The organism is Nocardioides sp. 503 (assembly GCF_004522095.1).
Taxonomy (GTDB): domain Bacteria; phylum Actinomycetota; class Actinomycetes; order Propionibacteriales; family Nocardioidaceae; genus Nocardioides.
In genome coordinates this window covers 54,419-109,099 of record NZ_SPUI01000001.1, presented here as the reverse complement: position 1 = coordinate 109,099, position 54,681 = coordinate 54,419, and the positions used below count along the sequence as shown (strand labels likewise).

General features: G+C 72.9%; 59 protein-coding genes (2 of these 59 only partly in view). 27 read left to right on the top strand and 32 right to left on the bottom strand.

The features are described 5' to 3' along the window. The 4 genes in view from rplW to rpsJ are tightly spaced (at most 10 nt apart) and all read right to left on the bottom strand, a layout consistent with a single transcriptional unit that may run on beyond the window. On the bottom strand, window positions 1-158 hold the 5' portion of the coding sequence (gene rplW, locus E4622_RS00585) for a 50S ribosomal protein L23 (RefSeq protein WP_134738154.1). The gene continues 148 nt to the left of window position 1, outside the view; only the first 158 of its 306 coding nucleotides appear in the window; its start codon is at window positions 156-158; its stop codon lies off the left edge, out of view. Then, window positions 155-901: a 50S ribosomal protein L4 gene (gene rplD / locus E4622_RS00580; RefSeq protein ID WP_134738153.1), complete on the bottom strand. Its 747-nt coding sequence runs from the start codon at window positions 899-901 to the stop codon at window positions 155-157. Before rplD ends, rplW begins: the two co-directional genes overlap by 4 nt. 1 nt (window position 902) lies before the next feature. After that, complete coding sequence (gene rplC, locus E4622_RS00575; protein ID WP_134738152.1) at window positions 903-1,562, bottom strand: 50S ribosomal protein L3; 660 nt, start codon at window positions 1,560-1,562, stop codon at window positions 903-905. A 10-nt stretch (window positions 1,563-1,572) separates the two neighbouring features. Continuing rightward, window positions 1,573-1,881, bottom strand: a complete 309-nt coding sequence (rpsJ, locus tag E4622_RS00570) for a 30S ribosomal protein S10 (RefSeq protein WP_008360994.1) — start codon at window positions 1,879-1,881, stop codon at window positions 1,573-1,575. A gap of 463 nt (window positions 1,882-2,344) precedes the next feature. On the opposite strand from rpsJ, the gene E4622_RS00565 reads away from it, so the two are divergent. From E4622_RS00565 to E4622_RS00535, 7 genes are all read left to right on the top strand, one after another. Further along, window positions 2,345-3,496 (top strand): dihydrodipicolinate reductase, encoded by a 1,152-nt coding sequence (locus tag E4622_RS00565; protein ID WP_134738151.1) that lies wholly within the window; start codon window positions 2,345-2,347, stop codon window positions 3,494-3,496. Beyond that, window positions 3,493-3,996: a carboxymuconolactone decarboxylase family protein gene (locus tag E4622_RS00560; RefSeq protein ID WP_134738150.1), complete on the top strand. Its 504-nt coding sequence runs from the start codon at window positions 3,493-3,495 to the stop codon at window positions 3,994-3,996. The genes E4622_RS00565 and E4622_RS00560 overlap by 4 nt, the downstream gene beginning before the upstream one ends. Before the next feature lie 63 nt (window positions 3,997-4,059). Then, window positions 4,060-5,136: a hypothetical protein gene (locus E4622_RS00555; protein ID WP_134738149.1), complete on the top strand. Its 1,077-nt coding sequence runs from the start codon at window positions 4,060-4,062 to the stop codon at window positions 5,134-5,136. Beyond that, window positions 5,133-5,756: a DUF4129 domain-containing protein gene (locus E4622_RS00550; RefSeq protein WP_134738148.1), complete on the top strand. Its 624-nt coding sequence runs from the start codon at window positions 5,133-5,135 to the stop codon at window positions 5,754-5,756. The genes E4622_RS00555 and E4622_RS00550 overlap by 4 nt, the downstream gene beginning before the upstream one ends. Then, on the top strand, window positions 5,753-6,910 hold the full coding sequence (locus E4622_RS00545) for a DUF4350 domain-containing protein (protein WP_134738147.1): 1,158 nt from the start codon (window positions 5,753-5,755) through the stop codon (window positions 6,908-6,910). Before E4622_RS00550 ends, E4622_RS00545 begins: the two co-directional genes overlap by 4 nt. Further along, entirely contained in the window at window positions 6,907-7,902 is a 996-nt protein-coding gene (locus E4622_RS00540; RefSeq protein ID WP_134738146.1) for a MoxR family ATPase, read from the top strand. Before E4622_RS00545 ends, E4622_RS00540 begins: the two co-directional genes overlap by 4 nt. Window positions 7,903-7,917: 15 nt before the next feature. Continuing rightward, window positions 7,918-9,210 (top strand): DUF58 domain-containing protein, encoded by a 1,293-nt coding sequence (locus E4622_RS00535; RefSeq protein ID WP_134738145.1) that lies wholly within the window; start codon window positions 7,918-7,920, stop codon window positions 9,208-9,210. A 9-nt stretch (window positions 9,211-9,219) separates the two neighbouring features. Here the strand turns inward: E4622_RS00535 and E4622_RS00530 are convergent, their stop codons facing one another. The 3 genes from E4622_RS00530 to E4622_RS00520 all read right to left on the bottom strand — a co-directional run bounded on the left by E4622_RS00530 (window position 9,220) and on the right by E4622_RS00520 (window position 10,907). Then, window positions 9,220-9,723, bottom strand: a complete 504-nt coding sequence (locus tag E4622_RS00530; RefSeq protein ID WP_134738144.1) for a hypothetical protein — start codon at window positions 9,721-9,723, stop codon at window positions 9,220-9,222. 101 nt (window positions 9,724-9,824) lie between these two features. After that, entirely contained in the window at window positions 9,825-10,673 is an 849-nt protein-coding gene (locus E4622_RS23005; protein ID WP_209021734.1) for an FHA domain-containing protein, read from the bottom strand. 3 nt (window positions 10,674-10,676) lie between these two features. Beyond that, a complete protein-coding gene (locus E4622_RS00520) occupies window positions 10,677-10,907 on the bottom strand; it encodes a hypothetical protein (RefSeq protein WP_134738143.1) in 231 nt (76 codons plus the stop codon). A gap of 57 nt (window positions 10,908-10,964) precedes the next feature. Here E4622_RS00520 and E4622_RS00515 point away from each other — a divergent pair, with 57 nt between their 5' ends. Both E4622_RS00515 and E4622_RS00510 read left to right on the top strand, forming a co-directional pair. Then, window positions 10,965-11,825 carry a DICT sensory domain-containing protein gene (locus E4622_RS00515; RefSeq protein ID WP_134738142.1) on the top strand — a complete coding sequence of 287 codons (861 nt, stop codon included), beginning with the start codon at window positions 10,965-10,967 and terminating at the stop codon, window positions 11,823-11,825. 1 nt (window position 11,826) lies between these two features. Further along, entirely contained in the window at window positions 11,827-13,086 is a 1,260-nt protein-coding gene (locus tag E4622_RS00510) for an FAD-dependent oxidoreductase (protein ID WP_134738141.1), read from the top strand. On the opposite strand, the gene E4622_RS00505 is transcribed toward E4622_RS00510, so the two are convergent. Next, window positions 13,083-14,078 (bottom strand): stage II sporulation protein M, encoded by a 996-nt coding sequence (locus E4622_RS00505; RefSeq protein ID WP_134738140.1) that lies wholly within the window; start codon window positions 14,076-14,078, stop codon window positions 13,083-13,085. The genes E4622_RS00510 and E4622_RS00505 overlap by 4 nt on opposite strands. 49 nt (window positions 14,079-14,127) lie before the next feature. On the opposite strand from E4622_RS00505, the gene E4622_RS00500 reads away from it, so the two are divergent. Further along, complete coding sequence (locus E4622_RS00500; protein ID WP_134738139.1) at window positions 14,128-14,934, top strand: RDD family protein; 807 nt, start codon at window positions 14,128-14,130, stop codon at window positions 14,932-14,934. Window positions 14,935-14,956: 22 nt separating this feature from the next. Here the strand turns inward: E4622_RS00500 and trmB are convergent, their stop codons facing one another. The 8 genes from trmB to E4622_RS00460 form a co-directional block, all read right to left on the bottom strand. After that, window positions 14,957-15,682 carry a tRNA (guanosine(46)-N7)-methyltransferase TrmB gene (trmB, locus tag E4622_RS00495; RefSeq protein WP_134738138.1) on the bottom strand — a complete coding sequence of 242 codons (726 nt, stop codon included), beginning with the start codon at window positions 15,680-15,682 and terminating at the stop codon, window positions 14,957-14,959. A gap of 124 nt (window positions 15,683-15,806) precedes the next feature. Next, window positions 15,807-17,000 (bottom strand): elongation factor Tu, encoded by a 1,194-nt coding sequence (tuf, locus tag E4622_RS00490; RefSeq protein ID WP_134738137.1) that lies wholly within the window; start codon window positions 16,998-17,000, stop codon window positions 15,807-15,809. An 80-nt stretch (window positions 17,001-17,080) separates the two neighbouring features. Next, window positions 17,081-19,192: an elongation factor G gene (gene fusA / locus E4622_RS00485; RefSeq protein ID WP_134738136.1), complete on the bottom strand. Its 2,112-nt coding sequence runs from the start codon at window positions 19,190-19,192 to the stop codon at window positions 17,081-17,083. A 74-nt stretch (window positions 19,193-19,266) separates the two neighbouring features. Then, the gene (gene rpsG, locus E4622_RS00480; RefSeq protein WP_134738135.1) at window positions 19,267-19,737 is read right to left on the bottom strand and encodes a 30S ribosomal protein S7; all 471 of its coding nucleotides are present in this window, start codon (window positions 19,735-19,737) and stop codon (window positions 19,267-19,269) included. Further along, window positions 19,737-20,111 (bottom strand): 30S ribosomal protein S12, encoded by a 375-nt coding sequence (gene rpsL / locus E4622_RS00475; protein WP_134738134.1) that lies wholly within the window; start codon window positions 20,109-20,111, stop codon window positions 19,737-19,739. Before rpsL ends, rpsG begins: the two co-directional genes overlap by 1 nt. Before the next feature lie 199 nt (window positions 20,112-20,310). Next, window positions 20,311-21,564 (bottom strand): MFS transporter, encoded by a 1,254-nt coding sequence (locus tag E4622_RS00470; protein ID WP_134738133.1) that lies wholly within the window; start codon window positions 21,562-21,564, stop codon window positions 20,311-20,313. Then, the gene (locus tag E4622_RS00465) at window positions 21,561-22,010 is read right to left on the bottom strand and encodes a MarR family transcriptional regulator (RefSeq protein ID WP_245155825.1); all 450 of its coding nucleotides are present in this window, start codon (window positions 22,008-22,010) and stop codon (window positions 21,561-21,563) included. Before E4622_RS00465 ends, E4622_RS00470 begins: the two co-directional genes overlap by 4 nt. 89 nt (window positions 22,011-22,099) lie before the next feature. Further along, window positions 22,100-23,557, bottom strand: coding sequence for an NCS2 family permease (locus tag E4622_RS00460; RefSeq protein ID WP_134738131.1), 1,458 nt, complete (start codon window positions 23,555-23,557; stop codon window positions 22,100-22,102). 60 nt (window positions 23,558-23,617) lie between these two features. On the opposite strand from E4622_RS00460, the gene E4622_RS00455 reads away from it, so the two are divergent. Continuing rightward, on the top strand, window positions 23,618-23,941 hold the full coding sequence (locus E4622_RS00455; protein ID WP_245155824.1) for a DUF2530 domain-containing protein: 324 nt from the start codon (window positions 23,618-23,620) through the stop codon (window positions 23,939-23,941). A 58-nt stretch (window positions 23,942-23,999) separates the two neighbouring features. Continuing rightward, window positions 24,000-24,551 (top strand): DNA starvation/stationary phase protection protein, encoded by a 552-nt coding sequence (locus tag E4622_RS00450; protein WP_134738130.1) that lies wholly within the window; start codon window positions 24,000-24,002, stop codon window positions 24,549-24,551. 63 nt (window positions 24,552-24,614) lie between these two features. On the opposite strand, the gene E4622_RS00445 is transcribed toward E4622_RS00450, so the two are convergent. Next, window positions 24,615-25,391: a DUF3027 domain-containing protein gene (locus E4622_RS00445; RefSeq protein ID WP_245155823.1), complete on the bottom strand. Its 777-nt coding sequence runs from the start codon at window positions 25,389-25,391 to the stop codon at window positions 24,615-24,617. 90 nt (window positions 25,392-25,481) lie between these two features. On the opposite strand from E4622_RS00445, the gene E4622_RS00440 reads away from it, so the two are divergent. After that, window positions 25,482-26,882, top strand: coding sequence for an MFS transporter (locus E4622_RS00440; protein ID WP_134738128.1), 1,401 nt, complete (start codon window positions 25,482-25,484; stop codon window positions 26,880-26,882). 19 nt (window positions 26,883-26,901) lie between these two features. On the opposite strand, the gene E4622_RS00435 is transcribed toward E4622_RS00440, so the two are convergent. Both E4622_RS00435 and E4622_RS00430 read right to left on the bottom strand, forming a co-directional pair. After that, entirely contained in the window at window positions 26,902-27,297 is a 396-nt protein-coding gene (locus E4622_RS00435) for a cold-shock protein (protein ID WP_134738127.1), read from the bottom strand. Window positions 27,298-27,348: 51 nt separating this feature from the next. Continuing rightward, the gene (locus tag E4622_RS00430) at window positions 27,349-27,963 is read right to left on the bottom strand and encodes an HAD family hydrolase (RefSeq protein WP_245155822.1); all 615 of its coding nucleotides are present in this window, start codon (window positions 27,961-27,963) and stop codon (window positions 27,349-27,351) included. 89 nt (window positions 27,964-28,052) lie between these two features. On the opposite strand from E4622_RS00430, the gene E4622_RS00425 reads away from it, so the two are divergent. Beyond that, window positions 28,053-30,155: a S8 family serine peptidase gene (locus E4622_RS00425; protein WP_134738126.1), complete on the top strand. Its 2,103-nt coding sequence runs from the start codon at window positions 28,053-28,055 to the stop codon at window positions 30,153-30,155. A 39-nt stretch (window positions 30,156-30,194) separates the two neighbouring features. Further along, the gene (locus E4622_RS23290; protein ID WP_280633729.1) at window positions 30,195-30,329 is read left to right on the top strand and encodes a hypothetical protein; all 135 of its coding nucleotides are present in this window, start codon (window positions 30,195-30,197) and stop codon (window positions 30,327-30,329) included. A 15-nt stretch (window positions 30,330-30,344) separates the two neighbouring features. On the opposite strand, the gene E4622_RS00420 is transcribed toward E4622_RS23290, so the two are convergent. Then, window positions 30,345-31,958 (bottom strand): AMP-binding protein, encoded by a 1,614-nt coding sequence (locus E4622_RS00420; protein WP_134738125.1) that lies wholly within the window; start codon window positions 31,956-31,958, stop codon window positions 30,345-30,347. Between the two features lie 106 nt (window positions 31,959-32,064). On the opposite strand from E4622_RS00420, the gene lepB reads away from it, so the two are divergent. Next, window positions 32,065-32,790: a signal peptidase I gene (gene lepB / locus E4622_RS00415; RefSeq protein WP_134738124.1), complete on the top strand. Its 726-nt coding sequence runs from the start codon at window positions 32,065-32,067 to the stop codon at window positions 32,788-32,790. A 39-nt stretch (window positions 32,791-32,829) separates the two neighbouring features. Here the strand turns inward: lepB and E4622_RS00410 are convergent, their stop codons facing one another. Genes E4622_RS00410 through E4622_RS00395 form a run of 4 tightly spaced genes read right to left on the bottom strand, consistent with a single transcriptional unit; the run spans window position 32,830 to window position 36,728 of the window. Then, window positions 32,830-33,237, bottom strand: a complete 408-nt coding sequence (locus E4622_RS00410) for an SRPBCC family protein (protein WP_134738123.1) — start codon at window positions 33,235-33,237, stop codon at window positions 32,830-32,832. Next, window positions 33,234-34,550, bottom strand: coding sequence for an RDD family protein (locus E4622_RS00405; RefSeq protein WP_134738122.1), 1,317 nt, complete (start codon window positions 34,548-34,550; stop codon window positions 33,234-33,236). The genes E4622_RS00410 and E4622_RS00405 overlap by 4 nt, the downstream gene beginning before the upstream one ends. Before the next feature lie 16 nt (window positions 34,551-34,566). Further along, complete coding sequence (locus tag E4622_RS00400) at window positions 34,567-35,910, bottom strand: FHA domain-containing protein (protein ID WP_134738121.1); 1,344 nt, start codon at window positions 35,908-35,910, stop codon at window positions 34,567-34,569. Continuing rightward, window positions 35,907-36,728 (bottom strand): protein phosphatase 2C domain-containing protein, encoded by an 822-nt coding sequence (locus E4622_RS00395; RefSeq protein ID WP_134738120.1) that lies wholly within the window; start codon window positions 36,726-36,728, stop codon window positions 35,907-35,909. The genes E4622_RS00400 and E4622_RS00395 overlap by 4 nt, the downstream gene beginning before the upstream one ends. 297 nt (window positions 36,729-37,025) lie before the next feature. On the opposite strand from E4622_RS00395, the gene E4622_RS00390 reads away from it, so the two are divergent. The 3 genes from E4622_RS00390 to E4622_RS00380 all read left to right on the top strand — a co-directional run bounded on the left by E4622_RS00390 (window position 37,026) and on the right by E4622_RS00380 (window position 41,356). Beyond that, entirely contained in the window at window positions 37,026-39,035 is a 2,010-nt protein-coding gene (locus E4622_RS00390) for a helicase C-terminal domain-containing protein (protein WP_245155821.1), read from the top strand. A 10-nt stretch (window positions 39,036-39,045) separates the two neighbouring features. Continuing rightward, window positions 39,046-39,588 carry a CGNR zinc finger domain-containing protein gene (locus E4622_RS23090; RefSeq protein WP_134738118.1) on the top strand — a complete coding sequence of 181 codons (543 nt, stop codon included), beginning with the start codon at window positions 39,046-39,048 and terminating at the stop codon, window positions 39,586-39,588. A gap of 127 nt (window positions 39,589-39,715) precedes the next feature. Beyond that, window positions 39,716-41,356, top strand: coding sequence for a DNA repair helicase XPB (locus E4622_RS00380; protein WP_134738117.1), 1,641 nt, complete (start codon window positions 39,716-39,718; stop codon window positions 41,354-41,356). Between the two features lie 10 nt (window positions 41,357-41,366). On the opposite strand, the gene E4622_RS00375 is transcribed toward E4622_RS00380, so the two are convergent. Then, a complete protein-coding gene (locus E4622_RS00375; protein ID WP_134738116.1) occupies window positions 41,367-41,882 on the bottom strand; it encodes a hypothetical protein in 516 nt (171 codons plus the stop codon). A 150-nt stretch (window positions 41,883-42,032) separates the two neighbouring features. Between E4622_RS00375 and E4622_RS00370 the strand changes: the two genes are divergently transcribed. From E4622_RS00370 to E4622_RS00360, 3 genes are read left to right on the top strand one after another with little or no spacing between them, the layout of a single operon-like run. Then, entirely contained in the window at window positions 42,033-43,421 is a 1,389-nt protein-coding gene (locus tag E4622_RS00370) for a carboxypeptidase-like regulatory domain-containing protein (protein ID WP_134738115.1), read from the top strand. 59 nt (window positions 43,422-43,480) lie between these two features. After that, the gene (locus E4622_RS00365; RefSeq protein ID WP_134738114.1) at window positions 43,481-44,329 is read left to right on the top strand and encodes an oxygenase MpaB family protein; all 849 of its coding nucleotides are present in this window, start codon (window positions 43,481-43,483) and stop codon (window positions 44,327-44,329) included. Between the two features lie 49 nt (window positions 44,330-44,378). Beyond that, window positions 44,379-44,981 (top strand): hypothetical protein, encoded by a 603-nt coding sequence (locus E4622_RS00360; protein WP_134738113.1) that lies wholly within the window; start codon window positions 44,379-44,381, stop codon window positions 44,979-44,981. Here the strand turns inward: E4622_RS00360 and E4622_RS00355 are convergent. Continuing rightward, window positions 44,958-45,218, bottom strand: a complete 261-nt coding sequence (locus E4622_RS00355; protein WP_134738112.1) for a DUF4031 domain-containing protein — start codon at window positions 45,216-45,218, stop codon at window positions 44,958-44,960. The genes E4622_RS00360 and E4622_RS00355 overlap by 24 nt on opposite strands. Beyond that, complete coding sequence (locus E4622_RS00350; RefSeq protein WP_134738111.1) at window positions 45,215-45,925, bottom strand: copper homeostasis protein CutC; 711 nt, start codon at window positions 45,923-45,925, stop codon at window positions 45,215-45,217. Before E4622_RS00350 ends, E4622_RS00355 begins: the two co-directional genes overlap by 4 nt. Before the next feature lie 105 nt (window positions 45,926-46,030). Here E4622_RS00350 and E4622_RS00345 point away from each other — a divergent pair, with 105 nt between their 5' ends. Then, the gene (locus E4622_RS00345) at window positions 46,031-46,390 is read left to right on the top strand and encodes a hypothetical protein (protein WP_134738110.1); all 360 of its coding nucleotides are present in this window, start codon (window positions 46,031-46,033) and stop codon (window positions 46,388-46,390) included. Between the two features lie 6 nt (window positions 46,391-46,396). Here the strand turns inward: E4622_RS00345 and E4622_RS00340 are convergent, their stop codons facing one another. From E4622_RS00340 to E4622_RS00330, 3 genes are all read right to left on the bottom strand, one after another. Further along, window positions 46,397-47,110 (bottom strand): GntR family transcriptional regulator, encoded by a 714-nt coding sequence (locus tag E4622_RS00340; RefSeq protein WP_245155820.1) that lies wholly within the window; start codon window positions 47,108-47,110, stop codon window positions 46,397-46,399. Between the two features lie 85 nt (window positions 47,111-47,195). Then, complete coding sequence (locus tag E4622_RS00335) at window positions 47,196-49,724, bottom strand: ABC transporter permease (protein WP_134738109.1); 2,529 nt, start codon at window positions 49,722-49,724, stop codon at window positions 47,196-47,198. Between the two features lie 5 nt (window positions 49,725-49,729). Next, window positions 49,730-50,500, bottom strand: a complete 771-nt coding sequence (locus E4622_RS00330; RefSeq protein WP_134738108.1) for an ABC transporter ATP-binding protein — start codon at window positions 50,498-50,500, stop codon at window positions 49,730-49,732. A gap of 52 nt (window positions 50,501-50,552) precedes the next feature. On the opposite strand from E4622_RS00330, the gene E4622_RS22580 reads away from it, so the two are divergent. The 4 genes from E4622_RS22580 (at window position 50,553) to E4622_RS00315 (ending at window position 53,879) form a co-directional block, all read left to right on the top strand. Further along, on the top strand, window positions 50,553-50,711 hold the full coding sequence (locus E4622_RS22580; protein WP_167735932.1) for a hypothetical protein: 159 nt from the start codon (window positions 50,553-50,555) through the stop codon (window positions 50,709-50,711). A gap of 70 nt (window positions 50,712-50,781) precedes the next feature. Further along, complete coding sequence (locus E4622_RS00325) at window positions 50,782-51,396, top strand: alpha-ketoglutarate-dependent dioxygenase AlkB (RefSeq protein ID WP_134738107.1); 615 nt, start codon at window positions 50,782-50,784, stop codon at window positions 51,394-51,396. Window positions 51,397-51,551: 155 nt separating this feature from the next. Then, window positions 51,552-53,015: an NADP-dependent phosphogluconate dehydrogenase gene (gene gndA / locus E4622_RS00320; protein ID WP_134738106.1), complete on the top strand. Its 1,464-nt coding sequence runs from the start codon at window positions 51,552-51,554 to the stop codon at window positions 53,013-53,015. Beyond that, window positions 53,016-53,879: an aldo/keto reductase gene (locus E4622_RS00315; RefSeq protein WP_134738105.1), complete on the top strand. Its 864-nt coding sequence runs from the start codon at window positions 53,016-53,018 to the stop codon at window positions 53,877-53,879. 67 nt (window positions 53,880-53,946) lie between these two features. Here the strand turns inward: E4622_RS00315 and E4622_RS00310 are convergent, their stop codons facing one another. After that, the gene (locus tag E4622_RS00310) at window positions 53,947-54,510 is read right to left on the bottom strand and encodes a LemA family protein (RefSeq protein WP_134738104.1); all 564 of its coding nucleotides are present in this window, start codon (window positions 54,508-54,510) and stop codon (window positions 53,947-53,949) included. A gap of 49 nt (window positions 54,511-54,559) precedes the next feature. Further along, window positions 54,560-54,681, bottom strand: partial view of a DUF2207 domain-containing protein gene (locus E4622_RS00305; RefSeq protein WP_134738103.1) — the 3' end only. The gene runs 1,642 nt beyond the window's last position; only the last 122 of its 1,764 coding nucleotides appear in the window; its start codon lies beyond the right edge, outside the window; the stop codon is at window positions 54,560-54,562.

The window sequence follows — 54,681 nt, the reverse complement described above, 5'->3', positions numbered from 1 at the left end:
ACGCCGAAGATCTTCTCGACCGCGATCTTGATCTCGGTCTTGTTCGAGTCCGGGCGCACCAGGAACGTGTACTTGTTGGCGTCGAGAAGGCTGTAGCTCTTCTCGGACACCACGGGCGCGATCAGGACGTCGCGGTGGTCCTTGTGCAGCGTGCTCACTTGTCGCCCTCCTCGGCGTTCGCGTCCGTCTCGGTCGCCGCGGCGGTGCCGTTCACCAGCGCGTCGTAGGCGCCCTTGGTGAAGACCACGTCGTCGGAGGCGAGCACGTCGTAGGTGTTGAGCTGGTCGACGGCCACGATGTGCACCGACGGCGCGTTGCGCAGCGAGAGCCAGGTGAGGCTGTCGGCGCGCTCGAGCACGACGAGGACCTTGGTCCGCGACGTGAGCGAGGCCAGCGAGGCGATCGCGGCGCGGGTCGAGGGGACCTCGCCCGACACCAGCGACTCCACCACGTGGATGCGCTCGTTGTGGGCCCGGTCGGAGAGGGCACCGCGCAGGGCGGCGGCCTTCATCTTCTTGGGCGTGCGCTGGTCGTAGTCGCGCGGCTTGGGGCCGTGGACGACGCCACCACCGGCGAACTGCGGGGCGCGGGTCGAGCCCTGACGGGCGCGGCCGGTGCCCTTCTGCTTGTAGGGCTTGCGACCGCCACCGCGGACCTCGCCCCGGCGCTTCGTCGAGTGCGTGCCCTGGCGAGCCGCGGCCTGCTGGGCCACGACGACCTGGTGGATCAGCGGGATGTTGATCTTGGCGTCGAAGATCTCGGCGGGCAGGTCGACCTGGACGGTCGTGGCCTTACCGGCGTCGGCCTTCTTGCTCGGGGCCGCCTTCTTGCTGGCGGCGGCCTTCTTGCTCGGGGCCGCCTTCTTGCTCGCGGCCTTCTTGGTGGTCTCCTCGGTCGCCATCTCAGGCCTCCTGGCTCTTCTTCGCAGCCGAGCGCAGGACGATGACCCCACCCTTGGGGCCGGGGACGGCACCCTTGAGGAGGATCAGGCCCTTGTCGGCGTCGACGGCGTGCACGGTGACGTTCTGGGTGGTGACGGTGTCGCTACCCATCCGGCCGGCCATGCGGGTGCCCTTGAACACGCGGCCCGGCGTGGCGCAGGCGCCGATCGAACCGGGCTTGCGGTGGTTGCGGTGGGCACCGTGGGAGGCACCGACGCCGTGGAAGCCGTGGAGCTTCATGACGCCGGCGAAGCCCTTGCCCTTGCTCGTGCCGGTGACGTCGATGACGTCGCCCGCGGCGAAGGTGTCGACCGCGAGCTCCTGGCCGACGGTGTAGGACGCGGCGTCGGAGGTGCGGATCTCCACCACGTGGCGGCGCGGCGTGGTGCCGGCCTTGGCGAAGTGTCCGGCCTGCGGCTTGTTGACCTTGCGACCCTCGATCTCGCCGAACCCGACCTGGATGGCGTTGTAGCCGTCGGTCTCGGGGTGGCGGACCTGGGTGATCACGTTGGTCGACGCGGCGATCACGGTGACGGGGACGATGCGGTTGTTCTCGTCCCAGAGCTGGGTCATGCCGAGCTTGGTGCCCAGCAGCCCCTTCACGTTCTTCTCAACAGTCATTGCTTGGACCTCAGAGCTTGATCTCGATGTCGACACCGGCCGGCAGGTCGAGCCGCATCAGGGAGTCGACGGTCTTGGGCGTGGGGTCGATGATGTCGATGAGGCGCTTGTGCGTGCGCATCTCGAAGTGCTCGCGGGAGTCCTTGTACTTGTGGGGCGAGCGAATCACGCAGTAGACGTTCTTCTCGGTCGGCAGCGGCACGGGGCCGGCGACCTTGGCACCCGTGCGGGTGACGGTGTCCACGATCTTGCGCGCCGAGGTGTCGATCACCTCGTGGTCATAGGCCTTGAGCCTGATGCGGATCTTCTGTCCCGCCATAGGTCTCTCTCTACCTTCTACTGGTCCACGTCGCTGTCCGGAACGTCTTCAGGTCGAACCCGTTCCGCCCTGTGCTCGCCACCCCGTGGCCGACCCCCGCGGTCGGGCGTGTCGCGAGATTTCCTCGCACCACGGGACCAGGATCGATCTGCGGTGTTGGTGGCGCCTGACGGTTCGTCAGGCTGATCGGGTCTCCAGGCGCGGTGCTGGCACAGGCCTGCTACCGAAACAACGCTCCGTGAGGAGCTGGGAGACGCGATTCAGTAGTCAAGATGTGCCGCACCCCGGCGACCCGCCGGAGCAACCGGACTATCTTGGCAGATCTCTCCCACTGCGCCAAATCGGATCGACGGTGGTCCCTGCCGGGCGGATAGTCCCGGACGATCGTGTCATCCCGGGCGGCGTTTCGCGACCGTTGCGTCAGGGACTACCCCGCCGTCGCGGGCCGCGCTAGCCTCGCGCCATGGCAAACGAGAACACGTTCTACTTAGCGGCGGAGGGGTCGGACGAGCCGCTGCCGGTGGTCGTGTGGGGCACCGGCAACATGGGCCGCGCCGCCATCCGCGCCGTGGAGGCCCACCCCAGGCTCCGGCTGTCGGCGGTGGTGGTCCACGACCCCGCCAAGGTGGGGCGCGACGCCGGCGAGCTCGCGGGCCTCGGACGCGCGCTCGGCGTGCCAGCCACCGACGACCCGGACGCCGCGCTCGCCGGGGCGGCCGCGGTGGCCTACACGGCCTCCGGCGACGTCCGACCCGATGCGGCCGCCGCCGACGTGGCGCGGGCCCTGCGCGCCGGCGCCGTGGTGGTCACCCCCGCGATCTACGCCCTCTACGACCACCGCAGCGCCCCCGCGGAGCTGCGCGACCCGCTGCTCGAGGCGGCGCGGGCCGGCGGCTCCGCGCTGTTCGTGAGCGGCATCGACCCCGGCTGGGGCAACGACCTGCTGCCGGTGCTCGCCACGGCACTGGCCGGCACGGTCGACCAGGTGCGGTGCCAGGAGATCTTCGACTACTCGACCTACGACGCCCCCGAGGCGGTGCGGATGCTGGTCGGCATGGGCGAGCCGATGGACTACGAGCCGCCGATGGTGGCGCCCACCGTGCCGACGATGGTGTGGGGCGGTCAGGTCCGGCTGATCGCCCGCGCGCTCGGGGTCGAGCTCGACGAGGTCCGCGAGACCCTCGAGCGGCGCCCGCTCGAGCGCGACGTCACCAACGCGATGGGTCGCTTCGCGGCCGGCACCCAGGGTGCGCTGCGCTTCGAGGTCCAGGGGGTCGTCGACGGCGAGGCGGTCATCGTGGTCGAGCACGTCACCCGGATCACCCGCGACGTCGCGCCCGACTGGCCGCTTCCCGCCGACGGCGGCGACGGCGCCCACCGCGTCGTGATCGAGGGCCGCCCCCGGATCGAGATCAACCTGGAGGCGACCGACGAGGGCGGCAACCGCGCCGCGGGCGGAAACGCCACCGCCGCCAACCGACTCGTCAACGCGATCCCGTGGCTGCGCGCCGCGTCTCCCGGTCTCTACGACGGCCTCGAGGTCCCCCTCTCCCCCGCGTCCGGCCGCCTCGGCCGGAGCCGCACCCCCACCGCAGCGACAGGAGCACGCCCATGATCATCGACGTCCCCGAGGGCAAGGACCCGATCCTCTACGTGTGGGGGGAGATGGTGCCCGGGATCGGTCCGGCCGCCTCGCGCTTCGCCACCAGCGTCTACGCCGACGGCACCCTGGGACTGCGGGAGTTCGAGGCCGCCCGGCTGCGCGTCGCCCAGATCAACGGCTGCCTGTTCTGCCAGGACTGGCGCACCGAGAAGGACGGCGTCACGGTCGAGGACGGCTTCGCCGACGCCGTGACCGACTGGCGCACCACCGGTGACTTCGACGAGCGCACCCGCCTGGCCGCCGAGTACGCCGAGCGCTACTCGCTGGACCACCACGGGCTCGACGACGGGTTCTGGACGCGGATGAAGGCGGCGTACTCCGACCGGGAGATCGTGGAGCTGTCCATGTGCCTCGGCTCGTGGATCGCGTTCGGCCGGCTCAACCGGGTGCTGGGCCTCGACGTCGCGTGCGTGCTGCCCAGCCACGCGACCAGCCACGCCACCGGGGGCTGAGCCGGCGGCGCGAGGTTTGGCCACGCCCGTCACCTGACAGGATGAGCGTGACGAAGGGGAGCGATGTCGGGCCACGAGCACTTTCCGCCGCCGGGCGCGCCCTTCGGTGAGCCCACGACCCCGCCACCCCCGCCCCCGGGCTGGGCACCGCCACCGCCTCCTGCGACGTACGCCGCGGGGCGACCGTGGACCCCGCCGGTCGCCATGCTGGGCGCGGCCCACCGGCCGGGCGTCATCCCGCTGCGGCCGCTGGGTCTCGGCGACATCTACGACGCGGCGTTCCGGATCATCCGCGTCAACCCCCAGGCGACCGTCGGCGTGGCCGTGCTCGTCGCCGCGATCACGATGGCGGTGCCCGTGCTGGTCACCGCCGTGCTGACCTTCACCCTGGGGGTCACCGTCGACGAGGCCAGCCAGGGCGTCGGCGACGCCGTGGGGTCCTGGAGCACGGTGCTCAGCGTGCTGCTGCTGCAGGTCTCGCTGGTGTTCGTGACGGCCTGCGTCGCCCACGTGACCTCCCAGGCCGCGATCGGGCGTCGCACCACGCTGGGCGCCACGTGGGCGGCCACGCGGGGACGGCGCTGGCGGCTGATCGGCCTGTCGCTCCTGGTGCTGGTGGCCTTCGTCGTGGTCTTCGTCGGCTACGTCGTCGCCTGGGTGCTGGTGGTGGCGCTGACCGACGGCGTCGTGCTCCCCCTCCTCTTCGGGGTGGTGTCGTTCCCCGCGTTCGTCTTCCTGATGGGCTGGCTCTGGATCCGGGTGCTCTACCTGCCCGCCCCGGTCCTCGTCCTCGAGCAGGTGGGGCTGTTCCGGGCCATCGGGCGCGGCTACCGCCTGACCTCGCGGCAGTCCGCGCGCACGCTCGGCATCGCCCTGCTCACCCTCCTCATCACCGCCGTGGCCTCGCAGCTGCTCGCCGTGCCGTTCAGCGTCGCGGGTCTGCTGCTGAGCGAGGTCGTCGACCCGGCGCACGCCGCCCTGGTCCTGGTCGTCACCCAGGCGCTCGCCACGGTCGTGTCGTCGGCCTTCGCCGCGCCGTTCTCGGCCGCGGTCGTCGCCCTGCAGTACGTCGACCTGCGCATGCGCAAGGAGGGCTACGACGTCGAGCTGATGTCGCGCGCCGGGGTCCTCGGCCCGTGATCGGCACCCTGGCCGGCCGGCTGGCGGACCCGCCGCTGGACCCCACTCCCGACGAGGCGCGCTCGCTGCTGCGGCGCGAGCTGCTCGCGCCCGACTACCACGACCAGGACCTCCTCCAGCGCGTCGGCGACTGGCTCAGCCGCCGGCTCGACGGGGGCGTCCGGACCGCAGGCGACGCGCCGCCCCTGCAGACCTTCGCGGTCATGCTGGTCGTGGTGCTGCTGCTCGGCGGCCTGGCGTTCCTGGTGTCCCGCGCCCGGCGCACGGCCCGCGCCGAGGACGAGGAGCAGCCGGTCCTGACCGGGGAGGACGTCACCTCCGCCGAGCTGCGCGCCCGCGCCCGCGCCGCGATCGAGGAGGAGCGCTACGAGGACGCCGTCGTCGACGGGTTCCGGGCACTCGCCCTGCGCCAGGCCGAGCGCGGCCGCCTCGAGGACGCCCCCGGGGCCACCGCCCACGAGGTCGCCCTCGCGCTCGCCGCGGAGTACCCCTCCCAGCGCCCGCGCGTGGACGGCAGCGCCCGGCTCTTCGACGCCGTCCTCTACGGCGACCGGCCGGCGACCCGTGAGCAGGCGCTCGGCGTGCTCGCGCTCGACGACGATCTGGTGGGCGCGCGATGAGCACGGACACCGCCGCCCCTGCGACCGGCACGGGCGCCACCGGAGCCTCGGGCGCCCTGCGCCGCCACCGCGGGATGATCCTGATCGTCCTCGGGCTCGTGCTCGCCGTCCTGGTCGTCGTGTGGAGCGACGGCGAGGAGCGCACCGACACCGCGCTCGATCCCGCCAACCCCGGACCCGACGGCGCCCGGGCGCTCGCGCGCGTGCTCGACGACGAGGGGGTCGACGTCACGGTCGCCCGCGGCGCCGCCGAGCTCGAGCGGACCGACGTCGGGCCCGGGACGACCGTGCTGGTCACCTCGACCGACGCCCTCGGCGCCAGCACGGTCGACCGGCTCCTCGAGCACGTCGGCGCCGCCCGCCTCGTCCTCGTCGAGCCCGGGCCGACGGTCGCCGAGGAGGTCGGGATGGACGGGGACGCCCTCCCGGACTCGCTCGACGGCGGCCGCGAGGCCGACTGCGACGACCCGCTCTTCGCGGACCTGACGCTCGAGGTCGACGTGGCGCTGTCCTACCCGGGGACCGGCTGCTTCGGGGACGGCTCCGGAGCGGCGGTGCTCGTCGAGCGCGGCGACGTGAGCCTCTTCGGCGCCGGCGACGCCCTGACCAACGACCAGGTGCTGCGCGCCGACAACGCCGCCCTCGCCCTGCGCCTCCTCGGCCGGGACGAGCGCCTGGTCTGGTACGTCCCCCAGGTCGACGACCTCGGCGCCGGCGACGGCGTCACCCTCGAGAGCCTGGCCCCCGACTGGGTCCGGCCCGGGGTCTGGCTGCTCGCCCTGACCGTCGTCGGGGTGGCGGTGTGGCGCGGGCGTCGGCTCGGGGCGCTGGCCAGCGAGCCGCTGCCCGTCGTCGTCAAGGCCATCGAGACCACCCTCAGCCGCGGTCGCCTCTACCGACGCGCCGGCGACCGCGAGCACGCCGCGCAGGCACTGCGCCGCGCGGCTCGCGACCGGGCCGCGGAGCGCCTGCACCTGGGCACCGTGACCGACCCGCACGCCCTCGTGCGCGACGTCGCCCACCACCTCGGCCGGAGCGAGACCGAGGTGGACGCCCTCATCGGTCCCCTGGCGCCCGCCCCCGCCACCGACGCAGCCCTGATCGCTCTGGCCAGGCAGCTGGCCGAGCTCGACAGAGAGGTACGCCGCACATGACCCAGCACCCCACCGAGGCCGCTCCCCCCGCATCCGTCGAGGACGAGTCGGCCCGCGAGCGGCTGGCCGCCGTACGCACCGAGGTGGCCAAGGCCGTCGTCGGTCAGGACGCTGCCGTGTCCGGGCTGCTCGTCGCGCTGCTCTGCGGCGGGCACGTCCTCATGGAGGGCGTGCCCGGGACGGCCAAGACGCTGCTCGTGCGCACGCTGGCGGCGGCCCTGTCGGTCGACACCCGGCGGGTGCAGTTCACGCCCGACCTGATGCCGGGCGACATCACCGGGTCGATGGTCATCGACAGCCACCAGGGCCAGCTGAGCTTCCGCGAGGGACCGGTCTTCACCAACCTGCTCCTCGCCGACGAGATCAACCGCACGCCGCCCAAGACCCAGTCGGCGCTGCTGGAGGCGATGGAGGAGGGGCAGGTCTCGGTGGACGGGGTCTCCCACGCACTCCCCCGTCCGTTCCTGGTGGCCGCCACGCAGAACCCCGTGGAGTACGAGGGCACCTACCCGCTCCCCGAGGCCCAGCTCGACCGCTTCCTGATCAAGGTGGTGCTGCCCATCCCCCAGCGCGAGCAGGAGCTGGAGATCCTGCGGCGGCACGCCGCCGGCTTCGACCCCCGCGACGTGCGGGGTGCCGGGGTCACGGCGGTCGCGGGCGCCTCCGACATCGCGGCCGGACAGGCCGCGGTGAAGAGGGTCCAGGTCTCCCCGGAGGTCGCCGGCTACATCGTGGACATCGCCCGCGCGACCCGCGAGTCCCCCTCGCTCAGCCTCGGGGTCAGCCCCCGCGGCGCCACCGCGCTGCTGCGCGCCGCCCGCGCCTGGGCCTGGCTCGTGGGTCGCGACTTCGTCACCCCCGACGACGTCAAGTCGTTGGCGCACGCCACGCTCGTCCACCGCCTGGGGCTGCGGCCGGAGGCCGAGCTCGAGGGTGTCGACGTGGGCCAGGTCCTGGCCTCGGCGCTCGGCTCGGTGCCGGTCCCCCGGTGACCCGGTGACCCGCTGATGGCGATCTCCGGTCGGGCACCGCTGCTCCTGCTGCTCGGCATCATCGCGGTGGTGCTGCGTCCGAGCATGTCGACGGTCTTCCTGTGGCTGCTCGTCGTGGTGCTGCTGTGCGCGGCCGACTGGCTGCTCGCGCCGAGGACCGACGCCCTGGCCTGGGCCCGGCGGCCGGTCGGGACGGTACGGATGGGCCACCCCACCGAGACCCTGCTCGTCGCCACCAACGGCTCGGGTCGGCGGGTCCGCGCCCTGGTGCGGGACGCCTGGCAGCCCAGCGCCGGGGCGACCGGCAACCGCCACCGCGTCAGCGTGGCACCGGGCGAGCGGGCCGTGCTCCGCACCCCGTTGCAGCCGCGGCGCCGCGGCGACCTGCGGGCGGTCGGCGTCACCGTGCGGAGCGCCGGGCCCCTGGGCCTGGCGTCGCGCCAGCGGACCGTCGCCGTCGAGGGCACGGTCCGCAGCCTGCCGCCGTTCGAGTCGCGCAAGCACCTGCCCTCGCGGCTCCTCCGGCTCCGCGAGCTCGACGGGAGGTCCGCCGTGCGGGTGCGCGGCCAGGGCACGGAGTTCGACTCGCTGCGGGAGTACGTCCGCGGCGACGACGTCCGCTCCATCGACTGGCGGGCCTCGGCGCGCAACCGCAACGTCGTCGTGCGCACCTGGCAGCCCGAGCGCGACCGCCGCGTGGTGCTGGTGCTGGACACCTCCCGCACGTCGGCGGGACGGGTCGAGGACGTGCCCCGCCTGGACTCCGCGATGGACGCCGCACTCCTGCTCGCCGCGCTCGCCGCCCGCGCGGGCGACCGCATCGACTTCGTGGCCGGCGACCGACGTGTCCGCTCGCGGCTGCGCTCGGCCGGGTCCCGCGACGTCACCGCCCGCCTCCAGGACACGATGGCCGACCTCCAGCCGGTGATCGCGGAGGCCGACTGGGACGCCCTCGTCGGCGCGGTCCAGGGGCTGGGCCGACAGCGCGCCCTCGTCGTGCTCCTCACCCCGCTCGAGCCCTCGGCCGTCGAGGAGGGCCTGCTCACCGTGCTGCCCGCGCTGACCCGGCACCACCGCGTCGTGCTGGCCTCGGTCCGCGATCCCGCGCTCGACCGGCTCGCGTCGGCGCGGGCGAGCATCGACGACGTCTACGACGCGGCCGCGGCCGAGCAGGTCCTGGGCCGCCGGCGCCGCACGACCCAGCTGCTGCGCGCCCTCGGCGTCGAGGTGGTCGACGCCGACGCCGAGCGGCTCCCCCCGGCGCTCGCCGACCACTACCTGCACCTCAAGGCGCAGGGGCTGCTCTAGCTCGAGCCGTCAGGAGACCAGACCGAGCTCGGGGGGATCCGGCATCGTCGGCAACGCCACCACCGGCGCCGCGGGTGCGGTGGCGTGCTGGTCGGCCGAGCCGGCCAGCGGTGCCCGCCAGGCCGAGCGCAGGTCCGCCACGCGGATGCTGCGGGTGCCGGTGATCCGGCGCTGCCACCAGGGCGCCGACACCGCTCCGAGCGTGGCCAGGAGCCGTCCGTGGGAGACGAGGTCGACCACGGCGCCGCGCGCTGCCAGCGACTCGGCGACGGCCCGAAGCGCGGAGGCGTCGTCGAACGCCGCGAACGCCGTCGGGTCGTCCAGCTCGAGCACCAGCCGGGAGTCGCCCGCGAGCAGCCGGGCCCGGACGGGGCCGGCACCGGGACGGGTGAGGGCGGTCGTCAGGTCCCCGAGCAGCACGCCCCCCGCCACCTCGCGGTCCCGGTCGGCCCGGCGCCGTTCCTGGAGGTCCGGGCACGCGTCGACCTCGGCGGTCCGGGTGCGGATCTTCATGGTGGCCTCCCTGGGCTTCCTCAACAAATTGTTGAGGTTTTCTATCTACATCATGAACACGCTGTCAAGCCCGGGCGGGCCAGCCCTCCCGGACGGGCCGCTCAGGGGCTGTCGCGCTGCACCGCGGCCCGCGGCGGCTGGGGCAGCTGCCGGCCCGCCTCGCCGCCGATCCGACCACCGAACGGGCGGCCGTGGTCGGCGTACTCCTCACGGACGTAGGCGAGCCGGTGGGGACCGAGGTCGAGCCGCGCGCCGGTGCGCAGGATCTGGGAGGCGACCACGGCGCCGTGCACGCGGGTCACCCCGGCCACGGCGTCGACCACCCACTCGTCGCGGTCGTCGTGGCGGATCCGGGCATGGAGGGGCTCGAGCCCGGCGAGCACGACCGAGCAGCCCGGGTCGGAGCCGAGCGTCATCCCGTCGACGAGGCGGAACACGGGCCGCCGGTCGCCGGGCAGCGCGGTCTCGCGGGTGAGCACCAGCCGCGGGTCTCCCCCGCGGGAGGGGTCGTGGGTCGTCGTGGGTCTCCGCGACCGGCGCCGCATCGTGGGCAGGAGCGGCCACAGGGTCCCGGGTGGGGTGAGACCGGCGCCGGGCAGGACCGACGGCGTGCTGCGGCTGCGTGACCGCGCCGAGGTCCAGGCGCCGCGCAGGCCGCCCAGGCGGATGCGGCGGGTCCCGGTGAGCCGGCGCTGCCACCACGGCGCCGCCACGGCGCCGAGGGAGACCAGGCGCTCGCCGCCGCTCTCGACGCTGAGCACGATCCCCTGGGCGGCCAGCACCTCGGCGATGCCGCGCACGGCCGCGGCGTCGGCGGCCCCGGCGAAGACGCCGGGATCGTCGAGCTCGAGGGTCAGCCGGCTCGCGCTGCCGCGCAGCCTGCCGTGCACCGAGGCCTCACCGGGACGGTCGAGCGTGACCTCGAGGTCCGCGTCGACCAGGACGGTCATGGGTCAGGGGCGAGCGACGGCGGCCGCGCCGTGCTCGCTCGTGGTGACCGTGAGGGTGCCGTTGAGCCGCCAGGTCGCTCGCGGGGCCTGGGCGCCGGTGTCCCGCGGGACCTCGACCTCCATGCCCTCGAAGCGGTAGTGGATCGCCGCCTCACGGCCGGTGAGGAAGCTCCACATGCGCTGCCCGAGGTCGGTCCAGTCCACGACCTCGTCGGTGCCGGCGTTCGTCTCCATGATCTTTCTCCGCTCGATGACTTCCTCAACACGGTGTTGAGGTTCTATGCTTCCATCATGAACATGCTGTCAACCCCTGACCTCACCATCGGTGATCTCGCGCAGGAGACCGGGCTCAGCGCCGCCACCCTGCGGATGTGGGAGCAGCGCCACGGCTTCCCGACGCCCGCGCGGCTCGCCAGCGGCCACCGTCGCTACGCCCGCGCCGACGTCGCGACGGTGCGCGACGTCGTACGCCGCCGCGACTCCGGGGTGCGCCTGGACGTCGCCATCGCCCAGGCCACCGCCCGCGCCCTCGCCCAGGCGGAGCCGCCGGCACCGTCGGTCTACGCCGAGCTGCGCCGCCACCACCCCCACCTCGCCTCCAACCGGCTGCGCAAGTCGACCCTGCTCGCGCTGTCGTGGGCGATCGAGGACGAGTTCGCGGCGCGGGCGACGCGCCCTCACCTGTTCGGCAGCTTCCAGGACGAGGCCACCTACCTGCCGGCCGAGGAGCGCTGGGTCGAGCTGGCCCGCGTAGCCGCCTCGGCGTTCGTGATGGCGGAGTTCGACGACGTCGCCCCTCGTCCCGGGCCGGTGCGCGTGCACCTGCAGGAGGACGCTCCCATGCGGCGCGAGTGGACGGTGGTGTGCGACTCCCCCGAGCTGCCCGCCGCCCTCACCGCGTGGGAGCTCCCGGGACAGTCGCAGGTGCGCGACCGCGACCGGCTCTTCGAGGCCGTCTGGACCGTGGAGCCGCTGGCCGTCCGTCACGCGGCCCGGGCCTGCGCCCAGGTGGCCAGCGCGGCCGGCGTCGCCGAGGCGGCCCCGGTGCTCTACGACCTTGCCGAGGACCCCACGGACGCGGTGACCGACCTGGCCTCGGTCACCTCCATGTTCAACCGCGTCGTGACCTACGTCGACCGCTTCGGTCGCTGAGGTGGACGACCACGACGTCGTCGTCGTCGGTGCCGGCCTCGCCGGTCTGCAGTGCGCCCGGATGCTGAGCCGGGCCGGCCTCGACGTCCACGTCGTGGAGTCCTCCGACACCGTCGGCGGCCGGATCCGCACCGACGTGGTGGACGGCTTCCTGGTCGACCGCGGCTTCCAGCTGCTCAACCCCGCCTACCCCGCCGTACGGCGCACGGTCGACGTCGGCGCGCTGCGGCTGCAGGCCTTCGACGCCGGGGTCGCCGCGCGCCTGGACGACCGGCTCCAGCTGCTCGCCCACCCCTGGCGCGAGCCGCGCCTCGCGGCGACCACCGCGCGGGCCCTCGCCTCCCGCCCTGGCGAGGCCGCCCGGGTCCTGCGCTGGCTCACCCCGCTGGCGACCGGTTCGCTCGGCCCCGGCCGCCTGGCCACCCGCCTCACCGGGTCCACCGACACGAGCCTGCGCGGGTCCCTCGACCGCGCCGGCGTCGACGGGACCCTGCGGGTGGTGCTGGAGCGCTTCCTGACCGGCGTGCTGCTCGAGGACGACCAGTCCACGTCCGCCGCCTACGCGCTGCTGCTGGTGCGCGCGTTCGCCGCCGGCTCCCCCGGCCTGCCGGGCGCGGGGATGCAGGCGTTGCCGGAGCAGCTGGCGGCCGAGCTGGCCGGGCGGATCTCGCTCGGGCAGCCGGTCGAGTCGGTCTCCGGGTCCGTCGGCGCCCACGTCGTGTCCGTGGCCGGCCGCACCGTGCGGGCGCGACGGGTCGTGCTGGCCGCCGCGGCGCCCGAGGCCGGGGCGCTGACCGGCGAGCCGACGGCGGCCACCAAGGGTGTCGTCACGCAGTGGTTCGCGGCCGACGAGCCGCCCACCCCCGTGCGCCTGCTGCACGTCGACGCCCGGCCCACACCGTCCGGCCCGGTCGTCAACACCGCGGTCGTCTCGGCGGTCGCCCCCTCCTACGCCCCGGCGGGCCGGCACCTCGTGCAGGCCTCCGCGCTCCTCCCGCGCGACCGTCCGGCCCCCACCGAGCACGAGCTGCGGCTGCACGCGGGCGAGCTGCTCGGGGCCGCCACCTCCGGCTGGCGATCGCTCGCGCGCTACGAGGTGCGCGACGCGCTGCCCGTGCAGCCCGCTCCGTTCACCGAGCGCCGCCCCGTCGTCGTGGACGGTGGCCTGGTGATGTGCGGCGACCACCGCGACACCGCCTCGATCCAGGGCGCGCTCGTCAGCGGGGCGCGCGCTGCCAGAGCCGTGCTGGCCGGCCTCTAGGCCTGCGTCGCGACGCGGTCCTCGAGCAGCGAGCCGTCGATGTCGCCGGTAGAGCCGCGGCGCACGGCGTTGCGGCCGAGCACGAACACGTAGGCGAAGAAGGTCAGCTCGGCCAGCACGCCGATGCCGACGCGGGCCGCGGTCGGCAGCCCCGACGGCGTCACGAACGCCTCGATCACGCCACTGATCGCGAGCACCGCGACCAGGCCCAGCGCGACGGTCGCCGCGGTGCGGCCCTCGCGGGCGATGGACTGGGTGCGCGTCAGGCTCCCGGGCTCGATCCAGGACCAGAAGAGCCGCAGCCCCACGCCCCCTGCGACGAAGACCGCCGTCAGCTCGAGCAGGCCGTGCGGGAGGATCAGTCCCCAGAAGAGCTCGCCGCGGTCGTGACGGGTCATCACCGACCCGATGATGGCCAGGTTGAGGATGTTGTCGAACAGCAGCGTCACCACGGGGAAGCCCAGGATCCCCAGGGCGACGCACTGCGCGGCCACCCACGCGTTGTTGATCCAGACCTGCGCCGCGAAGTGGCTGGCGGCGTACTCGCTGTAGTAGCCCTCGAAGTCCTCGTTGACGAGCCGGTCGACCTCGGAGGGCGTCAGCAGCGACTGCTCCACCTGGGGATGGTCGAGCAGCCACCACATCATCACGGCGGTCACGACGACGTTGGCGGCGAAGCAGCCGAGCCACCACCACCGCAGCCGGTACAGCGCCGCCGGGAAGCGCTCCAGGAAGAAGGTCCGCAGCCCTCGCCACGACCCGACGCGGGTGCCGACGGCCTTGTTGCGCGCGTGGGACAGCAGCGAGGAGAGGTGGGCGACCAGCGAGGCGTCCGGGGCGGAGGTGCGGACGACGGACAGGTGGGTGGCGACCTGCTGGTAGCGCTCCACCAGCTCGTCGCTCTGCGCGCCGGTGAGCCGGCGCGTGCGGACGAGCTCCTCGAGGCGCTGCCACTCGTGGGCGTGCGCGAGCACGTAGGCGTCGAGGTCCACGCGCACACTCTAGGTGGCGGGCGGGTCGGGACACCTACACTGAGCCGCGATGGCCCAGGAGTTCGCGACCCTCACCTCCGACGACCTCGTCACCGGCGAGGCGGTCGCGCTCGACCTGCCCCCGGCCAGCCTCGGGGCCCGCATCGCCTCGGGGCTGATCGACCTGCTCGTCACCGTCCTGACCCTGTTCGCGGTGTTCATGCTCTTCCTCGTGGCCGCCATCAGCACCGACGGCGCCCTGCTGCACGTCGCCATCGTCGGGGCGTTCATCACGGTCTTCCTGGTCATCCCGGTGACGCTGGAGACGCTGACGCGGGGCCGTTCCCTGGGCAAGCTCGCCCTCGGCCTGCGCACGGTCCGCGACGACGCCGGGCCGATCTCCTTCCAGCACGCGTTCGTCCGCACCCTGGTGGGCTTCGTGGAGATCTACACGTTCGGCGGGGTGCCGGCCTTCTTCTCCGCCCTGGTGAGCTCGCGCGGCAAGCGCCTCGGCGACTTCGCGGCCGGCACCTACGTGGTGCGCGACCGCGTGCCCCTGCGCCTGACCGTGCCGTCGCAGATGCCCTACCACCTGGCTGCGTGGGCCCGCACCGCCGACATCACCACCCTGCCCACGGGCCTGGCGCTGGCGGTGCGGCAGTTCCTGGGCCGCTTCCACACCCTCGACCCGCAGTCGCGCAGGTCGGTCGCCGTCCAGCTGGCCACGGAGGTCCACCGCTACGTCGCCCCGCCGCCGCCGGCGGGCACGCTGCCGGAGGACTTCCTCGCAGCCGTGGTCGCCTCACGGCGCGAGCGCGACCAGGCGCGGCTGCACCGCGAGGCCCAGCTCCGGCACCGGCTGACGTCGCGCCGCTGACCGCGGAGCCGGCTCTGCGCTCTCAGTGCAGGGGACGCCGGTAGGCCAGGTCCACGATGTCGCGGCCCACCGCGAGACCCTTGCGCTCGAACTTGGTGACCGGCCGCTCGTCCCAGCGCGGCACCTCGCCACCCTCCAGGCCCGGCTCGGCGTCGAGGACGCGCCGCATCTGCTCGGCGTACGCCGCCCAGTCGGTCGCCAGGCGCCAGGTGCCGCCCGGCTCCAGCCTCGAGGCCACCAGCCGCGCGAACTCCGGGCTGACCAGCCGGCGCTTGTGGTGCTTGGTCTTGGGCCACGGGTCGGGGAAGAACGTCCACAGCTCCCGGATCGAGGACTCGGCCACGAGGTGCTCGACCGACCACGCGGCGTCCACGGAGCAGAACCGCACGTTGTCGGCGCCGGCCGCCGCCACCTCGGCGAGCCCGGCGGCCACCCCGGGCAGCCACACCTCGAAGGCCACCACGTTGCAGTCGGGGCGCGCCGCGGCCAGGACCCCGGTCGCCTCGCCGACCCCGGGGCCGATCTCGACCACCAGCGGCGCCTCGCGCCCGAAGACCTCCGCCCAGCTGAAGCCCGGCTCGTCGACGGCCTCGTCGGGGATCACCCAGTCCTCGTGGTGGGCGTCCCACGCCTCCTGCTGGCTGGGGGTGAACCGGCTCCCCCGCCGCGCGTAGCTGAGGACCTGCTGCACCCGCCGACCGTCCTCCAACCGCCTCGTGTGCGGCCGCGCCGTCGCCTGCTCGTTCATGCTCCCCATTCTCCCGAACCCGCTCCCGTCCTCCCACTCCGCGCTGACGCGACATGCAGATCGGCCCCGGACCTGGGGTCCGGGGCCGATCTGGGAGTGCTAGCCGGTCAGTGACCGGCGGGGATCACTTGGTGATCTTGGTGACGCGGCCGGCACCGACGGTGCGGCCACCCTCGCGGATGGCGAAGCGCAGGCCCTCGTCCATGGCGATCGGCTGGATCAGCTCGACGGCCATCTCGGTGTTGTCGCCGGGCATGACCATCTCGGTGCCCTCGGGCAGCGTGACGACGCCGGTGACGTCCGTGGTGCGGAAGTAGAACTGCGGACGGTAGTTGTTGAAGAACGGCGTGTGACGGCCGCCCTCCTCCTTCGAGAGGATGTAGACCGAGGCCTCGAAGTTGGTGTGCGGGGTCGTGGTGCCCGGCTTGATGACGACCATGCCGCGCTCGACGTCCTCGCGCTTGGTGCCACGAAGCAGCAGACCGACGTTCTCACCGGCCTGGCCCTCGTCGAGCAGCTTGCGGAACATCTCGACACCGGTGACGGTCGACTTGATGGCGCCCTCGCGGATGCCGACGATCTCGACCTCCTCGTTGACCTTGACGATGCCGCGCTCGATCCGGCCGGTGATGACCGTGCCGCGACCCGTGATCGTGAAGACGTCCTCGACGGGCATGAGGAACGGCTTGTCCGTCTCACGCTCGGGGGTCGGGATGGCCTCGTCGACCGCGTTCATCAGCTCGAGGATCGACTCGCCCCACTTCGCGTCGCCCTGGAGCGCCGGGAAGGCAGCGACGCGCACGACGGGGATCTCGTCGCCGTCGAACTCGTACTCGGAGAGGAGCTCGCGCACCTCCATCTCGACGAGCTCGATGAGCTCCTCGTCGTCGACCATGTCGCACTTGTTGAGCGCCACGACCAGGGCCGGCACGCCGACCTGGCGAGCGAGCAGCACGTGCTCACGCGTCTGGGGCATGGGGCCGTCGGTGGCGGCAACCACCAGGATCGCGCCGTCCATCTGGGCCGCGCCGGTGATCATGTTCTTGATGTAGTCGGCGTGACCCGGGCAGTCGACGTGCGCGTAGTGGCGCGCCTCGGTCTGGTACTCGACGTGCGCGATCGAGATCGTGATGCCGCGCTGCCGCTCCTCGGGAGCCTTGTCGATCTCGTCGAACGCCGAGGCGGCGTTGAGATCCGGGTACTTGTCGTGCAGCACCTTCGTGATTGCTGCGGTCAGCGTCGTCTTGCCATGGTCGATGTGACCGATGGTGCCGATGTTGACGTGCGGCTTGGTCCGCTCGAACTTCGCCTTAGCCACTGTGGGCTCCTCCTGGTGTGGTTGTTACTTGACTCGTACTTGACGTGTGGTGCGTGGTGCGTGGCGGTACTCCCGAGGGACTACTCCCCACGCACCTTCTTGATGATCTCGTCGGCGATGTTCGTGGGAACCTCGGCGTACGAGTCGAACTCCATCGAGTACGACGCCTGGCCGGAGGTCTTGGACCTCAGGTCGCCAACGTACCCGAACATCTCGGACAGCGGCACGAGGGAGTTGACGACGATGTCGCCGTGCCTCTCCTCCTGCGCGCGGATCTGGCCGCGACGGCTGTTGATGTCGCCGATGACGGTGCCGAGGAACGACTCGGGAGTCGTCACCTCCACCGCGAACATCGGCTCCAGCAGCACCGGCTTGGCCATGCGTGCGGCCTCCTTGAAGGCCTGGTTGCCGGCGATCTTGAAGGCCAGCTCGGACGAGTCGACGTCGTGGTAGGCGCCGTCCTCGAGAGAGAACTTCACATCGACCATCGGGTAGCCGGCGAGGACGCCGAACTCGAGGGCCTCCTGGCCACCCTGGTCCACCGAGGGGATGTACTCCTTCGGCACGCGACCACCGGAGACGTTGTTGACGAAGGTGTAGCCCGCGCCGGTGCCCGTCTCGGGGTCGATGTTGGGACCGAGCGAGACGACGACCTTGGCGAACTGGCCGGAGCCACCCGTCTGCTTCTTGTGGGTATAGGAGTGCTTGGTGACCTCCTTGCGGAGGGTCTCCCGGTAGGCGACCTGCGGCTTGCCGACGGTGGCCTCGACGCGGAACTCGCGCTTCATCCGGTCGACCAGGATCTCCAGGTGGAGCTCGCCCATGCCGGCGATGATCGTCTGACCGGTCTCCTCGTCCGCCTTGACGGTGAACGTGGGGTCCTCGTCGGAGAGCCGCTGGATGGCGGTACCGAGCTTCTCCTGGTCGCTCTTGGTCTTGGGCTCGATCGCGACCTCGATCACCGGGGCCGGGAACGTCATCGACTCGAGGATGACCTGGTGCTGCGGGTCGGACAGCGTGTGACCGGTCTTGGTGTCCTTGAGACCCATGACGGCCACGATCTGACCGGCGCCGACCGACGCGATCTCCTCACGCTTGTTGGCGTGCATCTGGTAGACCTTGCCGATCCGCTCCTTGCGGCCGTTGACCGAGTTGACCACGGTCGCGCCGGCGGTGAGCTTGCCGGAGTAGACGCGCACGTAGATCAGCTTGCCGAGGTGCGGGTCGGTCGCGATCTTGTAGGCGAGGCCGGAGAACGGCTCGTCGTCGGACGGCAGGCGCTTGACCTCGACGGTCTCGTCCTTGACCGAGTGGCCGATGATCGCGTCGATGTCGAGCGGCGAGGGCAGGAACTTCACGACCGCGTCGAGCAGGGGCTGGACGCCCTTGTTCTTGAAGGCGGTGCCGCACAGGACCGGGTTGAGCTTGTCGGCCAGCGTGGCGCGACGGATCGCGGCCTCGATCTCCTCGACGGTGAACTCGCCCTCGTCGAGGAACTTCTCCATGATCTCGTCGTCGGCGTCCGAGAGGGTCTCGAGCAGCTTCTCGCGGTACTCCGCGGCCTGCTCGGCCAGCTCGGCCGGGATCTCCTCGACGACGTAGTCCTCGCCGATGGTGGTCTCGCCGCGCCACACGAGCGCGCGCATGCCGACCAGGTCGACGACGCCGATGAAGTCGCCCTCGGCGCCGATCGGGAGCTGCAGGACCAGCGGGGTGCTGTTGAGGCGCTCCACCATCATGTCGACGCAGCGGAAGAAGTCGGCACCCGTGCGGTCCAGTTTGTTGACGAAGCACATGCGGGGCACGGAGTACTTGTTGGCCTGGCGCCACACCGTCATGGTCTGGGGCTCGACGCCGGCGACACCGTCGAACACCGCGACGGCGCCGTCGAGGACGCGCAGCGAGCGCTCGACCTCGGCGGTGAAGTCCACGTGACCGGGGGTGTCGATGATGTTGATCTGGTGGTCCTTCCACCAGCAGGTCGTCGCGGCGGACGTGATCGTGATGCCGCGCTCCTGCTCCTGCTCCATCCAGTCCATCGTGGCCGCGCCCTCGTGGACCTCACCGATCTTGTAGGTGATGCCGGTGTAGAAGAGGATGCGCTCGGTGGTGGTGGTCTTGCCGGCATCGATGTGGGCCATGATGCCGATGTTGCGGACCTTGTTGAGGTCGGTGGTGATGTCGACAGCCACTGAAAGTCTCAGTCCCTCGGAAGTTGGTGTGGAGCCGGTGGCGTGAGGGGTACGGCGTACCCCTCACGCATAGGTCACCAGCGGTAGTGGGCGAAGGCCTTGTTGGACTCGGCCATCTTGTGGGTGTCCTCGCGCTTCTTCACTGCGGCACCGAGGCCGTTGGAGGCGTCGAGGATCTCGTTCATGAGGCGCTCGGACATCGTCTTCTCGCGACGGTCGGCGGCGTAGCCGACCAGCCAGCGCAGCGCGAGCGTGGTGCCGCGCGTGCCCTTGACCTCGATCGGGACCTGGTAGGTCGCGCCGCCGACGCGGCGGGACTTGACCTCGATGGAGGGCTTGACGTTGTCCATCGCGCGCTTGAGCGTGACGACGGGGTCGGTGCCGTTCTTCTCGCGGCAGCCCTCGAGGGCGCCGTAGACGATGCGCTGGGCGACCTGCTTCTTGCCGTCCTGCAGGACCTTGGAGACCAGCTGGGAGACCAGCTGCGAGCCGTAGACCGGGTCGATGTCGATCGGCCGCTTCGGGGCCGGACCCTTGCGGGGCATTAGCTCTTCTCCTTCTTCGCGCCGTAGAGGCTGCGGGCCTGCTTGCGGTTCTTGACACCCTGGGTGTCGAGCGTGCCGCGGATGATCTTGTAGCGGACGCCGGGAAGGTCCTTCACCCGGCCGCCACGGACGAGCACGATGGAGTGCTCCTGGAGGTTGTGGCCGACCCCCGGGATGTAGGCCGTGACCTCGACGCCGCTCGACAGGCGCACGCGGGCGACCTTGCGGAGGGCGGAGTTCGGCTTCTTCGGGGTGGTCGTGTAGACGCGGGTGCAGACACCGCGGCGCTGGGGCGAGCCCTTCAGGGCAGGCGTCTTGTTCTTCGACACCTTGTCCTGTCGGCCCTTGCGGACCAGCTGGTTGATCGTGGGCACCTTGGTGGTTCCCTTTCATGTAGCTCTCAGTGCTCGGCACCTTGCCGGGCACGGCGTGTGGCAGTGGTTCTGTGTGCCTGTGGTGAGTGCGCCCGGATTTGGGCACGCGCAACGGTCTGGTCGTGCCAGACACAAGTCCCGAGATTACTCGGCCCCCCGAAACCGGTCAAAACGCCGTGAGCGCGTCCCGGCCCCGGGCTCAGGCGTGGACCAGGTCGCGGGCCGGTCGACCCTCGGTGGCCGACTTCGCGCGGAGGTAGAGGGCGCTGGCCAGGAGCACCCCGGCCACCGTCATGGCCCCTCCCCCGATGAGCGTCCAGCGGGCGCCGAACACCTCGCCGACCCAGCCCAGGAGAGGCGCTCCGAGCGGGGTGCCGCCGATGAAGATCATCATGTAGAGGGCCATCACCCGCCCGCGCATGCCCTCGTCGGTGGTGAGCTGCATGAAGGCGTTGGCGCTGGTGATCATGGTCAGCGCGGTGAAGCCGAGCACCGGGCAGAGCAGGGCGAAGGTGAGGTACGACGGCGCGAGACCGGCCACGATCTCCACCAGTCCGAAGACGACGGCCGCGCCGACCACCAGGCGGTGGCGCACCCGCTCGCGGCTGGCGGCCAGCAGCGACCCGGCGAGCGAGCCGACCGCGAGGAAGGTGCCGAGCATCCCGAACTCGGCCGAGCCCTTGTCGAAGACCTGGGTCGCCATGAGCGCCGAGGTCATCTGGAAGTTCAGGCCGAACGTGCCGGCGAAGAACACGATGCCGAGGATCAGCATGAGGTCGGGGCGCTGGCGGACGTAGGAGACGCCGGCGCGGATCTGGCCCGGCTGGCGGCGTACGAGGGCGGCGACGTGGAGGCGGTCGACGTCGAGCCGCGCCAGGGCCGTGACCGGGGCGATGTAGGTGAGCGCGTTGATCAGGATGACCCAGCCGGTGGCGACGACGCCGGACCCGAGCAGGGCGATCGAGACGCCCGCGAGCGCGGGGCCGAGCAGCCGGGCGGAGTTGAAGCCGGCGGAGTTGAGGCCCACGGCGTTGGTGAGGTCCTCGGCGTCGACGATCTCCGACACGAACGACTGGCGTGCCGGGGCGTCGAACGCCGAGGCGACGCCGAGCACGAGCGCAAGGACGTAGACGTGCCAGATCTGGACCGTGCCGGTGACGGCGAGCAGGCCCAGCAGCACGGCGGGCACGGCCATGCCGATGTTGGTCATCTGGAGCAGCCGACGCTTGGGGATGCGGTCGGCGACCAGGCCGGCGACCGGCGAGAGCAGGAGGAAGGGGAGGAACTGCAGCCCCGTGGTGATGCCGATGGCGGCCGCGCTGTTGGCGGTCAGCAGCAGCACCAGCCAGTCCTGGGCGACGCGCTGCATCCAGGTGCCGACGTTGGACACCAGGTTGCCGGCGGCGTACAGCCGGTAGTTGGGGTTGCGGAGGGAGCGGAAGGTGGGACTCACCCAGACGCCAGCCTTTCGAGGATCGGGGCCGCGCTGCGGAGCACGGCGCGTTCGTCGGGGGTGAGGTCGCGAAGACGGGTCGCCAGCCACTCGTCGCGACGGGCGCGGTCGGCCAGGAGGGTGGTGCGACCACGGTCGGTCAGCGCCACCAGCACCTGGCGGCGGTCGGTGTCGTGGGCACGGCGGCTGGCGAAGCCGCCGTCCACCAGGCAGTTGACGGTGCGGGTCATGCTGGGCGGCTGGACCATCTCGGCCCGCGCCAGCTCCCCGACCGTCAGCTCCCCGCCGTTGCGGTGGAGCGCGCCGAGGACCGCCATCGCGTTCATGCTCAGCTCGTTGTCCGGGTGGCGCTCGGTGGCCAGGCGCCGGCGCAGGCGCATGACCGAGAGCCGGAGCTCGGAGGCGAGTCCCGCGTCGGTGCGGGCGACCTTCTCAACGGTGGGCATGTCGTTAGCATAAGTCATTACCTGTGCTAACTATTCCGCTGTTGCGGTCACCCCCGGCCCGGACCGGGCCGGACCTGCAGAGCCCGGGGTCAGCTGAGCCAGTCGGTGAGGGGGTTGATGGCGAAGTAGACGACGAAGAGGGCGCCGACGACGTACATCAGGGGGTGCACCTCGCGGTGCTTGCCGAGCACGAGCTTGATCAGGACGAAGGAGACGAAGCCGGCGCCGATGCCCACCGAGATCGAGTAGGTGAAGGGCATGAGCACGATCGTGAGGAAGGCCGGGATCGCGATCTCGAGGTCGTCCCAGGAGATGCCGACCACCTGCTGCATCATCAGGAAGCCGACGAGCACCAGCGCGGGGACCGCCGCCTCCGAGGGGATGATCGCGACCAGCGGGGCGAAGAAGATCGTCAGCAGGAAGAGGACGCCGGTGACGACCGAGGCGAGACCCGTCCGGGCGCCCTCGCCGACGCCGGAGGCCGACTCGATGTAGGAGGTGTTGGAGGAGACCCCGGCCGCGCCACCGGCCACGGCGGCCAGCGAGTCGACGACGAGGATGCGCTGGGCGTGCGGCGGGGTGCCCTCCTCGTCGAGCAGCCCGGCCTCGGCGCCGATCGCGGTCATCGTGCCCATGGTGTCGAAGAAGTCGGCGAGCATCAGCGTGAAGATCAGCAGCAGCGCCGAGACGACGCCCACGGACTCGAACGAGCCGAACAGCGAGAACTCTCCGAGCGTGGCCAGGTCCGGGAGGTCGAAGACGTCGCCCGGCCAGGCCGGGACCGTGAGCGCCCAGCCGGTGGGGCTGTCGGCCCCCGGCCCGAGGTCGCCGACGGTCTCGACGATGATCGCGAGCACGGTGGTCACCACGATCGAGATCAGGATCGCGCCCTTGACCCGGCGCACCCAGAGCGCGATGAGGAGCAGCAGGCCCAGGGCGAACACCAGCACCGGCCAACCGGCGAGCTGGCCGGTCTGGCCCAGCTGCACGGGCACGGTCGTCTGGGCGGCGTCCGGGATCCGGCGTACGAAGCCGGCGTCGACGAAGCCGATGAGCGCGATGAAGAGACCGATGCCCACGGAGATCGCGACCTTGAGCTGGCCCGGCACCGCGTGGAAGACCGCCTTGCGGAAGCCGGTCAGCACCAGGACCAGGATCAGCACCCCCTCGAGCACGACCAGCCCCATGGCGTCGGCCCACGTCATGCGCGACGCGACGGCGACGGCGAGGAAGGCGTTGAGGCCCAGACCCGTCGCGATCGCGAGCGGGAAGTTGGCGACCGCGCCCATCAGGATCGTCAGCACGCCCGCCACCAGGGCGGTGCCGGCGGCGATCACGGGCAGGTTCGGTGCGTCGCCTCCGCCCAGGAAGCTGCCGTCCACGTCCGGGGCGAAGCCGAGGATCAGCGGGTTGAGCACGACGATGTAGGCCATCGTGAAGAACGTGACGACGCCGCCACGCACCTCCCGGCCCACCGTGGAGCCGCGCTCGCTGATCTTGAAGTAGCCGTCGATGCCGCTGCGGGGCGAGTGCGTGGAGGTCGTCACAGCGGGTGAGCATTCCAGAGGTCCGGCCTCCCTGGGAACCGGGTGGACTACCGTGGACCTGTGGAGCTGCGCGACGACCAACCGATGGCGCACGAGTTCAGGAACCGCACCTACCTCCTGGCCGACGTGGAGCCGCTGGACGTCGACGGCGTGCGCACCGTCCAGGTCGGCACGGCGGTCTTCTTCCTGGGGTTCCTGGGCCTGCTCCCCTTCTACGGGCGCCTGGTCGAGGACGACCGCACGTGGTGGCTGTGGATGTGCCTGTGCGGCGTGGCCCTGGGCCTCTTCGGCCTGGAGTACTGCCGACGGCGTCGCGCGTTCCGCAGCGAGCGCGAGGACTCCCACCTGTCGGCCCCCGACGCCGGCGCCACGCCGTCCTCCTGAGGCGGGTGACCCCGGCGGCTCGGGGTTTTGAGTCCCCCTCGGCGGGTAACCGGAGGGCATGACCTCGAAGCTGCACTACACCGTCCCCGGCATGAGCCAGCCCGACGCCGAGCGCGTCGTCGAGCTGCTCCAGAGCCGTCTCCACGCCTGCAACGACCTGCACCTGACGCTGAAGCACGTGCACTGGAACGTCGTGGGCCCACACTTCATCGCCGTCCACGAGATGATCGACCCCCAGGTCGAGGCCGTCCGCGGCTTCGCCGACGACCTGGCCGAGCGCATCGCCACCCTCGGCGGCTCGCCGGTCGGCACGCCCGGCGCGCTGGTCGAGGCCCGCGAGTGGGACGAGTACTCCATCGGTCGCGCCACCACGCAGGAGCACCTCGGCGCCCTCGACCTCGTCTACCAGGGCGTGATCAGCAGCTACCGCGGCTCGTTCGAGGAGCTCGACGAGCTCGACCCGGTCACCCAGGACATGTTCATCGCCCAGACCGAGCAGCTCGAGCTGTTCCACTGGTTCGTGCGTGCGCACCTGGAGGACAAGGCCGGCAACCTGTCGACCGCGGGTGCCGGCTCCGAGCAGGAGGCTGCGGAGGCCGCCAGCGAGTAGCCCGCACCACCCGCACGCACGAAGGGGCCCGACCGGATCATCCGGTCGGGCCCCTTCGCCGTGTCAGATCAGCTCGTAGCCGTCGCTGGTGAGCGTGTCGAAGACGTGCTCGGGCATCGGCTCGGGCTCGTGCTTCTTGGCCAGGCGCACCTCGGAGTGCGCGCCGCAGCCGTGGTCGAACGAGACCACGCGGCCGTCGTCGTTGGCGTCGCCGTTGGCGCAGACGCCGAACGTCTCCGACAGCGGGCCGGCGAGTCGCACGAGGAAGCCGCAGCTGTGGCAGTGGTCGGGGGCGGCCTGGGCGATCGGCGAGGTAGGGCCGCCGTCGCCGTCGTACCACCGCTCGGCCGCGAGGTCGCGACCCTCGGGCGACAGCGTGCGCGCTCGGCCCAGGCCGAGGTCCTTGGCGACCGTGCGGATCTGGGCCTTCTCGTCGGCGTCGAGCGGGTCGTCGCCGAAGGAGTACGTCGGCACCAGGCGCGGGTCCTCGTCGGAGACCGGCAGCAGGTCGCCCGGGGACAGGTCGCCGGGCTGCAGCCGCTCGCGGTAGGGCACCCACTGCGGGGCGACGATCGCCTCGTCGCCGGGGATCAGCACGATCTCGTCGATGGTGACGTTCTTCTGGCGCGACGCGCGGGCCACGGTGACCGACCAGCGCCACCCGACGTAGCCCTTGCGGTTGCAGGCGAAGAGGTGGGTGACCACGCGCTCGCCCTCGGCCTGCGAGCCGAGGTGCTCGCCGACGTCGGCGGCCGGCACCTCCTCGAGCAGGGCGGAGCGGGCCTCGTCGACCGCAGCCGCGGTCACGGGGTCGGGTTTGCTGCGCACGATGATCGCCACGGACGAAAGCATGACTCATGACCGCACCGGCTGTCAGGTCGGGCCGGGGTGTCCCGCCCCGGACGCGCGCCGAGCGGGCAGGATGGGCGCATGACCACCCCGCCCCCGGAGCCGCCCCCGACGCCGGCCCCCGGCTCCCGGGCCCGGTCGGTGGGCCGGGGCCTCGGCGCCGGCGCCCGGGTCACGGGCCGCGGGGTGCGCGGCGCCGCCCGGGTCACCGGCCGCGCCGGCTCCTTCACGGTGCGCCAGGCGCGCCGCGCCGCCGACGCGCAAGGGGCGGACAAGTCCGGCCTCTCCCGCCTGATCGAGCTCCACGCGTGCAACGCCGCCGCCGACGCCGCCGTCGTGATCTCGCTGGCCGGCACGCTGTTCTTCGCCGGCGCGACCAGCGACGCCCGCGGTCAGGTGGCGCTCTTCCTCGGCCTGACGATGCTGCCGTTCGCGATCGTGGCGCCGCTGATCGGGCCGTTCCTCGACCGGTTCAGCCACGGTCGGCGCTGGGCGATGGGCGGGACCTTCGCGCTGCGCGGCTTCCTGTGCTGGGTGCTGGCCGACGCGGTCGCCAACGACTCGATCTGGCTCTTCCCGGCCACCCTCGGCGTGCTCGTCTCGTCCAAGGCGTACGGCGTGACGCGCGCCGCCGCGGTCCCCCGCCTGCTGCCCGACGACCTCACGCTGGTCAAGGCCAACGGCCGGGTCTCCCTGGCCGGCGTGGTCGGGGCCGGCGTGGCGGCGCCGTTCGCCGGGCTCGCCGCGACGGTCGGCGCGGAGTGGTCGCTGCGCTTCGCGTTCCTGGTCTTCGTGCTCGGCACGATCGCCGCGATCCGGTTGCCGGCCGCCGTCGACTCCAGCGCCGGCGAGCAGTCGATGACGCTGCGCCGCACCGACAGCGAGGGCCGGCGCGGCACCCGGATCCCCTCGGCGGTGTCGTTCGCGCTGCGGGCCAACTGCGGTCCGCGCTGGCTGTCGGGCTTCCTGACGATGTTCATGGCGTTCCTGTTCCGCGACAACCCGATCGGCGACTACGCGCCGGAGCTGCTGCTCGGGATCGTGGTCGGCGGCGCCGGGCTGGGCAACACCCTCGGAATCCTCTGCGCGTCGCTGCTGAAGAAGATCAACCCCGCGGTCACGGTCGTCGCGGCCCTGCTGGCCGACGCGATCGTGATCGCCCTGGCGGGCGTCTTCTACGGGATCCTGATGCTCGCGCTCATCGGGCTCACCGCCGGCCTCGCGCAGTCGCTGGCCAAGGTGTCGCTCGACGCGACGATCCAGTCCGGCGTGCGCGCGCAGGTGCAGGCCAGCGCGTTCGCGCGGAGTGACACGACCCTCCAGCTGGCCTGGGTGGTCGGCGGCTTCGTGGGCATCGCGATGCCGCTCCAGCCACGCCTGGGGCTGGGGGTCGCGGCGGTCGTGCTCGCCGCCTGGGCCTTCTTCGTGCTGGCCAGCCGCCCCCGGAGCGGTCAGCCCGAACCGGCACCCGCACCCGCCTGAGACGGCGGGCCGGCCGCCCTCAGAGCTCGAGCTCGTCGGCCAGCGCGCGCAGCAGCTTGGCGGTGGGCTTGGCCGTGCGGGCGTCGGGGTGGCGGCCGTGACGGTAGCCCTCGCCGACGTCGTCGAGCAGCCGGATCAGGTCCTCGACGATCGTCACCATGTCCTCGGGCGGGCGGCGCTTGGCGTGCTGCTGGTTGCGCGAGACCGAGGCGGGCGCCTCGAGCACCCGTACCTGCAGCGCCTGCTCACCGCGGCGGCCCTGGGCGATGCCGAACTCCACGCGGGTCCCGGGCTTGAGGTTGGTGGTGCCCTCGGGCAGCGCGTCGGAGTGGACGTAGACGTCCGGACCGTCCTCCTGGGACAGGAAGCCGAACCCCTTGCCGGCGTCGTACCACTTCACCTTGCCACTGGGCACGGTCCTACCTCTCGTGAGCACCCCCGGCCGATCCGAGCGCGACGTCGAAGACTAAGCCATGTGGGAGTCGAGCCACGACGGGAAATCCCGCAGGTCGTCGAGCACCACGTCGGTGCCCGCCGCCAGCAGCTCCTCGCGGGTGCAGCCACCCGTCACCACCGAGACGCTCAGCACCCCGGCCGCCAGGGCGCCCTCCACGTCGTGGACGTGGTCGCCGACGTAGACCGACGCGCCCTCGCGGCGCAGCGCCTCGGCCTTGCCCACGCCCCACACCCAGCCCTCGAGCACGTCGACGTCCAGGCCGAGGTGGTCCAGGTGGAGCTGGGCGTTGCGGGTGAACTTGCCGGTCACCACGACGGTGCGGCCACCGTGGCGGCGCACGGCGGCCAGCGCCTCGTGGGCGCCGGGGAGCACCGGCACCGAGTCGATCGCGTGCGCGGGGTAGAGCTCGCGGAAGCGGTCCCCCGCGGGGCCGATCGCCTCCTGGTCGAGGTGGCCCGACAGCAGCGTCTCCAGCGGCGGGCCGAGGCGCTGGGTCATCTCGGCGACGGGGAAGTCGACCCCGAGCTCCTCGCCCAGCGCGCCCAGGACCGCACCGAAGCCGGGCACGGTGTCGATGAGCGTCATGTCGAGGTCGAAGCCGACCACGAGCGGCGAGGAGGTCACGCGCCCACGGTAGTGGCGCCATCAAGGTGTCACTGCTGGGGTTCCTGCGACAGGATGGGTCTCTTGTCCAGGTCCGACCAGGGAGCACCGTGACGCGAGCGGCACGACGTGGGGTCCGGCGCGCGACGCGCCTGGCCCTCCTCGGCGCGCTCGCCGGCACCACGCTCGCGACCCTCGCCGCGCCCGGCCCGTCGGCCGCCGCACCCGACCGGGACTCCACGGACGCGCTCTACCTCGTGACCCTCGACGGGCCGGGCACCTCCGGCGCCGGGGCCTCCGGGGAGACCCGGATGCGCGCCGAGCAGGACCGCCTGATGACGTCCGTCGGCGCCCCCGCCCCGGTCTACCGCTGGACGACCGCGCTCAACGGCTTCGCCGTCCCCCTCACCCGCAGCCAGGCCGACCGGCTGGCCGCCGACCCGCGCGTCGCGCTCGTGGAGCGCAACACCGTCCGCCGCCTGGCCGCGGGCGCACCGGCCCCGGCGGCGGCGCGCACCTCACGCCGTACGACGGGCGGGCGCGGCGTGGTCGTCGGCCTCGTGGACAGCGGGATCGACCCCGAGGGGCCGCTCTTCGCGGCGGTCCCCCGGCTGGGGCGACCGGCCGTCGGCTTCGACGGCGCCTGCGAGGGCGGCGAGGCCGCCCCGGAGTGCACCGGCAAGCTCGTCGGCGCCCGCTGGTACGTCGCCGGGTTCGGCGCCGACGCCGTGCGCAGTGCCGCCCACCTCTCCGCCCTCGACGACGACGGGCACGGCACCCAGATGGCGGCCATCGCCGCGGGCAACGCGGGCGTCGACGCCCGCGTGCGGGACGTGCGGCTGGGCCGCTACAGCGGAGCGGCGCCCCAGGCGCGGCTGGCGGTCTACAAGGCGTGCTGGACCGCGCCCGACCCGCGCGCCGACGGCTGCGCGGCGGCCGACCTGGTGGCCGCGGTCGACCAGGCCGTCCGCGACGGCGTCGACGTGCTCAACCTCTCCGTCGACGGCCCCTCGCACATCGACACCGTGGAGCTGGCGCTGCTGGGCGCGGCCGAGGCCGACGTCGTCGTGGTCGCCGCCGCCGGCAACGACGGGAGCGCCGCTCACCCCAGCCCCTGGGTCACGACCGTGGGCGGCACCCTGGGCGAGCGGCCGCGCGGCACCGTCGACCTGCCGGGAGGCCCCGGCCTGCACGGCGCGATGGTCTCCGGCCGGCGCTCCCCCGTTGCGCCGCTGGTCCTCGGCGCCCGGGCCGGCACCCGCGACGCCCGGCCCGGTGACGCGCGGCGGTGCCTGCCCGGCAGCCTCGACGCGGCGGCGGTGGCGGGCCGGATCGTGGTCTGCGACCGGGGCGGCGTCGGGCGCGTGGACAAGTCCGAGGCCGTCGCGCTGGCCGGCGGGGTGGGCATGGTGCTGGCCAACGTGCGGCGCGGCTCGACCGACGCGGACTTCCACCGGGTCCCCACGGTCCACCTCGACCGCCCGGCCGCCGCCTCGCTCGAGCGCTGGCTGGCCCGTCACCCGGGGGCCCGCGTGGCGCTGCGACCCGCCGGTGTGGCGCGGACCCCGGCGCGCGTGGCGGGCTGGTCCGGCGCCGGCGACCCGGCGACGGGGGTCGTGAAGCCCGACCTGGTCGCGCCCGCGGTCGGCGTGCTCGGGGCCGTGCCGCCACGCTCCGACGGGGCTCGCTGGGACTTCGTGACCGGCACGTCGGCGGCCACCGCCGCCGTGAGCGGCGCGGCCGCGGTGCTGCGCAGCCGGCACGACTGGACGGCGGTCCAGACGCGGTCCGCGCTCGCCACCACGGCCGCACCCGTGCGCCGTACGTCGGTGCAGCGGGCGGGCGCCGGGCTGCTGCGGCCGGCCGCCGCCGGGCGGCCGGGGCTCGTGCACTCGCTGGACCCGGCCCGCTACCGCGCCTGGTGGCAGGACCGCCGGACCCGACTCAACACCCCCTCGGCGGTCCTGCGGCGCGGAGAGCGCTCGACGACCCGGACGGTGACCAACGTCGGGCGCCGGACGTTCTACTTCTCCTCCACCGTGCGCGGATTCTCCCGGCGGCACGCGTGGGTGACCCCCGCCGCGCTGCGCCTGGCCCCCGGCGAGACCGGCACCTACACGGTGCACGCCACGGGCCGCGGGTCCGACGACGGCCACGTCGTGTGGCGCGGCGCCGGCGGCACCACGACCCGGGTCCCGGTCCTCCTCCGCTGAGGACCGGTTGACCCGAGGCCACGCGGGTACCGGCCCGGCATGAAGCTGCTACGCGGAGCCGCCGCCATCGGGATCGCCAAGAAGGTCTACGACGAGGCGCGCAAGCCCCACAACCAGGCCAAGATCAAGTCCGCCGTCGAGAAGGCGCGAGCCCGCCGCAACCCCAAGCGCTGAGCCGGCGGCCGGGGCTCAGAGCCCCAGCTCGCGGGCGGTCTCCTCGCGCATCTGCACCTTGCGGATCTTGCCGGTGACCGTCATCGGGAAGTCCTCGACCACCAGCACGTAGCGCGGGATCTTGTAGTGGGCCAGCCGCCCGCTCGCGTAGGCGCGCACGGCCTCCGCGTCCAGCGGCTCGGCGCCGGCGCGCATCTTGACCCACGCGCAGAGCTCCTCGCCGTACTTCTCGTCGGGGACGCCGATGACCTGGACATCCTCGATGTCGGGGTGGGCGTAGAGGAACTCCTCGATCTCGCGCGGGTAGATGTTCTCCCCACCGCGGATCACCATGTCCTTGATGCGCCCGACGATGTTGCAGTAGCCGTCCTCGCGCATCTCGGCGAGGTCGCCGGTGTGCATCCAGCCGTCGCCGTCCACCGCCTCGGCGGTCTTGTCCGGGTCGTCCCAGTAGCCCAGCATCACGGAGTAGCCGCGGGTGCAGAGCTCTCCGGTGACGCCACGCTCGACGGTCTCCCCGGTGACCGGGTCGACCACCTTGACCTCGACGTGCGGGTGGACCCGCCCGATCGTCGACGTACGGCGCTCGAGGTCGTCGTCGGCGCGCGTCTGGCAGGAGACCGGGCTGGTCTCGGTCATGCCGTAGGCGATCGACACCTCGGCCATGTGCATGTCGTTGACGCAGCGCTTCATCACCTCCACCGGGCAGATGGAGCCGGCCATGATCCCGGTGCGCAGCGAGCTCAGGTCGTGCTCGGCGAAGCTCGGGTGGCTCTGCATCGCGATGAACATCGTCGGGACGCCGTAGACCGCCGTGCAGCGCTCCTCGGCGATCGTGCGCAGCGTCGTCTCGGGGTCGAAGCCGGGGCCCGGGATGACCATGGTGGCGCCGTGGGTGGTGCAGCCGAGGTTGGCCATCACCATGCCGAAGCAGTGGTAGAAGGGCACCGGGATGCACAGCCGGTCGTCGGCGGTGAGGTTGATGAGCTCGGTGGTGAAGTAGCCGTTGTTGAGCAGGTTGCGGTGGCTGAGCGTCGCGCCCTTGGGGTAGCCGGTGGTGCCCGACGTGTACTGGATGTTGATCGCGTCGTGCGGCGACAGCGAGGCCGCCCGCTCGGCCAGCGCCGCCCCGGGCAGGTCCGCCCCCTCGGCGACCAGGTCGGCCCAGTCGTCGGTGTCGAGGTAGACCACCCGCTCCAGCGTGGGGCACTGGTCGCGCACCTCCTCGACCATCGCGCGGTAGTCGCTGGTCTTGAAGCGCGACGCCGCCACCAGCATCCGCAGCCCGGACTGGTTGACGGCGTAGGCGAGCTCGTGGGTGCGGTAGGCCGGGTTGACGTTGACCAGCACCACGCCGGCCTTCGCGGCGGCGTACTGCACCATCGTCCACTCCGCGCTGTTGGGCGCCCAGATCCCGACCCGGTCGCCCTTGGCGATCCCGGCGGCGATCAGGCCGCGCGCCAGGTCGTCCACGTCGCGGTCGAGCTCCGCCCACGTCCAGCGGCGCCCGGTCGCCATCTCCACCAGGGCCTCACGCTCGGCGTACGTCGTGGCGGTGCGCGTGAAGCTGGCTCCGATCGTCTCCTCGAGCAGGGCCGGCTCGAGCTCTCCTGAGGCATAGGACTCCATGCCCTGAACCTACGACGCCCGACGTTGCCGTGGGGTTGGGTCGGCGCCAGGCGACGCGTGCCCGACGCGCCGCGGGGGGCGTGGAGCCCTGGCGTAGGGTCCATCCGTGCCCGAAGCCGACGCTCCCGAGGAGCCCTCGAAGCGCAAGCTCCCGCTGTGGCTCGAGACCGTGGTCCTGCTGACGGTCGCCGTCGTGCTGGCCCTGGTCATCAAGACCCTGTTCGTCCAGGCGTTCTACATCCCCTCGGCCTCGATGAAGCCCGGCCTGGTCGAGAACGACCGGATCCTGGTGCAGAAGGTGTCGTACTGGTTCGGTGGCTCGCCGTCCCGCGGGGACGTCGTGGTCTTCGAGGACCCGGGCGGGTGGCTGGACGGGCTGGCGCCCGAGCCGACCAGCCCGCTGGTGAAGGGCCTGACGAAGATCGGGCTCTACCCCAGCGGCGGCCACCTCGTGAAGCGCGTCATCGGCGTCGAGGGCGACACCATCGTGTGCTGCGACGAGAAGGGCCGCCTCGAGGTCAACGGCGTCGCGCTCGACGAGGACGACTTCATCAAGCCGCAGAAGTGCGACGGCCCGATGCCCGGTCCCGCGTGCGAATGGACCGCCGGCCCGGTGCCCGACGGCGAGATGTTCGTGATGGGCGACAACCGCAACGAGTCGGCCGACTCCTCGGCCCGGCTCTGCGTCAACCGCGGCCCCAAGTGCGACCCCGACAAGGCGTTCGTGCCGGTCGACCTCGTCGTCGGCAAGGTCTTCACGCTGGTGTGGCCTCCCGGCCGCGCGCACTTCGTCGGTCGCCCCGACGTCTTCGACACGATCCCCGACAACTGACCACGCCCATCGCTGCCCCGCCCGAGAGCTTCGGGCGGGTCAGCGTCGTTCGGCGGCGACGACCAGGGCCTCCATGGCGACGGGGGCGTCGGCGGTGACCATGGGGCCGATGTCCTCGGCGCCGGGGCCCTCGATGGTGGTCGTGACCGTGACCTCCGCGCCGTCGGCCGTGGGGCGGACGACGTGGTCGATGCGGATCACCAGCTCGCCCATCGTCAGCCGGTCGAGGTAGCGGCTGCCGGGCACGACCACCTCGAGGCTGACCGGGACCTCGATCGGCCCGGTGAGCGTCATCGTGCCGGTGGCGCCCTCGACGAACGGGCCGTCGAGCGTGACCGCCTGCACGGCGGGGTCCCAGTCGGCCCACGTACCGGTGTCCGACCACAGCGCCCAGATCTCGGCCGGGTCGGCGGTGGTCGTGACGGTGCGCTCGTAGCGGAAGGTCATGCGGGCTCCACGGTCATGCTCCGGTCTCCGAACCGCACCGTGTCGCCGGCGAGCAGCGTGGTGGGGCGGCCCGCGGTGAGGGCCTTGGAGACACCCTGCCGCACGACGACCGATCCGTTGGTCGAACCGCGGTCCATGACCACCAGCGCCCCGGCCGGCGTGACCTGGAACTGCGCGTGCGTCTTCGACAGCGACATGTCGCTGGAGCGCAGCGGCACCAGGTGGCTGACCGACTCCCCCGGCCGCGCCTCGGGGCGGCGCCCGACCAGGGCGAGCCCCTCGACGACGAACGTCTCGCCGGTGTCGAACGCGACCCGCCAGCGCGGCACCGCGGACGCCTCCGGCACCAGCGGGGGTCCCAGCTGCGAGGGCCGGCCGGGCGCGGGGTCGGGCGCCGGGGTCGGCGTGGCGGCCGGCGGCACGGGGGCGGGCGGCACCGGGGCAGGCGGCACGGGGGCCGGCGCCGGCGGGGTGGCGGCGGGCGGGCGCGGAGCGGCGGGCGCGGGTGCAGGAGCAGGAGCGGCGTGACGGGCCGCGGGGGCGATCGGCGCCGGGGAGGGTGGTGCCGCCGGCGTCGGGGCGGACGCGGGGGCGACCCGCGGGGCGGCGGGCGGCGGGGTCACGGCCGGGGTGGCGGACGGGGCCGCGGGCGGCGTGACGCGAGGTGCCGGGACCGGCGCCGCTGCGGGCGGCGGGCCGCTGGGCGGGGTCGCCGGCGGGGCCGTCGGCTTGGGCAGGCGGCGCGGGGTCGGCACCGAGACCACCGGCTGGGCGGGGGCCGGCACCAGCCGCATGGCGGTGAGGTTGACGAGCTGGCGGGGGCGTACCTCCTCCACCTCCTCGACGGTGGGCAGGGGACGCACGTCCACGACCACGCCGTGGCTGACGTGGTCGTGCCAGCCGCGGCGCTGGTTGCCCGGGTCCATGACCGCGGTCCAGGCCAGGGTCGCCACGCCCAGGCCGATCGTCGGCAGGGTCGCGACGCCCAGGACGAGGGTGCGCAGCAGCGCCCGCCCGACCCCGATCGGCGTGCCGGTCGCGTCCTCCACCACCCGCAGCCCCACCAGGGCCTTGCCGGGAGAGGTGCCCTTGAGGCCGAGCAGCAGCGCGTACGCCAGCCCCACGAGCAGCACGGTGCCGGCGATCAGGGCGATGCCGGCCCCGACGTCGCCCGGCTCGATCAGGCGGACGTAGGCGGCGTAGGAGGCGCCGGCGTAGAGGCTCCACGCGATGAGCCGGTCGATCGCGAACGCGTAGAAGCGTCGGTCGAGCTCGGCGGGCGGGTACGTCGTGGCGTCTTGCGGCGCGCTCATGGGTCCGTCTCTCGGGTCAGGGGTTGGTGACCTGGATGGTCACCCCGTCGCCGAGGTTGATGATCGCCCCCGGGATGAGCTGCACGGCGATGCCGGGCTTGAGGTCCTCGGGTCCGAGCCCCGGCTGGACGAGCACCGTGCCGTTGGTGGAGCCCATGTCGGTGACGACCGCGCTCCCGTGGTCGGCGCCGGTGCCGGGACGCACCTCGACGTGGGTGGAGGAGATCTCGTGCAGCGGGCTCGGGACGGTGACCAGCCGCGGCTGCTCGGTGGCGGTGAAGCGCCGTGCCTCGGGCGCGCGGCCGATCAGCACGACCCGGTCGACCTCGACGGTGTCCCCGCTGGAGACGACCAGCCGCGCCACCGGGCGGGTGACGTGGGGGGCGGGCGGCTGCCCGGGGATGCCCGGCTTCTCGCGGGCGAACTCGCCGGTCGCCGGCCCCGTCTGGGTCAGCCCGTCGTGGTCGGTGAGCGGTGGGGCGGAGACGGGCGGCACGGTGGCACCCGCCGGCGGCCCGCCGAGCGCCGGAGCCGGCGGGACCGGCACCGGGGGCGGCGGCAGCGGCGGCAGCGACGCCTCGGCGCCGTCCTCGTCGTCCCACACGAACTGCGACCCGTCAGCCTCGTCGGCCGGCGGGTCCTCCAGGATGCTGAGGCCGGCCGGCTGCTCGTCGTACTGCTCGGCGCCCTCGCCCTCGGTCTCGGTCTCGGCGGCGTCCACCTCGGCGTCGTACGCCGCCACGTCGAGCAGCTCCGTGGCGGGCTGCTCCTCGGGCACGACCGCGTCGCCCTCGGGTGCGACCGGCACCTCGGGTGCGACCGGCGCCTCGGGTATGACCGGCGCCTCGGGCGCGTCGAGCGACGCGGCGACCGGCGCGGGGGCGGGGATCGCGGGCGACTCGTCCGCGGTGCGGGACGGGAAGTCGATGCGGGCGACGCGGACCAGCCCGCCGTCGATGAGGTAGTCGGGCCCGGGGCGTCCGGCCTCGCCCACCTCGACGCCGATGGCGCTGACGTCCTCGAGGGTCTTCTCCACCCAGGTCGTGACCGTCGAGCCGTCGAGCTCGACCGTCTCGGAGCCCGTGGTGAGCGTGGCGCGCACGCCGGCGCCGCGGACGATGACCTTGGTCGGGCCGTCGCCGGTGCCGATGAGGACGAAGGCCGGGAGGACGCTGAGCCCGGGGGCCAGCACCTGGTCGAGGGTCTCGGCGAAGCCGGCGCCGCCGTCGACCTGGTCCCAGAGCTGGGCGGCGCGCGCCTTCTCGCTGGCGGGCAGCAGCAGGGTGGTGGCCGTCCCGAAGATCGCCAGCCAGTCCCCCGGGCGGTAGGACCACGTGGCAGGGCTCGTGGCAGTGCTCACGGCAGGGCTCCCAACTTCTCCTCGAGACTCACCCGCTGGCGCTCGGAGTCATACGGTGTCTCGGCGACCAATCCCACCACATCGATCACGACGGCCGTCGCGTTGTCCCGTCCGCCGGCCGCGACCGCGGCGGCGACCATCTGGTCGGCGGCGTCGCGGGGGTCGTCGGTCGAGCCGAGGATCCGCTGCATCGCGGCGTCGTCGATCATCCCGGTGACGCCGTCGGAGCAGAGCACCAGGCGCTCGGCGGCCGAGAGAGGCAGCACGAAGTAGTCGGCGTCGGTGCTCCCGGAGCCGCCCAGCGCGCGGGTGATGACGTGCCGCTCGGGGTGGACCGCGGCATCGGCGACCGTGATCGCCCCGGACTCCACCAGCTCCTGCACGAGGCTGTGGTCGACGCTCACCTGCTCGAGGGCGCCGTGGTTGTAGCGGTAGACGCGGGAGTCGCCGAGGTTGGCGAGCAGCCACTTGGGCTCGCCGGACTGCTCGATCAGCAGCGCGACCACGGCGGTCGTGCCCGCGTGGAAGTCCGGGGCGCCCTGCGCGCGCTGGCTGGCGTCGTACTCGGCGATGCGGGCCTGGCACTCCTCGAGGGTCTCCGCGACGACGGCGGCACCCCGGGCGGGGTCGTAGCCCTGGTCGGCCAGGCGGGCGAACTCCTCGACGACGATCGCGGAGGCGATGTCACCGCGGTCGTGGCCGCCCATGCCGTCGGCCACGACGAAGACCGGTGGGGCGACCAGGAAGGCGTCCTCGTTGACCTCGCGGACCAGCCCCACGTCGGTCGCCGCCCCGTGGTGCAGCTCCACGCCGGTCATCTGGTGGCCTCGCGGGTGGGGAGGCCGGATAGCGTGGGAAGGATGAGTACGACGAGGGGGTTCCGGTCGCTGGCCGACCAGCTGCGCGGCTGGACGGACGAGCGGTTGTCGACCCTGCTCTCCGAGCGTCCCGATCTCGCCACTCCCGCCCCTCATGATTTCGGCCAGCTCGCCTCGCGTGCTGCCGTGCGTACGTCGGTCGTCCGAGCGCTCGACGGTCTGACGCGTCTCGAGCTCACTGTCCTAGATGCCCTGGTGGTCAGTGGCCAAACCACACCCACCGAACTCTGCACATCTGTGCAGGCCGACCCCGGTGCCGTCAAGGAGGCGCTCCGCAGGCTCACCGACCTGGTGCTCGTGTGGGAGTCCACCGGTGGGCTGCGGCCGCTGACCGGCGTCGCGGAGGGCCTCACCGGCGGCCCCGAGGCCGGGGTCAGCGGCCTGCGCCCTCGCAGCGCGGAGCCGCTCACGGCCGCGCAGGTGCAGGCCCGCCTCGCCGAGCTGTCCGCCCCGGCACGGGCGCTGCTCGAGCACGTCCTGGAGCAGGGCGGGGAGGCCACCACGAGCGCGGCGCGCCACACCGTCTCGCCCAGCGAGGCCGCCAACCCCGCCGAGGAGCTCCTCTCGCGGCGGCTGCTGGTGCCCCGAGGCTCGGGCACGGTCGTGCTGCCCGGCGAGGTCGGGCTGGTCCTGCGCGGAGGCACGACGACCGCCGAGCCGGCCGACCGGCCGCCGGAGCTGTCCACCACCGCGCGCCAGCAGGCCCTGGTCGACCGGGTCGCGGGCGGCGCCGCGTTCGAGCTCGTACGCCGCCTCGAGCTGCTCCTCGACCACTGGGGCACCCACCCCGCCCCGGCGCTGCGCAGCGGCGGTCTCGGCGTGCGCGAGCTCAAGGCGGCCGCGACCTTCCTCCACGTCGACCAGCAGGCTGCCGCCCTGCTCGTCGAGTGCGCCTCGACCGCGGGGCTGCTGGCGTCGCGGGCCGACACCGACGGCAACCTCGTGTGGGTGCCGACCGACGTGTTCGACACCTGGAGCGCCCAGGACGTCCCGGCCCGGTGGGCCACCGTCGCCCGCTCGTGGCTGGAGAGCCCGCGGATGCCCGGCCTGGTCGGCAGCCGCGACCCGGCCGGCAAGCCGTGGAACGTCCTCACCCCCGAGCTCGCGGCGCGCACCATGCCCGAGTCGCGGGCGATGACCCTGCGGCTGCTGGCCGAGCTGCCGCCCGGCCAGGTGCTCGCAGCCGGCACCGGCGTGCCCTCGCTGCTGGCGCGGCTCGCGTGGCTCCGGCCCCGGCGGCCCCGCTCGCGCGCCGACCAGGTCGCGTGGACCGTCGAGGAGGCCGCGGCGCTCGGCGTGACGGGGCTGGGCGGCCTGGCGTCGTACGCCCGGGTGCTGCTCGACGGCGGCGATCCGCACGACACGATGGCGGCGATGCTGCCCGAGCCGGTCGACCACGTGCTGATCCAGGCCGACCTCACGGCGGTCGCGCCCGGTCCGCTGGAGTCGTCGCTGGCGCGGCGCCTGCAGCTGGTGGCCGACGTGGAGTCGCGCGGCGGTGCGACGACCTACCGCTTCACGCCCGGCTCGGTGCGCCGCGCCCTCGACCTGGGCTGGACGGCGGCGGAGGTGCACGAGTTCCTCGGCACGGTCTCGCGCACGCCGGTGCCGCAGCCGCTGGCCTACCTGGTCGACGACACCGTGCGCACCTTCGGCGCCATCCGCGTCGGGCAGGCCGAGTCGTTCCTGCGGGCCGACGACGAGACCGCGCTGACCGAGCTGCTGCACCACCCCAAGGTCGGCCCGCTGGGCCTGCGCCGGCTGGCGCCGACGGTCCTGATCAGCTCCACCCCGATCGAGGTGCTGCTCCCCCGGCTGCGCGAGCTCGGCGCCGCCCCCGTCGTCGAGGCCGCCGACGGCACCGTCAGGGTCACGCGCCCCGACCAGCTGCGCGCCCGCTCACCGCGGGGCCGACGCGCGGCCGCGGCCACCGCCCACGAGTCGGCGCGGATCGCCGCCACCCTCACCGCGATCCGCTCCGGCGACCGGGCCGCGGCGTCGCGCCCCGCCACCGGGGCCACGCTCTCGCCGAGCGGCTCGCTGACCGCGCTGCGCGAGGCGATCGAGGTCGGCGGGGCCGTGCTGATCGGCTACGTCGACAACCACGGCACCGCCACCGACCGCATCGTCGACCCGCTCTCGGTCGAGGGCGGGCAGCTCACCGCGCGCGACCACCGCTCCGACGACGTACGCACCTTCGCGGTCCACCGCATCACCAGCGTGAAGTCGCTGGACGTGCCTTCGTAGACTCGTCCCCGTGGACTTCATCAGGTACGCCGAGCGGTCGGCCGGCCTCCTCAACACCGAGCTGGCCGACCTCGACGCGCTCGTGGGTCATCTCGAGGGCCGCGACTGGCTCCACGAGCAGTGCACCGAGCGCGACCTGGCGCAGCTGCGACGCTTCCAGCGCGACCTCCGCCCGGTCTTCGAGGCGTCGGCCACGGGCGACGACCGCGGCGTGATCGACGGCCTCAACGCGCTGATGGTCCGCCACCCGATCACCCCCCGCATCTCCGACCACGACCCCGGCGACCTGCACCTCCACGTCGCCACCAAGACCGCGTCGGTGGCCGAGCTGCTGGTCGGCGAGGCACTGCTCGGCCTGGCCACCCTCGTCTGCGACCTCGGCCCCTCGCGCCTGGGCGTCTGCGAGGCCGCGCCCTGCAGCAACGTCTTCGTCGACACCTCCCCCAACCGGTCGCGCCGCTACTGCTCCGAGCGCTGCTCGTCGCGCGCCAACGTCGCCGCCTACCGCGCGCGCCGCAAGGCGCAGGCCCTCGCGCTCGCCCAGTCGGCCTGAGGGCTCCCCTCACCCCACGCGACCCAGGGCCGGCACGAAACTGGCGCTTCCCGTACGAAGCTTCCTACCGGAAGCGTGAGTTTCACCGGGTACCCGGTGAAACTCACCCGGTCCGTAGACTCACCAGGTGAACGACGGCCCCCTCATCGTCCAGTCGGACAAGACGCTCCTGCTCGAGATCGACCACGAGCAGGCGGCGGCGTGCCGGCGTGCGATCGCGCCGTTCGCGGAGCTGGAGCGCTCCCCCGAGCACATCCACACCTACCGGCTCACGCCGCTGGGCCTGTGGAACGCCCGCGCTGCGGGGCACGACGCCGAGCAGGTGGTCGACACGCTGCTGGAGTTCAGCCGCTACGCCGTCCCGCACGCGCTGCTCGTCGACGTGGCCGAGACCATGGCCCGCTACGGCCGGCTGCGCCTGGAGAAGCACCCCGTCCACGGCCTGGTGATGGTCAGCAACGACCGCCCCGTGCTCGAGGAGGTCCTGCGGGCCAAGAAGATCGCCGGGATGATCGGGGAGCGGCTCGACGACGACACCGTCGCGGTCCACGCCTCCGAGCGCGGCAACCTCAAGCAGGCGCTGCTCAAGCTGGGCTGGCCGGCCGAGGACTTCGCCGGGTACGTCGACGGCGAGGCCCACCCGATCGCGCTCGACGAGTCCGAGTGGCACCTGCGCGACTACCAGCGCGACGCCGCCGAGTCGTTCTGGCACGGCGGCTCCGGCGTCGTGGTCCTCCCGTGCGGCGCGGGCAAGACGCTCGTCGGTGCGGCCGCGATGGCGCAGGCCCAGGCCACCACGCTGATCCTGGTCACCAACACCGTCAGCGCGCGACAGTGGAAGGACGAGCTGGTCAAGCGCACGAGCCTCACCGAGGACGAGATCGGCGAGTACTCCGGCGCGGTCAAGGAGATCCGGCCCGTCACCATCGCGACGTACCAGGTGATGACCACGCGCCGTAAGGGCGTCTACTCCCACCTCGAGCTGCTCGACGCCCGCGACTGGGGCCTGATCGTCTACGACGAGGTCCACCTGCTGCCCGCGCCGATCTTCCGGATGACCGCCAACCTCCAGGCGCGCCGGCGCATCGGCCTCACCGCGACCCTGGTCCGCGAGGACGGGCGCGAGGGCGACGTCTTCTCCCTGATCGGCCCCAAGCGCTACGACGCCCCGTGGAAGGACATCGAGGCGCAGGGCTGGATCGCACCGGCCGACTGCGTGGAGGTCCGGGTGACCCTGCCGACCCAGGAGCGCATCGCCTACGCGACCGCCGATCCCGAGGAGCGCTACCGCCTGGCGTCCTGCACCCACCACAAGGTGCAGGTCGTGCGCGACCTGGTGGCCCAGCACCCCGGGCAGCCGACGCTGGTCATCGGGCAGTATCTCGACCAGCTCGACGAGCTGGCCGCCGCCCTCGACGCGCCGGTCATCAAGGGCGAGACGCCGGTCAAGGAGCGCCAGCGGCTGTTCGACGCCTTCCGCTCCGGCGACGTCGGGCTGCTGGTCGTGAGCAAGGTCGCCAACTTCTCGATCGACCTGCCCTCCGCCGAGGTCGCCATCCAGGTGTCCGGCTCGTTCGGGTCGCGCCAGGAGGAGGCCCAGCGCCTGGGCCGGCTGCTGCGCCCCAAGACCGACGGCAGGTCCGCGCACTTCTACACGATCGTCAGCCGCGACACCGTCGACGCCGACTTCGCCCAGAACCGCCAGCGCTTCCTGGCCGAGCAGGGCTACGCCTACCGGATCATGGACGCCGAGGACCTGCCGGCCTGAGCGGCGAGGCTCAGAGCAACGCCGCGAGCACCATCAGGGCGACGAGGACCACGAGGAAGGCGACGAGGGCGAACACGAACCACACGCCCTTGCGCTTCTGCTTCTCGAAGCCGATGCTGCCGGTCGTGAACTGGTGGTACGGCATCGCGTAGAACACCGGCACCTGCTGGCCCGGGGCCAGGTCGACGTCCAGCGCGGCCTGCCCGTAGGTCCGCAGCCACTGTCCGTGCACGTCGACGTGCCACCGGCCGGCCGGCAGCGGGATCGTGTTGAGGCCGTAGCGGGTCGGCACCTGGTAGCCGTTGATCCGCACCGTGGGCGGGATCAGCCCGCTGGTCATGACGTTGCCCTGCAGCGTCAGCTGGAGCCAGCCCGTGCTCGGGTCGGGAGCCGGGGTCGGCTGCGGAGCCACCTGGGGAGCCGGCGGCTGGTACGCCGGCGCCTGCGGGGCCGGCGGCTGGTACGCCGGCGGCTGCGTGGGCGGCGTGGGCGGCTGGTAGGGCGGGGGCACGGGCGGTTGGCTCATGCCCCGCACCCTGCCCCGCAGAAGGGCCGAGTAATCCCGGGTGACGTCCAGCACGTCCCGTGCGGTAATGCCCCGCGACGCCCTGGAGCGACCTACCCTGGTGAGGAGACCGTCGGCGCTGGGCCGCGATCCCGACCTGGAGCCCGTCACATGCCTTCCCCGTCCCGCAGCCGCGACCACGCCCTCATCGCCGTGGTGCTGACCGCCATCGTCGCCTGCCTCGCGCTCGTGATGCCGGCGCAGTCGGCGCTCGCCGGCGACGGGTCCGGCGCCGGCACGAGCGGCGGGGTGACCAGCGCGAAGGTGTCGGTCGGCAAGGTCCGGGGCAACGTCCTCGGCCGGGCCAGCGACGGCCGGCTGCGGCTCAAGATGCTGCTCTTCCGGGCCGACTGGAGCTACATCGGCGCCCGCCGGATCGCCGGCTCGACCTACTCCCTGACCCTTCCCGCCGGGACCTACCGCCTCCAGTTCGTCGACAAGCGGCCCTCCTACGACGTCCGCAAGTACGCGCCCACCGACGTCCTCGTGCGGGTGCGCGCCGGCTCGACCACCGTGCGCAACGCCCGGATGCGTCGCGGGGCGGCCATCACCGGCGTCGTCCGCACCGGCGGCAAGCCGGGTGCCGGCGCCAAGGTGGTCGCGGCCAACACCAGCGAGCAGTCCTTCGACACCGTCGCCAACGCCCAGGGCCAGTTCGCGATCGGCGGCCTGCCGGCAGGCAACTACTCGATCTTCACCTACGACCGTCGCCGCACCTGGGTGGGCAAGAGCCTCTATGCGCCCCGCGTGAAGGCCGGGAAGTTCCGCAACGTCCGCATCAACCTCCGCAAGCGCGCGGGCGAGCTGCGCGTCGACCTGTACGCCGGCGGCCAGCCGCTCACCGGCAGCGGCTTCGCCACCGTGGTGAGCCGCAAGACCGGTCAGTTCTGGACCGCGAAGTTCTCGCGGGGCTCCATCGCCTTCCCCGGCGTCTACCCCGGTCGCTACCGCATCATCATGCCCGACGCCGGTCGGTGGTTCGGGCGCAGCGGCAACGTCTCCAACGGCTACGTGCGGCCCGGGCGCGGCGCCTTCGGCAGCTTCGCCCTCACCCAGCGCGGCGGCGCCCTCACGGGCCGGGTCCTGCGCGACGACAGCGGCACCGCCTTCCAGGGCGTGACTCTGCGTCTCTACAACCGGGCCGGCGCGCTCATCGCGCAGACCACGAGCTCGACCAACGGCGGGTTCTACCTCGGCGGCAACCTCCGCAGCCAGGTCGGCATGACACTCGTGGCCTACAACAGCTTCGACGGCAACTACAAGCAGCTGACCGTCCCCAACCTGAGCGTCCGGATCAACCAGGACGTGCGGCTGCCCAACCTGCGCCTGCAGCGCAACGCCACGACCACGCCGTCCAGCACCCCACCCACGACGCCCACGAGCACGGCGACCAGCACCCCGACGAGCACGCCGACCAGCCCGTCGGCGACGGCGCCGACCTCGACCTCCACGGCCACGGCGACCACGACCGTCACGGTCACGACCACCGTCTCCCCCTAGCGGCTGCTCGCGGCCCCGAGCCGCTTGGCCACCGCTGGCACGATGGCAGGGTGTCCACGATGAGCGAGGTCCGCGAGCGGCTCGGCACCGCGCTCTTCCTGCGGGTGGCCGGTCCCGACGGCGCCGCCCACGCGGCGCGCATCCACGGCGCCCCCGGACCGCGCTGGTTCGAGCCCGACAGCGCGATCGTGCGGGTGCACGGCGACGCGTCGATGTTCGTCGGCGGCATCCGCGCCCTCCTGCTGCAGACCCTGCACCCCGCGGCGATGCGGGCCGTCTCGGAGCACTCCGGCTTCCGCGGCGACATGTGGGGACGGCTCAACCGCACCAGCCGATTCCTGGCGACGACCACGTTCGGCACGGCCGAGGACGCCCAGCAGTCGGTGGACATCGTGCGCTCGATCCACGAGCGCGTGGTCGGCACCATGCCGGACGGCACGCCCTACCGCGCCTCCGACCCGCACCTCCTGCGCTGGGTGCACGTCGCCGAGGTCGACAGCTTCCTGCGCGCCCACACGCTCTACGGCAAGGAGCCGCTCGACCAGGCCGGGCGCGACGAGTACGTCGCCCAGAGCGCCGAGGTCGCCCGCAGGCTCGGCGTCATCGACCCGCCCCTGACCGAGGCCGACCTCGCCGCCGACCTCGCCGCGTTCCGTCCGGAGCTCCGCGGGACGCCCGAGGCCCGCGAGGCCGTGCGCTACCTGCTCTTCAAGCCGCCGCTCCCGCTGGCCGCCCGGGCGCCCTACGGCGTCCTGGTGGCGGCCGCCGTGGCGATGATGCCGCGCTGGACGCGGCGACCGCTCCGGCTCCCGTGGCTGCCGGTGTCCGAGCGCACGGTCGTGCGGGCGCTGGGCGGCCTGGCGACCGGGACCATCCGCTGGGCGATGGGGGCCGGGCGACCGGCATGAGTCCAGCCGCGAGGCCCTGCCTGTCCGGATCCGGTGCTTGACTGTGCCGGTGGACCTCCTCTCGGCCTGGCCGCTGCCCGACGGCACCGACCTGCGTGACCGCCTGCTCGCCGCCTACTCCGACGAGGCGCGGGGCTACCACGACACGACGCACCTCGCCGAGGTCCTGGGCCGCCTCGACGAGCTCGCGCGCCACGGCGCCGCCTACGACCGGACTCCGGTGCTGCTCGCGGCGTGGTTCCACGACGCGGTCTACGACGGGGAGCGCGACGCCGAGGAGCGCTCGGCCGCGTGGGCGGAGGCGGAGCTGCCCGGCCTGGTCGACGGCCACCTCGTGCACGAGGTCGCGCGGCTCGTGCGGCTCACCGAGACCCACCGCCCCGAGGCCGACGACCCGTCCGGCTGCGCGCTGTCCGACGCCGACCTCGGCATCCTCGCGGCCGACCCCGCCCGCTACGCCGCCTACGTCGCGGCGGTGCGGGTCGACTACGCCCACGTGCCCGACGACGTCTTCGTCGAGGGCCGGGCCGCGGTGCTGCGCGACCTGCTGTCCAAGCCCCACCTCTTCCACACCGCCTACGCCCGGGACACCTGGGAGGCGCCGGCACGGGCCAACGTCGAGGCGGAGCTAACGCGGCTTGCGGCGCCGTAGCCCCGCCCCGATCAGGCGGCGCACCAGCTCCCGGGAGGTCACCGGTTGCGCGCCCAGGGCGACGACCTGGTCGTACCACTCCGACGGCACGTCGTAGTGGTCGCGGTCGAAGCCACGCTCGGGGATGCCCAGCACGCGCGCGAACTCGTGCAGCTCCTCGTAGGAGGTGTCGCTGGCCAGGTGCGACCACATCCGGCCGTGGCCGGGCACGTCCGGCGGGTCGATGAGCAGCGTCATGCCGACCGCGACGCCGCGTCGTCGAGCATCAGCCGCCACGAGCGCACGTAGTCGGCGTCGACGTAGGAGCGCGTGGTCGACCCCGGCCGCACCTGGACGTCGACGTGCAGCTGCCCCACACCCGCGCGCAGGAGCCAGGGCACGTGCTCGGGACGCAGCCCCCCGGCGGGCAGGAGGAGCCGGGCGACGTCGGGGTCGGACTGCGCGAGCGCGAGCAGGTCGTCGTAGCCGTGGTCCAGGCCCAGCGGCGAGCCGCCGGAGCGTACGGCGGTCAGGCCCGGCAGGCCGACCGCCAGGGCGCGCCAGGCGCGGGCCGGCTCCAGGACGTGGTCGACGGCGCGGTGGAAGGTCCAGGGCACGCCGGGCAGCGCCGCGGCCAGCGCGCGGCAGGTCTCGACGTCGATCTCGAGGTCGGCGTCCAGGAAGCCCAGCTCCACGCCCTCGGCGCCGAGGGAGACCAGCTCCTCGGCCAGCGCCACCAGGCGCACGAACTCCCCGCCGGTCGTGGTCAGCGAGTCGTTGAGGCGCAGCATCACCCGCACCGGCAGGTGGGTGCCGCGGATCACCGACGCGGCCAGGGCCAGCTCGGGTGAGCGGCCGTCCCCCTCGCCCTCGACGGCGAGCGAGAGCCGGTCGGCCCCGCCCTGCTCGCAGCCCGGCAGGTCGCGTGCGTGCAGCACGGCGACCTCGAGGAGCGCTCTGCTCATGTCCGCACTCTAGGCGGTCACGGACCCGGCTCCCGGGACGCGCGCAGCACTCCCGGGCACACCGCCAGGGGTCTCCGAGCGCGTCCCGCTTGCGGCGTCGGCACAATGGGGGACGTGGACAACACCCTGTACTTCGACGCCCGCGCCCGCGTGCTGGCCGACCTGCAGGCCCGCCGCTTCGCGACGCCCGAGGCCGTGTCCGTCCTGGAGGACGCCTGCGCCTCGCGCCGATGGTGGGCCGAGCAGTGGCCCGAGGGCGAGGTCTACGTCGCCGGGCTGGTCGCCCAGGACGTCCAGGACGCGCTTTTCGAGGCCTCGGGCCGCTGGCCCCTGTGCCTGGAGTGTGAGGACGGCCCCGTGCACTCGCTCTACATCCAGCCCGACCTCGGCGGACCCGAGCCGGTCTGGGTCTGCGAGGAGACCGGCCGCGTCGCGGCGGCGCTCGGCCACCTGGGTGCGGCCTGAGGGCGCTCAGGCGCCGAGCTGGACCCACATCGTGAAGCGGTCGGCGCGGTAGACCGAGCGGGAGACCTCGACGATCTTCTCCCCCGACAGGGCGCGCCGCGAGTGGCGCAGGACGACGCCGCCGGGCGGGAGCTCGAGCAGCGTCGACTCCTCCACGGTGGGGCGGTCGGCGGTGATGGAGTCCTCGGCCCACGAGGGCCGCAGCCCGCGCTGGTCGAGGTCGTCGTAGAGGCTGGTGGGCATGCCGCTCTGCAGGAAGCCCGGCAGGAGGACCTCGTTGAGGTAGGCGTCCTCCACGCACACGGGAGCACCGTCGCCACGGCGCAGCCGGCGCCAGTGGATGACCGCGTCGCCCTCGGAGATGTGGAGCGCGCGCGCGACGCCGGGGCCGGCCTGCTCACGGCGGGCGAGCAGCGTCTGCGACTCGGCCAGCAGCCCGCGCCGGGTCATCTCCTCGGTGTAGCCCGAGATCCGGCTCACGGCCTGCCGGGGGCGCGCGACGAACGTGCCGCGCCCGGGGATCCGCTCGAGCAGCCCCTCGACGACGAGGGCGTCCAGAGCCTGGCGGACCGTCATGCGGGCCACGCCGAAGCGGTGCACCAGCTCGCGCTCCGAGGGCGCCGGCGATCCGGGGGCGCTGCCGGTGACGAGCGAGCGGACGTACTCCCGGACCTGGACGTGCTTCAGCGTCCTTCCGTCCGTCAGGAGCGCCTCTTCCACCCTTGCACCCTAGGGCCACGGGGGCTCCCGCGTCCCCGAATTGGCCGGACCGCGTCACACCTGCGGCCTCCGGCACTCCCGACGGCTAGTCGGTGGCGATGGCGCGCAGGACGTCGAGCCGCGCTGCGCGACGTGCGGGGAGGACCGCCGCGAGCATGCCGATCACGATCGAGAGCACCAGGAACGCAGCCAGCTGGCCGTAGGGCACGCGGATCACCTCGAGCCCCTCGTCGCGCAGCGCGTACATCAGCGCGATCCCGAAGCCGATCCCCAGGATCACGCCGAGCACGGCGCCGAGGGCCGAGATGACGACCGACTCCAGCGTGATCATCCAGCGCAGCTGCGAGCGGGAGACCCCGATCGCGCGCAGCAGGCCCACCTCGCGGGTGCGCTCGATCACCGACAGGGCCAGGGTGTTGACGACGCCCAGGACGGCGATGATCAGGGCCAGCCCCAGCAGCGCGAAGATGATCAGCACGAACTGGTCGATCGGCTCGCGCTGCTCCTCCGCGAACGCCGCCTGGTCCTTCACCGTCACGATCGGCAGCTCCTCGACGACCGCGTCGAGCCCCGCCTGCAGGTCGTCGGCGCCGGGCTCGGCGAAGATGATCAGCGCGTTGTCGGCCGCCTCGTAGCCGGAGTCCTCCAGCGTCGCCAGCGTCGTCACCAGCGGCAGGAAGATGATCGGGTTGTCGGCGAAGATCGCGACCACCGGCCAGGTCTTCTTCCCGTCGGGCGTCTCGAAGTCCACGGTGTCGCCGACCTCGAGACCCTCGTCGTCCGCGTAGTCCTCGGGCACGACGACCGTGCCGTCCTCGAAGTCGCCGAGGTCGCCCTCGAGGACGTCGAGCTCGAGGCGGTCGGCCGTGGCGGGGTCGATGGCCGACACGCCGTCTCCGCCGAAGTCGCCGAACTGGTAGCGCTGGCGCACCACGTCGGCCACGCCGTCGACCTTCGCCATGTCGTCGGCGATGGACGGGTTGAACTCGCCCCCTCGGACGTTGCTCACGACGTAGTCACCGACGAAGTTCTCCTCCACCGACTTGTCGACCGACGCCTTGGCGGAGGCGCCGACGATCGCCATCATGCACGCGAGCGTCAGCGAGATCATGAGCGCCGACGCCGTGGCCGTCGTGCGGCGCGGGTTGCGCAGCGTGTTCTGCCCCGCGAGGTTGCCGATGGAGCCGAAGAGGCGGGCGTAGAGCGACCGGGCGCCGGTGAGGAACGGCCTCGACACCACGGGGCTCACGGCCGCCGCGGCCAGCAGGATCAGGAACATCCCGGCGCCGGCGGTCTGCAGGGCGTAGGGGATGTCGGCGAACAGGCCGAGCGCCACCGCGAGGACGCCCACGGCCGCGAGCACCAGCCCCCAGGAGAAGCGTCGCCAGATGGAGCTCTCGGTGAGCGCGACGTCGTCGCGCATGGCCTGCACGGGCGAGATGCGCGACGTGCGCCGCGCCGGCAGCCACGCCGCGATCATCGTGACCAGCACGCCGACGGCGTACGACGCCACGACGGTGCGGGGCCCGAAGACCAGGGGCTGGCCCGAGAGGTCCAGCCCGAACTGCCCGAACAGCACGCGCAGGCCCATCGCCAGCAGCACGCCGAGACCGAGCCCGATGGTGGAGCCGAGCAGCCCCAGCACGAACGCCTCGAGCTGGACCGACCGGACGACCTGCCGCTTGGACGCCCCCAGCGCGCGCAGCAGCGCCAGCTCGCGGCTGCGCTGGGCCACCAGGATCGAGAACGTGTTGACGATCAGGAACGCGCCGACGACCAGCGAGATGAACGCGAAGACCAGCAGGAAGACGGTGATGAACGAGATCGCCTCGAGCAGCTGGCTGGCCGACTCGTCGGCCGCCTCGTCGCCGGTGACCGCCTCGATGTCCTTCGGCAGCGCGCCCGCCACCGCGTCACGCAGGTCCTCCTGGGAGACGCCGTCCTCGGCGGTGACCCAGACGTCGTTGTACTCGTCCTTGCCGCCGAGGAACAGGTCCTGCGCGGTCGCGGTGTCGAACATCGACAGGGTGGCGCCGTTGAGGGAGCCGCCCTCGGGGAAGCCGGCCAGCCCCACCAGGGTCGGCGCCAGCTTGCTGACGCCGCGCGGCAGCAGCAGCTCCACGGTGTCGCCGACCTCGTAGCCGCCCTTCTCGGCGGTGCTCTCGTCGAGGACGACCTCGTCGGGCCTTTCGGGGGCCTCGCCCTCGACCAGCTCCAACCCGGCGCCGCCCGCGGCGGGCGCGGTGTTGTAGTTGCCGCCGAGGGCCGGCGGGCCGAGGCCGCCGATGACCTTGTCGTCCTGGCCCACGACGTAGACGCCGATGGCGCTGACGTTCCCGTCGACCCGCGCGACCCCGTCGGCGTCCTCGAGCTCGTCGAGGAGGGACGCGGGGACGGTGAGCGACGACAGCGAGCCGGCCGCGGTCTCGCCGCCGACCGGCCGGACGACGACGTCGCCGACCGTGGAGGCGAACAGCGCGGTGAAGCTGCGGCTCAGGGTGTCGGAGAAGATCAGCGACCCGGCGACGAAGGCGACCCCCAGCACGATCGCGAAGGTGCTCATGAGCAGGCGGACCTTGCGCCCGAGCAGGCTCTTGAGGGAGGCGCGCCACATGACGCTCAGACCTCCGGATCGGCCATGCGAGCCATGATCTCGAGCACCCGGTCGCGGTCGGGGTGGCGCAGCTCGTCGACGACCCGGCCGTCGGCCAGGAAGACGACCCGGTCGGTGTAGGCGGCCGCCACCGGGTCGTGGGTGACCATCACGACGGTCTGGCCGTGGTCGGCGGCGCTGCTGCGCAGCAGCTCGAGCACCTCGGCCCCGGACTTGGAGTCGAGGTTGCCGGTGGGCTCGTCGGCGAACACGATGCGCGGGCGGCTGACCAGCGCACGGGCCACGGCGACGCGCTGCTGCTGCCCGCCGGAGAGCTCGTTGGGCTTGTGGCCCAGCCGGTCGGCGAGGCCGACGGTGGCGATGACCTCGTCGTACCAGGCCGGGTCGGGCTTGCGGCCGGCGATCGACATCGGCAGCAGGATGTTCTCCTTGGCCGTCAGCGTCGGCACCAGGTTGAAGGACTGGAAGACGAAGCCGATCTCGTCGCGCCGCAGGCGGGTGAGCTCCTTGTCGGAGAGGTGCTCCAGGCTGCGGTCGCCGATCACGACGGTGCCGCTGGTGGCGGTGTCGAGCGCGGCGCACAGGTGCATGAGCGTCGACTTGCCCGAGCCGCTGGGGCCCATGACCGCGGTGAACTCCCCCGACAGGATGTCCAGGGTCACGTCGTCCAGCGCCCGGACCAGCGCGAGCCCCTCGCCGTAGGTCTTCGTGAGGTGCTGGACGCGGGCGGCAGGCGTGCGGGTGACGCCTGTGTCGGCGAGCGGGGCGTCGGTCATGGGGCTAGCCTCTCGTGCCGCGCAACCCCCCGCCACCGGGAATGCCGACACCTTGACGTTCTCCCCCGACGGTGCGGGCACCGCGATCCGCTCCCGGGCCGGCTTCGACTTCGGCCGCCTGGGCGACCCGGTCGTCCCGCTGTTCATCCGGCGCCCCGTGGACCGCCTGGCCGACGACACCGTGGACCAGCTGGTGCGCACGCTGTCCTGACCCGCGGCCGGGCGAAGAAGACACGGCGCGAGATCGAACGCGTGTTCGAACGATCGCGTATCCTGGGGTCATGGACTTCCAGACCTCGCTCTTCGCGGCGCCGCCGCACGGGCTCCGGTCCTTCGACGGGATCGAGCGACGCACCCTCGGTCAGGGCGCCTGGGTGGACCTGCTCCGCTCCTGGGTGCCCGAGGCCGACGACATCTTCACCACGATGGTCGACGCCGTGCCGTGGCGTGCCGAGCGCCGCCAGATGTACGACCGCGTCGTCGACGTGCCGCGGCTCGTCTACACCTACATGATCGGCGAGCAGCTCCCCCATCCCGTGCTGGAGGAGGCCCGCGACGCGCTGAGCGAGCACTACCTGCCCGAGCTCGGCGAGCCGTTCCGCACGGCCGGCTGCTGCTACTACCGCGACGGGCGCGACAGCGTCGCGTGGCACGGCGACACGATCGGGCGCGGCAGCAAGCAGGACACGATGGTGGCCATCGTCTCCGTCGGCGACCCCCGCAAGCTCCACCTGCGCCCGCGCGGCGGCGGTGAGTCGATCGCGATCGAGATGGGCCACGGCGACCTGCTGGTCATGGGCGGCAGCTGCCAGCGCACCTGGGAGCACGCCGTCCCCAAGGTGGCCCACGCCGGCCCGCGGATGTCGGTGCAGTTCCGGCCTCTCAATGTCTTCTAGCGCGGCTGAGCTTGCGAAGCCGCGACACTAGAAGAGGTTGAGCAAGCGTCGCGACCGAGGAACGGGGTCGCGACGGCGCGCCGAAACCCAGTCGGTGATGTGGAAACACCGGCCCGCGGGGAACACAGGACCGCCCGCGGCGGTTACATCAAGTCATGCCGACCACTGATCCCACCGCCTCCATCGGGCTGACCGGACTGGCGGTGATGGGGCGCAACCTGGCCCGCAACATCGCCCGCCACGGCCACACGATCGCGGTGCACAACCGGACCTACGCCCGCACAACCTCGCTGCTCGAGGAGTTCGGCGACGAGCCGCTCGAGAGCGGTGGCGCCTTCGTCGGCGCCGAGTCGCTCGAGGACTTCGTGGCCGCGATCCAGCAGCCGCGCGCGGTCATCATCATGGTGAAGGCGGGCGAGCCGACCGACGCGGTCATCGACGAGCTGGTGCCGCTGCTCGACGAGGGCGACATCGTCGTCGACGCCGGCAACGCCCACTTCACCGACACGCTGCGCCGCCAGCAGGCGCTGGAGGAGCACGGCCTGCACTTCGTCGGCATGGGCGTCTCCGGCGGCGAGGTGGGTGCCCTCGAGGGCCCCTCGATCATGGTCGGCGGCTCCGACCACGCCTACGACGTGCTGGGGCCGATCATGGAGAAGATCGCCGCACAGGTCGACGGCACGCCGTGCTGCGCCCACGTGGGACCCGACGCCGCCGGCCACTTCGTCAAGATGGTCCACAACGGCATCGAGTACGCCGACATGCAGCTGATCGCGGAGTCCTACGACCTGCTGCGCAGCGTCGCCGGGCTCGAGCCGGCCGAGATCGCCGACGTCTTCGAGGACTGGAACCACGGCGACCTCGAGTCCTTCCTGATCGAGATGACCGCCGACGTGCTGCGCCACGTGGACGCCGCGACCGGGTCGCCGTTCGTCGACGTGGTGCGCGACGCCGCGGAGCAGAAGGGCACCGGCCGCTGGACCGTGCAGAGCGCGCTCGACCTGGGCGTGCCCATCACGGGCATCGCCGAGGCGACGTTCGCGCGCAGCCTGTCGGGACACACCGCCCAGCGCGAGGCCGCCCGCAAGGTGTTCTCCACCTCGCCGGAGGACGAGCGCGTCGACGTCGACCGCGACACCTTCGTCGACCAGGTCCGCGCCGCGCTCTACGCCTCCAAGGTCGTCGCCTACGCCCAGGGCTTCGACCAGATCGCGGCCGGCGCCGAGGAGCACGGCTGGGACGTCGACCTCGGGCAGACGGCGACGATCTGGCGCGGCGGCTGCATCATCCGCGCGCAGTTCCTCGACCGGATCAAGGAGGCCTACGCCGACGAGCCGGACCTGACGACCCTGCTCACGACTCCCTACTTCGCCGAGGCCGTCAAGGACGGCGTCGACGCCTGGCGCGAGGTCGTCGCGGTCGCGGCCCGCGGCGGGGTCCCCACCCCGGCGTTCGCGTCGTCGCTGGCCTACTTCGACGGCCTGCGCCGCGAGCGGCTGCCCGCGTCCCTGATCCAGGCGCTGCGCGACAACTTCGGCGCCCACACCTACCAGCGCACCGACAAGCAAGGCACCTTCCACACGACCTGGGCGGGCGACCGCTCCGAGACGGAGATCTGAATGAGCACCACCACCACCGCAGCAGCGTCCGGCACGTTCTCGATCGGCGGCGACCTCCCGGTCGTCCGCCTCGGCTACGGCACCATGCAGCTCACCGGCGACGGCGTGTGGGGACCGCCGAAGGACCACGACGAGGCGGTGCGCGTGCTGCGCCGCTCGGTGGAGCTGGGCGTGACGTTCTTCGACACCGCCGACTCCTACGGCCCGGTCGTGGCCGAGCAGCTGCTCAAGGAGGCGCTGCACCCCTACGCCGACGACGTGGTCATCGCGACGAAGGCCGGTCTCACCCGCCAGGGCCCGGGCGTCTGGACCCCCGTCGGCGTGCCGGCGTACCTGCGCCAGCAGGCCGAGCTGTCGCTGCGCAACCTCGGCGTCGAGGCGATCGACCTCTTCCAGCTGCACCGCATCGACCCCGCCGTCCCCCTGGAGGACCAGGTCGGTGAGCTGAAGAAGCTGCAGGACGAGGGCAAGATCCGCCACATCGGCCTTTCCGAGGTCAGCGTCGAGGAGACCAAGGCCGCCCAGCAGGTCGCCACGATCGCCACCGTCCAGAACCTCTACAACCTGGTCAAGCGCGACGCCGAGCCGCTGCTGGACTACGCCGAGGAGCAGGGCATCGGCTTCATCCCGTGGTTCCCGCTGGCCACCGGCGAGCTCTCGCAGGAGGACGGCCCGCTGGCCGCGGCCTCGCAGGAGCACGGCGCCACCCCGTCGCAGCTGGCGCTCGCCTGGCTGCTGCGCCGCTCGCCGGTCATGCTGCCGATCCCGGGCACCTCGAGCGTCGGCCACCTGGAGTCCAACGTCGCCGCCGCCGACATCGAGCTGACCGACGAGGAGTTCGACAAGCTCACGCAGGTCGCCTGACCGCACCTACCCCACAGACCGAGGCCCGGTCAGTCCTCAGGACTGACCGGGCCTCGGCATCTCTTTCCTAGAACTCGATGCTGGGGGCGGCCTGCTGGCCCTCGGGCGCGTCGTAGAACTCGCGCTTGTGGACACCCGCCATGCCGGTGAGGAACATCCACGGGATGGTGAGCACCAGCTTGTTGAGCGTGGCGACCGCGTCGTTGTAGTACTGCCGGGCGAAGGAGATCTGGTTCTCGGTCTCGGCGAGCTGCTTCTGCAGCTCGAGGAAGTTCGTGTTGGCCTTGAGGTCGGGGTAGCCCTCGGCGACGGCGTTGACCCGGACCAGCGACTGCTGCAGGGCGGCGTCGGCCGCGGCCTTCGCGGGCACGTCGTTGCCGGCGGCGGCCGTCTGCACGGCGGCGCGTGCCCGCGTGACCTCCTCGAAGACGCCCTTCTCGTGGGCGGCGTAGCCCTTGACCGTCTCGACCAGGTTGGGGATCAGGTCGGCGCGGCGGGTGAGCTGCACGTCGATGCCGCCCAGCGCCTCCTCGGCGCCCACGTCGGTCGTGCGCAGCTTGTTGAAGCCGACGACCACGAAGCCCACGACGAGGACCACCAGGACCACCAGGACGATGATGAAGATCAACACGGACGTGCCCTCTTTCGCTTGGATGGCGCTGCTGCGCCGCTGCGAGTGTTCACCATGAGCCGCCGCCTCCGCCACCGCCGCCCCCACCACCCGAGAAGCCGCCTCCCCCGCCACCGCTCGAGGACGAGGTCTGTGTGGCCTGGTAGGAAGAGATCGCGCTGCCGACCGTGG

What these genes read in the sequence shown, in the direction of transcription:
- E4622_RS00315 (WP_134738105.1), top strand. Translation starts at nt 53,016, where the DNA reads ATGAGCACCACCACCACCGCAGCAGCGTCCGGCACGTTCTCGATCGGC.
- E4622_RS23005 (WP_209021734.1), bottom strand. Translation starts at nt 10,673, where the DNA reads ATGACCGTCCTGGTCGACGCGGACCTCGAGGTCACGCTCGACCGTCCC.
- E4622_RS00560 (WP_134738150.1), top strand. Translation starts at nt 3,493, where the DNA reads ATGATCATCGACGTCCCCGAGGGCAAGGACCCGATCCTCTACGTGTGG.
- E4622_RS00515 (WP_134738142.1), top strand. Translation starts at nt 10,965, where the DNA reads ATGAACATGCTGTCAACCCCTGACCTCACCATCGGTGATCTCGCGCAG.
- E4622_RS00375 (WP_134738116.1), bottom strand. Translation starts at nt 41,882, where the DNA reads ATGAGCCAACCGCCCGTGCCCCCGCCCTACCAGCCGCCCACGCCGCCC.
- E4622_RS00545 (WP_134738147.1), top strand. Translation starts at nt 5,753, where the DNA reads ATGAGCACGGACACCGCCGCCCCTGCGACCGGCACGGGCGCCACCGGA.
- rpsG (WP_134738135.1), bottom strand. Translation starts at nt 19,737, where the DNA reads ATGCCCCGCAAGGGTCCGGCCCCGAAGCGGCCGATCGACATCGACCCG.
- E4622_RS23290 (WP_280633729.1), top strand. Translation starts at nt 30,195, where the DNA reads ATGAAGCTGCTACGCGGAGCCGCCGCCATCGGGATCGCCAAGAAGGTC.
- E4622_RS00365 (WP_134738114.1), top strand. Translation starts at nt 43,481, where the DNA reads ATGAGCGAGGTCCGCGAGCGGCTCGGCACCGCGCTCTTCCTGCGGGTG.
- E4622_RS00520 (WP_134738143.1), bottom strand. Translation starts at nt 10,907, where the DNA reads ATGGAGACGAACGCCGGCACCGACGAGGTCGTGGACTGGACCGACCTC.
- trmB (WP_134738138.1), bottom strand. Translation starts at nt 15,682, where the DNA reads ATGAACGAGCAGGCGACGGCGCGGCCGCACACGAGGCGGTTGGAGGAC.
- E4622_RS00325 (WP_134738107.1), top strand. Translation starts at nt 50,782, where the DNA reads ATGGACTTCCAGACCTCGCTCTTCGCGGCGCCGCCGCACGGGCTCCGG.
- E4622_RS00530 (WP_134738144.1), bottom strand. Translation starts at nt 9,723, where the DNA reads ATGAAGATCCGCACCCGGACCGCCGAGGTCGACGCGTGCCCGGACCTC.
- E4622_RS00350 (WP_134738111.1), bottom strand. Translation starts at nt 45,925, where the DNA reads ATGAGCAGAGCGCTCCTCGAGGTCGCCGTGCTGCACGCACGCGACCTG.
- rpsJ (WP_008360994.1), bottom strand. Translation starts at nt 1,881, where the DNA reads ATGGCGGGACAGAAGATCCGCATCAGGCTCAAGGCCTATGACCACGAG.
- rplC (WP_134738152.1), bottom strand. Translation starts at nt 1,562, where the DNA reads ATGACTGTTGAGAAGAACGTGAAGGGGCTGCTGGGCACCAAGCTCGGC.
- E4622_RS00500 (WP_134738139.1), top strand. Translation starts at nt 14,128, where the DNA reads ATGGCCCAGGAGTTCGCGACCCTCACCTCCGACGACCTCGTCACCGGC.
- E4622_RS00465 (WP_245155825.1), bottom strand. Translation starts at nt 22,010, where the DNA reads ATGCCCACCGTTGAGAAGGTCGCCCGCACCGACGCGGGACTCGCCTCC.
- E4622_RS00345 (WP_134738110.1), top strand. Translation starts at nt 46,031, where the DNA reads ATGGGGGACGTGGACAACACCCTGTACTTCGACGCCCGCGCCCGCGTG.
- E4622_RS00405 (WP_134738122.1), bottom strand. Translation starts at nt 34,550, where the DNA reads ATGAGCGCGCCGCAAGACGCCACGACGTACCCGCCCGCCGAGCTCGAC.
- E4622_RS00565 (WP_134738151.1), top strand. Translation starts at nt 2,345, where the DNA reads ATGGCAAACGAGAACACGTTCTACTTAGCGGCGGAGGGGTCGGACGAG.
- E4622_RS00410 (WP_134738123.1), bottom strand. Translation starts at nt 33,237, where the DNA reads ATGACCTTCCGCTACGAGCGCACCGTCACGACCACCGCCGACCCGGCC.
- E4622_RS00535 (WP_134738145.1), top strand. Translation starts at nt 7,918, where the DNA reads ATGGCGATCTCCGGTCGGGCACCGCTGCTCCTGCTGCTCGGCATCATC.
- E4622_RS00440 (WP_134738128.1), top strand. Translation starts at nt 25,482, where the DNA reads ATGACCACCCCGCCCCCGGAGCCGCCCCCGACGCCGGCCCCCGGCTCC.
- E4622_RS00540 (WP_134738146.1), top strand. Translation starts at nt 6,907, where the DNA reads ATGACCCAGCACCCCACCGAGGCCGCTCCCCCCGCATCCGTCGAGGAC.
- E4622_RS00330 (WP_134738108.1), bottom strand. Translation starts at nt 50,500, where the DNA reads ATGACCGACGCCCCGCTCGCCGACACAGGCGTCACCCGCACGCCTGCC.
- rplD (WP_134738153.1), bottom strand. Translation starts at nt 901, where the DNA reads ATGGCGACCGAGGAGACCACCAAGAAGGCCGCGAGCAAGAAGGCGGCC.
- E4622_RS00420 (WP_134738125.1), bottom strand. Translation starts at nt 31,958, where the DNA reads ATGGAGTCCTATGCCTCAGGAGAGCTCGAGCCGGCCCTGCTCGAGGAG.
- E4622_RS00370 (WP_134738115.1), top strand. Translation starts at nt 42,033, where the DNA reads ATGCCTTCCCCGTCCCGCAGCCGCGACCACGCCCTCATCGCCGTGGTG.
- E4622_RS00395 (WP_134738120.1), bottom strand. Translation starts at nt 36,728, where the DNA reads ATGACCGGCGTGGAGCTGCACCACGGGGCGGCGACCGACGTGGGGCTG.
- E4622_RS00450 (WP_134738130.1), top strand. Translation starts at nt 24,000, where the DNA reads ATGACCTCGAAGCTGCACTACACCGTCCCCGGCATGAGCCAGCCCGAC.
- E4622_RS00335 (WP_134738109.1), bottom strand. Translation starts at nt 49,724, where the DNA reads ATGTGGCGCGCCTCCCTCAAGAGCCTGCTCGGGCGCAAGGTCCGCCTG.
- E4622_RS00555 (WP_134738149.1), top strand. Translation starts at nt 4,060, where the DNA reads ATGTCGGGCCACGAGCACTTTCCGCCGCCGGGCGCGCCCTTCGGTGAG.
- E4622_RS00355 (WP_134738112.1), bottom strand. Translation starts at nt 45,218, where the DNA reads ATGACGCTGCTCATCGACCCGCCGGACGTGCCCGGCCACGGCCGGATG.
- gndA (WP_134738106.1), top strand. Translation starts at nt 51,552, where the DNA reads ATGCCGACCACTGATCCCACCGCCTCCATCGGGCTGACCGGACTGGCG.